Origin of the sequence: Granulicella sp. S156, from assembly GCF_009766105.1 — a bacterium.
In the GTDB taxonomy this organism is placed as follows: domain Bacteria; phylum Acidobacteriota; class Terriglobia; order Terriglobales; family Acidobacteriaceae; genus Granulicella.
Window position 1 is genome coordinate 445329 of the sequence record NZ_LMUH01000005.1, and the last position, 57671, is coordinate 502999.

Annotated in this window: 55 protein-coding genes (2 of these 55 cut by a window edge); 19 read left to right on the forward strand and 36 right to left on the reverse strand. The window is 57.8% G+C overall.

The annotated features are described in order from the left end of the window. Positions 1–7, reverse strand: the beginning of a protein-coding gene (gene bamD, locus GSQ91_RS03990) for an outer membrane protein assembly factor BamD (RefSeq protein ID WP_158819955.1). Its footprint begins 1796 nt before the window's first position; 7 of the gene's 1803 nt are visible here — the first part of the coding sequence; the start codon lies at positions 5–7; its stop codon lies off the left edge, out of view. 161 nt (positions 8–168) lie between these two features. Beyond that, entirely contained in the window at positions 169–897 is a 729-nt protein-coding gene (gene rpe / locus GSQ91_RS03995; protein WP_158819956.1) for a ribulose-phosphate 3-epimerase, read from the reverse strand. Between the two features lie 441 nt (positions 898–1338). Here rpe and GSQ91_RS04000 point away from each other — a divergent pair, with 441 nt between their 5' ends. Both GSQ91_RS04000 and GSQ91_RS04005 read left to right on the forward strand, forming a co-directional pair. Beyond that, positions 1339–2013 (forward strand): DUF305 domain-containing protein, encoded by a 675-nt coding sequence (locus GSQ91_RS04000; protein WP_158819957.1) that lies wholly within the window; start codon positions 1339–1341, stop codon positions 2011–2013. Continuing rightward, the gene (locus GSQ91_RS04005) at positions 2010–4055 is read left to right on the forward strand and encodes an LVIVD repeat-containing protein (protein ID WP_158819958.1); all 2046 of its coding nucleotides are present in this window, start codon (positions 2010–2012) and stop codon (positions 4053–4055) included. Before GSQ91_RS04000 ends, GSQ91_RS04005 begins: the two co-directional genes overlap by 4 nt. 23 nt (positions 4056–4078) lie before the next feature. Here the strand turns inward: GSQ91_RS04005 and GSQ91_RS04010 are convergent, their stop codons facing one another. From GSQ91_RS04010 to GSQ91_RS04035, 6 genes are all read right to left on the reverse strand, one after another. Then, on the reverse strand, positions 4079–5623 hold the full coding sequence (locus GSQ91_RS04010; RefSeq protein WP_158819959.1) for an MFS transporter: 1545 nt from the start codon (positions 5621–5623) through the stop codon (positions 4079–4081). 42 nt (positions 5624–5665) lie between these two features. After that, entirely contained in the window at positions 5666–7120 is a 1455-nt protein-coding gene (locus GSQ91_RS04015; RefSeq protein ID WP_158819960.1) for an excinuclease ABC subunit C, read from the reverse strand. Positions 7121–7212: 92 nt separating this feature from the next. Beyond that, positions 7213–8661 (reverse strand): TldD/PmbA family protein, encoded by a 1449-nt coding sequence (locus tag GSQ91_RS04020; protein ID WP_158819961.1) that lies wholly within the window; start codon positions 8659–8661, stop codon positions 7213–7215. Positions 8662–8681: 20 nt separating this feature from the next. Next, positions 8682–9005 carry a hypothetical protein gene (locus tag GSQ91_RS04025; RefSeq protein WP_158819962.1) on the reverse strand — a complete coding sequence of 108 codons (324 nt, stop codon included), beginning with the start codon at positions 9003–9005 and terminating at the stop codon, positions 8682–8684. A gap of 73 nt (positions 9006–9078) precedes the next feature. Then, positions 9079–10554 (reverse strand): metalloprotease TldD, encoded by a 1476-nt coding sequence (gene tldD / locus GSQ91_RS04030; RefSeq protein WP_158819963.1) that lies wholly within the window; start codon positions 10552–10554, stop codon positions 9079–9081. Between the two features lie 204 nt (positions 10555–10758). Next, positions 10759–11670: a glycoside hydrolase domain-containing protein gene (locus GSQ91_RS04035; protein ID WP_158819964.1), complete on the reverse strand. Its 912-nt coding sequence runs from the start codon at positions 11668–11670 to the stop codon at positions 10759–10761. A 102-nt stretch (positions 11671–11772) separates the two neighbouring features. Between GSQ91_RS04035 and GSQ91_RS04040 the strand changes: the two genes are divergently transcribed. Genes GSQ91_RS04040 through GSQ91_RS25805 form a run of 3 tightly spaced genes read left to right on the forward strand, consistent with a single transcriptional unit; the run spans position 11773 to position 14648 of the window. After that, positions 11773–12303, forward strand: coding sequence for a YfiT family bacillithiol transferase (locus tag GSQ91_RS04040; protein WP_158819965.1), 531 nt, complete (start codon positions 11773–11775; stop codon positions 12301–12303). Positions 12304–12305: 2 nt separating this feature from the next. Then, complete coding sequence (locus GSQ91_RS04045; protein WP_158819966.1) at positions 12306–12734, forward strand: GNAT family N-acetyltransferase; 429 nt, start codon at positions 12306–12308, stop codon at positions 12732–12734. A 27-nt stretch (positions 12735–12761) separates the two neighbouring features. Continuing rightward, positions 12762–14648, forward strand: coding sequence for a hypothetical protein (locus GSQ91_RS25805; RefSeq protein ID WP_254064348.1), 1887 nt, complete (start codon positions 12762–12764; stop codon positions 14646–14648). Positions 14649–14674: 26 nt separating this feature from the next. On the opposite strand, the gene GSQ91_RS04055 is transcribed toward GSQ91_RS25805, so the two are convergent. The 4 genes from GSQ91_RS04055 to GSQ91_RS04070 all read right to left on the reverse strand — a co-directional run bounded on the left by GSQ91_RS04055 (position 14675) and on the right by GSQ91_RS04070 (position 18932). Next, on the reverse strand, positions 14675–15958 hold the full coding sequence (locus GSQ91_RS04055; protein WP_158820094.1) for a tRNA-dihydrouridine synthase: 1284 nt from the start codon (positions 15956–15958) through the stop codon (positions 14675–14677). A gap of 106 nt (positions 15959–16064) precedes the next feature. After that, a complete protein-coding gene (gene rpmE, locus GSQ91_RS04060; protein ID WP_158819967.1) occupies positions 16065–16310 on the reverse strand; it encodes a 50S ribosomal protein L31 in 246 nt (81 codons plus the stop codon). A 460-nt stretch (positions 16311–16770) separates the two neighbouring features. Then, positions 16771–17550, reverse strand: coding sequence for an ethanolamine ammonia-lyase subunit EutC (eutC, locus tag GSQ91_RS04065; protein WP_174240639.1), 780 nt, complete (start codon positions 17548–17550; stop codon positions 16771–16773). After that, on the reverse strand, positions 17547–18932 hold the full coding sequence (locus tag GSQ91_RS04070; RefSeq protein ID WP_158819968.1) for an ethanolamine ammonia-lyase subunit EutB: 1386 nt from the start codon (positions 18930–18932) through the stop codon (positions 17547–17549). The genes eutC and GSQ91_RS04070 overlap by 4 nt, the downstream gene beginning before the upstream one ends. 112 nt (positions 18933–19044) lie before the next feature. Here GSQ91_RS04070 and GSQ91_RS04075 point away from each other — a divergent pair, with 112 nt between their 5' ends. Next, on the forward strand, positions 19045–19806 hold the full coding sequence (locus tag GSQ91_RS04075) for an ATP-binding protein (RefSeq protein ID WP_158819969.1): 762 nt from the start codon (positions 19045–19047) through the stop codon (positions 19804–19806). Positions 19807–19824: 18 nt separating this feature from the next. Then, entirely contained in the window at positions 19825–20376 is a 552-nt protein-coding gene (locus GSQ91_RS04080; protein WP_158819970.1) for a DUF2393 family protein, read from the forward strand. Between the two features lie 91 nt (positions 20377–20467). On the opposite strand, the gene GSQ91_RS04085 is transcribed toward GSQ91_RS04080, so the two are convergent. The 8 genes from GSQ91_RS04085 to GSQ91_RS04120 form a co-directional block, all read right to left on the reverse strand. Further along, positions 20468–20656 carry a hypothetical protein gene (locus GSQ91_RS04085; RefSeq protein WP_158819971.1) on the reverse strand — a complete coding sequence of 63 codons (189 nt, stop codon included), beginning with the start codon at positions 20654–20656 and terminating at the stop codon, positions 20468–20470. 208 nt (positions 20657–20864) lie between these two features. Beyond that, positions 20865–21698, reverse strand: coding sequence for a 3-deoxy-8-phosphooctulonate synthase (gene kdsA / locus GSQ91_RS04090; protein ID WP_158819972.1), 834 nt, complete (start codon positions 21696–21698; stop codon positions 20865–20867). A 36-nt stretch (positions 21699–21734) separates the two neighbouring features. Next, on the reverse strand, positions 21735–22370 hold the full coding sequence (locus GSQ91_RS04095; RefSeq protein ID WP_158819973.1) for a hypothetical protein: 636 nt from the start codon (positions 22368–22370) through the stop codon (positions 21735–21737). A gap of 106 nt (positions 22371–22476) precedes the next feature. Beyond that, a complete protein-coding gene (locus tag GSQ91_RS04100) occupies positions 22477–22719 on the reverse strand; it encodes a GlsB/YeaQ/YmgE family stress response membrane protein (RefSeq protein ID WP_216845052.1) in 243 nt (80 codons plus the stop codon). 167 nt (positions 22720–22886) lie between these two features. Then, positions 22887–24530 carry a VWA domain-containing protein gene (locus tag GSQ91_RS04105; RefSeq protein ID WP_254064349.1) on the reverse strand — a complete coding sequence of 548 codons (1644 nt, stop codon included), beginning with the start codon at positions 24528–24530 and terminating at the stop codon, positions 22887–22889. A gap of 140 nt (positions 24531–24670) precedes the next feature. Then, positions 24671–25909, reverse strand: coding sequence for a glycoside hydrolase family 5 protein (locus GSQ91_RS04110; protein WP_158819975.1), 1239 nt, complete (start codon positions 25907–25909; stop codon positions 24671–24673). A gap of 986 nt (positions 25910–26895) precedes the next feature. Then, positions 26896–27546, reverse strand: coding sequence for a DUF1345 domain-containing protein (locus GSQ91_RS04115; RefSeq protein WP_158819976.1), 651 nt, complete (start codon positions 27544–27546; stop codon positions 26896–26898). 132 nt (positions 27547–27678) lie between these two features. Beyond that, positions 27679–28542, reverse strand: coding sequence for a fatty acid desaturase (locus tag GSQ91_RS04120; protein WP_158819977.1), 864 nt, complete (start codon positions 28540–28542; stop codon positions 27679–27681). Positions 28543–28750: 208 nt separating this feature from the next. Here GSQ91_RS04120 and GSQ91_RS04125 point away from each other — a divergent pair, with 208 nt between their 5' ends. From GSQ91_RS04125 to GSQ91_RS04140, 3 genes are all read left to right on the forward strand, one after another. After that, on the forward strand, positions 28751–29440 hold the full coding sequence (locus GSQ91_RS04125; RefSeq protein WP_158819978.1) for a response regulator: 690 nt from the start codon (positions 28751–28753) through the stop codon (positions 29438–29440). Between the two features lie 155 nt (positions 29441–29595). Then, positions 29596–30201 carry a hypothetical protein gene (locus GSQ91_RS25565; protein ID WP_174240640.1) on the forward strand — a complete coding sequence of 202 codons (606 nt, stop codon included), beginning with the start codon at positions 29596–29598 and terminating at the stop codon, positions 30199–30201. Between the two features lie 163 nt (positions 30202–30364). Beyond that, positions 30365–31120, forward strand: coding sequence for a Crp/Fnr family transcriptional regulator (locus GSQ91_RS04140; RefSeq protein ID WP_158819979.1), 756 nt, complete (start codon positions 30365–30367; stop codon positions 31118–31120). Positions 31121–31163: 43 nt separating this feature from the next. Here the strand turns inward: GSQ91_RS04140 and GSQ91_RS04145 are convergent, their stop codons facing one another. The 3 genes from GSQ91_RS04145 to GSQ91_RS04155 form a co-directional block, all read right to left on the reverse strand. Then, positions 31164–32441: a chloride channel protein gene (locus GSQ91_RS04145; protein WP_158819980.1), complete on the reverse strand. Its 1278-nt coding sequence runs from the start codon at positions 32439–32441 to the stop codon at positions 31164–31166. A gap of 70 nt (positions 32442–32511) precedes the next feature. After that, positions 32512–33291: a 2OG-Fe(II) oxygenase gene (locus tag GSQ91_RS04150; protein ID WP_158819981.1), complete on the reverse strand. Its 780-nt coding sequence runs from the start codon at positions 33289–33291 to the stop codon at positions 32512–32514. Positions 33292–33408: 117 nt separating this feature from the next. Continuing rightward, positions 33409–33978: a very short patch repair endonuclease gene (locus GSQ91_RS04155; RefSeq protein WP_158819982.1), complete on the reverse strand. Its 570-nt coding sequence runs from the start codon at positions 33976–33978 to the stop codon at positions 33409–33411. Between the two features lie 172 nt (positions 33979–34150). On the opposite strand from GSQ91_RS04155, the gene GSQ91_RS04160 reads away from it, so the two are divergent. Then, complete coding sequence (locus GSQ91_RS04160; protein WP_158819983.1) at positions 34151–35110, forward strand: alpha/beta fold hydrolase; 960 nt, start codon at positions 34151–34153, stop codon at positions 35108–35110. A gap of 7 nt (positions 35111–35117) precedes the next feature. Here the strand turns inward: GSQ91_RS04160 and GSQ91_RS04165 are convergent, their stop codons facing one another. After that, positions 35118–36062, reverse strand: coding sequence for a carbohydrate kinase family protein (locus GSQ91_RS04165; protein ID WP_254064350.1), 945 nt, complete (start codon positions 36060–36062; stop codon positions 35118–35120). Between the two features lie 177 nt (positions 36063–36239). Between GSQ91_RS04165 and GSQ91_RS04170 the strand changes: the two genes are divergently transcribed. The 3 genes from GSQ91_RS04170 (at position 36240) to GSQ91_RS04180 (ending at position 39366) form a co-directional block, all read left to right on the forward strand. After that, a complete protein-coding gene (locus tag GSQ91_RS04170) occupies positions 36240–37475 on the forward strand; it encodes an MFS transporter (RefSeq protein ID WP_158819985.1) in 1236 nt (411 codons plus the stop codon). 270 nt (positions 37476–37745) lie between these two features. Continuing rightward, positions 37746–38090 (forward strand): YciI family protein, encoded by a 345-nt coding sequence (locus tag GSQ91_RS04175; RefSeq protein ID WP_158819986.1) that lies wholly within the window; start codon positions 37746–37748, stop codon positions 38088–38090. 10 nt (positions 38091–38100) lie between these two features. After that, positions 38101–39366 (forward strand): RNA polymerase sigma factor, encoded by a 1266-nt coding sequence (locus tag GSQ91_RS04180; protein WP_158819987.1) that lies wholly within the window; start codon positions 38101–38103, stop codon positions 39364–39366. A 128-nt stretch (positions 39367–39494) separates the two neighbouring features. Here GSQ91_RS04180 and GSQ91_RS04185 read toward each other — a convergent pair whose 3' ends face one another. Next, a complete protein-coding gene (locus GSQ91_RS04185) occupies positions 39495–39806 on the reverse strand; it encodes a hypothetical protein (protein WP_158819988.1) in 312 nt (103 codons plus the stop codon). Positions 39807–39872: 66 nt separating this feature from the next. After that, complete coding sequence (locus tag GSQ91_RS04190; protein WP_158819989.1) at positions 39873–40286, reverse strand: GNAT family acetyltransferase; 414 nt, start codon at positions 40284–40286, stop codon at positions 39873–39875. Positions 40287–40598: 312 nt separating this feature from the next. On the opposite strand from GSQ91_RS04190, the gene GSQ91_RS04195 reads away from it, so the two are divergent. After that, positions 40599–41417, forward strand: coding sequence for an AraC family transcriptional regulator (locus GSQ91_RS04195; protein ID WP_158819990.1), 819 nt, complete (start codon positions 40599–40601; stop codon positions 41415–41417). 184 nt (positions 41418–41601) lie between these two features. Beyond that, a complete protein-coding gene (locus GSQ91_RS04200) occupies positions 41602–42789 on the forward strand; it encodes an MFS transporter (protein ID WP_174240641.1) in 1188 nt (395 codons plus the stop codon). Positions 42790–42911: 122 nt separating this feature from the next. Here the strand turns inward: GSQ91_RS04200 and GSQ91_RS04205 are convergent, their stop codons facing one another. Then, a complete protein-coding gene (locus GSQ91_RS04205) occupies positions 42912–43241 on the reverse strand; it encodes a CPBP family intramembrane glutamic endopeptidase (protein ID WP_158819992.1) in 330 nt (109 codons plus the stop codon). A 988-nt stretch (positions 43242–44229) separates the two neighbouring features. Here GSQ91_RS04205 and GSQ91_RS04210 point away from each other — a divergent pair. The 3 genes from GSQ91_RS04210 (at position 44230) to drt3b (ending at position 49216) form a co-directional block, all read left to right on the forward strand. Further along, complete coding sequence (locus tag GSQ91_RS04210; RefSeq protein WP_158819993.1) at positions 44230–45411, forward strand: serine hydrolase; 1182 nt, start codon at positions 44230–44232, stop codon at positions 45409–45411. A 411-nt stretch (positions 45412–45822) separates the two neighbouring features. After that, the gene (gene drt3a, locus GSQ91_RS04215; protein ID WP_174240642.1) at positions 45823–47169 is read left to right on the forward strand and encodes an antiviral reverse transcriptase Drt3a; all 1347 of its coding nucleotides are present in this window, start codon (positions 45823–45825) and stop codon (positions 47167–47169) included. Then, positions 47162–49216, forward strand: a complete 2055-nt coding sequence (gene drt3b, locus GSQ91_RS04220) for an antiviral reverse transcriptase Drt3b (RefSeq protein WP_158819994.1) — start codon at positions 47162–47164, stop codon at positions 49214–49216. The genes drt3a and drt3b overlap by 8 nt, the downstream gene beginning before the upstream one ends. Positions 49217–49539: 323 nt before the next feature. Here drt3b and GSQ91_RS04225 read toward each other — a convergent pair whose 3' ends face one another. From GSQ91_RS04225 to GSQ91_RS04265, 9 genes are all read right to left on the reverse strand, one after another. Then, positions 49540–49716 (reverse strand): hypothetical protein, encoded by a 177-nt coding sequence (locus GSQ91_RS04225; protein WP_216845054.1) that lies wholly within the window; start codon positions 49714–49716, stop codon positions 49540–49542. Between the two features lie 58 nt (positions 49717–49774). Next, complete coding sequence (locus GSQ91_RS04230; protein WP_158819995.1) at positions 49775–50236, reverse strand: hypothetical protein; 462 nt, start codon at positions 50234–50236, stop codon at positions 49775–49777. After that, the gene (locus tag GSQ91_RS04235; protein ID WP_158819996.1) at positions 50229–50471 is read right to left on the reverse strand and encodes a hypothetical protein; all 243 of its coding nucleotides are present in this window, start codon (positions 50469–50471) and stop codon (positions 50229–50231) included. The genes GSQ91_RS04230 and GSQ91_RS04235 overlap by 8 nt, the downstream gene beginning before the upstream one ends. Before the next feature lie 140 nt (positions 50472–50611). Continuing rightward, the gene (locus tag GSQ91_RS04240) at positions 50612–51859 is read right to left on the reverse strand and encodes an RtcB family protein (RefSeq protein WP_254064351.1); all 1248 of its coding nucleotides are present in this window, start codon (positions 51857–51859) and stop codon (positions 50612–50614) included. A gap of 379 nt (positions 51860–52238) precedes the next feature. Continuing rightward, on the reverse strand, positions 52239–52898 hold the full coding sequence (locus GSQ91_RS04245) for a translation elongation factor Ts (protein ID WP_158819997.1): 660 nt from the start codon (positions 52896–52898) through the stop codon (positions 52239–52241). Positions 52899–53041: 143 nt separating this feature from the next. Next, positions 53042–53977: a 30S ribosomal protein S2 gene (gene rpsB, locus GSQ91_RS04250; protein WP_158819998.1), complete on the reverse strand. Its 936-nt coding sequence runs from the start codon at positions 53975–53977 to the stop codon at positions 53042–53044. Between the two features lie 213 nt (positions 53978–54190). Next, positions 54191–54586 (reverse strand): 30S ribosomal protein S9, encoded by a 396-nt coding sequence (gene rpsI, locus GSQ91_RS04255; protein WP_158819999.1) that lies wholly within the window; start codon positions 54584–54586, stop codon positions 54191–54193. Between the two features lie 122 nt (positions 54587–54708). Further along, positions 54709–55173, reverse strand: coding sequence for a 50S ribosomal protein L13 (gene rplM, locus GSQ91_RS04260; RefSeq protein WP_158820000.1), 465 nt, complete (start codon positions 55171–55173; stop codon positions 54709–54711). 470 nt (positions 55174–55643) lie between these two features. After that, positions 55644–57671, reverse strand: the 3' portion of a protein-coding gene (locus GSQ91_RS04265) for a TonB-dependent receptor (RefSeq protein WP_158820001.1). It continues 801 nt past the right edge of the window; only the last 2028 of its 2829 coding nucleotides appear in the window; its start codon lies off the right edge, out of view; it ends in the stop codon at positions 55644–55646.

Consider the following 57671-nt stretch of genomic DNA (forward strand, 5'->3'; position numbering starts at 1 on the left):
TACGCATTCCTACTCCATCCGCCCGCAGCGATACCGCGGGAACTGCCTCTTTATTTTAGAGCAGTTTCACAGTTGCGGTGGCTTTGGGGGCGGGGCATAGGGTAGTTTTCAGGGAGAGAAAACCACGCAAACGTCCTTCACTTAGGCCTGCATCTACTGTGAACTGCTCTATTTGCGGGAGCGGGAACCCGCACGAGGAAGGCTTTTCGCATTCCGTCGGGTGTCTGGCTTGACCCCAGCTGCCGCCCGCGCGACCTTTAGGAACTCGCGAGCGTTCTTTTCCGTCTTGCCTCGTTCAAAGATCGCCGAGCCAGCCACGAGCATGTCCGCTCCTGCTTCGACGACGCTCGCCACCGTATCGTGAGCGACACCGCCATCGACCTCTATGCGGTAGTTCAGGCCCATCTCCTCCCGCAAGCGGCGCAGGTGCGCGATCCGCTCCACCGAGCGCGGCAGGAACTTCTGCCCCCCAAAGCCGGGGTTTACGCTCATTACCAGCACATGATGCACCATCGGCAGTACTTCGACGATCATCTCCACCGGTGTCGCCGGGTTCAGCACGACGCCCGCGCCCATGCCGTGATCGACAATGTGCTGCAAGGTGCGATTGAGGTGGCGGCACACTTCCACATGCACGCTGACCATATTCGCGCCGGCCTCAGCGAATGCCGGGATGAACTCGTCGGGGTCCTCGATCATCAGGTGGCAGTCGAGCGGTAGTTTTGTGACGGGGCGAATCGCCTTGACCACTGGAGGCCCGAAGGTGATATTGGGCACAAAATGGCCGTCCATCACATCCACGTGGACGATTGTGCCGCCACCGCGCTCGGCGCGCGCAATCTCATCTGCAAGATGCGCGAAGTCCGCCGCCAAAATCGAAAATGCTAACTCAATCACAATGCCGCTCCCGTTTGCCGGAATCTTTCAAGTTTAGCAGTGGACGTGGCATCGAGACGGTATTCGATGCCACGTGGCAGTGGGCTCCCTCCGAATAAACCGTCATCCGCCCAGAACGCTAAACAGCGGTATTCTGCAGTTCGTGGCTTGGATTGTTCGATGAGTGAATCTGCGATTTAGCAATAACTGGCCACGCTGAACCGTGTTCACGGTCGTATCTGATTGCGCCGTGATCCCAGAACCGTTTATATTCAGGCAAACATTTCTTTGCCGCGTTCGTAACGAATGTCTTTGCGGCCCTCTCTACAGTTGCACTCAGAATCACTGACAGGCTGAACGCTGGCGGGCCATTCAACCCTCGCAGGAGGAAGTCTTCCTGTTGATACCCAGTTCAGGGTGCCGCTGCAAATAGTCTCTCTCTGCATCAAGGTTGGAGGAGCGTTGTCTTACCCGGTTTTCCTAATACTTCGGTCAGTCGTACTCTGTGCCGCGATTGCCTCGTCGCAGCAGACCACCCCGGCACTTCCGTCTGCACCGGCGATCGTCCAGCCCGGCGCTCCCGGCACCGGCAACAAGACCCTTTCCAAAGCCGACGCAACTGCCAGCGAAGCGCCCAAGGTGCCTTCCAAAGCCGACGTCGATTTCATGCAGGGCATGATCATGCACCACAGTCAGGCCGTCGAAATGACGGAGCTCCTCAAGACCCGCACCAAGGACCCTGCGATTATGGAGCTCGGCAAGAAGATTGACGTCTCCCAAAGCGATGAGATGCGCTGGATGAAGCAGTGGCTCACCGACCGAGGCCTTCCCATCTCCGCCGATCCTATGGCCGGCATGGATATGAAGGGTATGGATATGAGCATGCCCATGATGCCCGGCATGCTGACTCCTGCTCAGATGGACACTCTGCGCAAGGCCACTGGACCCGAGTTCGATCACCTCTTTCTTACCGGAATGATCCAGCACCACACCGGCGCTCTGCAGATGGTCAAAGATCTCTTTGCCAATCCTGGGGCCGGTCAGGACCCACAACTGTTCGACTTCGCCAGCGACGTCGACAACACACAACAGGCTGAAATCGACATCATGCGTCACATGCTGAAGGAGAGACAATGATCCGCAGTATTTCGACCCGCAGTATTTCCTCGCACTTCACCTGTAACACCCTCACGCTGGCCCTTTCCCTGTCAGTGGCAGGCCTCTGCGCTGCCCAGACCACGACCACCGCATCTGCAGTACCCCCCACCGCCAAAACGCCACCGAAGCCACCCAGCGTCTTCGTCAATCCCCGCTCTGGTCCGGACGATCCTCGCGTCGGCCTCAAAGGCGGCCTCTATGACGCCAACACTGCCATCCTCGGCATGAAGCTAGTGATCACCACTCCCAAGCCCGCCGGCTTTGCGCCCGACCTCGACTCCATCAAGGCTGTCGACGCCACGCCTCCGCCGCCGCCTGTTGATCCCGACGCTCCTCGCCAGCCCGGCGGCCCTATGCGGCCCAGCGGCCCTCGCGCCAACTATGGTGGAACGAACTCCGACCTCGCCTTCAACGCGAAGTACCTGTTCAACGGCAACTATAGCGGTGTCAATATCTACGACATCTCCGATCCAACCCACATGACGCTGGTCACATCCATGGTCTGTCCTGGTGGTCAGGGAGATGTCTCGGTCTACAAAAACCTGCTCTTCATGTCGGTCGAAGCCGCCAACGGCCGCATGGATTGCGGCACCCAGGGCTTCCCCACCGCGAGTCCCGAGCCTCAACCACCAGCTCCGACCGGCGACGCAGCAGCCGATGCCGCCGCCATCAGGGCTTTTAGATCGCGCCAGCCGCCTCCCAGTCCGGACCGCGTGAAGGGTGTCCGGATCTTCGACATCTCCGACATCCACAACCCGAAGCAGGTTGCTGACGTTCAAACCTGCCGCGGCTCCCACACCCACACTCTCGTGGTCGACCCCAAAGACAAGGACAACGTCTACATCTATGTCTCCGGCTCTGCGGGCGTCCGTCCCTCTGCCGAACTCGGCGGCTGCTCCGGCGACGATCCCGACAAGGATCCCAATACCGCGCTCTTCACGATCGTCATCATCAAGGTACCCGTCGCACATCCTGAACTTGCCAAAGTCATCGACAGCCCGCGCATCTTCTCCGATCCCGTAACCGGCAATATGGACGGCTTGTGGAAGGGCGGCAACCACGGTGATGGCACGCAGACCACCTCGTCCACCCGGGGCTGCCACGACATCACCGTCTACTCCTGGCTGGGCCTGGCCGGCGGCGCCTGTTCGGGTAACGGTATCTTGCTCGACATTAAAGACCCCGCACATCCCAAGCGCCTCGACGCTGTCACCGATCCCAACTACGCCTTCTGGCACTCGGCCAATTTCTCCAACGACGGCAAGACGGTTCTCTTCACCGATGAGTGGGGCGGCGGCGGCCAACCGCGCTGCCGCGTCTCCGACCCCATGGCCTGGGGTGCGGACGCCATCTTCTCCATCACCCCCGACAAGAAGCTGAAGCTCGACGCCTACTACAAGATGCCCGCGCCCCAGACCGACAAGGAAAACTGCGTCGCGCACAACGGCTCGATGATCCCTGTCCCCGGACGCGACATCGAAGTCCAGTCCTGGTATCAGGGCGGCGTCTCCATCATGGATTACACAGACCCCACGCATCCCTTTGAGATCGGCTATTTCGACCGTGGCCCGGTCGACGATAGCCGTCCTGCGATGGGTGGCCAGTGGTCCACCTACTACTACAACGGCTACATCTACGGCTCAGAGATCGCCCGCGGTACGGACGTCCTCAAGCTCGTTCCCACCAAAGACCTCACCCAAAACGAGATCGATGCGGCAGCCCAGGTCTACCTGCCTGAGTTGAACGTTCAGGATCAGCCGCACATTGACTACCCGCTGACGTTCGTCACGGCGAAGGCTTACCTTGACCAACTTGCCCGCGGAAGCAGCCTGAATGCAGACAAAATCGCGGCGATCGGCGCCGACATCGACGCGAAGAACATCAAGAAACTTCACGCCGATGCCAAGACAGCCGAGAAGGCCGCCGCCACTGCCAAAACACCGGGAGATGCCGACCGCCTCCACGCACTATCGAAGATCCTCGTGAGCGACGGTGCAGGCACCGCCAAGGCCGGCGAATAACAGAGGAGAATCATAGGTCGGGCTCACCTTGACCCAGTCGTCTGCGATTCGAGAGTGCGTTGCCCCGGAGTCTTGCGAACACCGGACGAAATCATTCGCGCACTGAGCGCACTGACTAGGCTTAGGGCAATGGCGATCAGGACGATATCGTGATAACCGGATACGAAGGCTTCGTCGATCGCTTGCCTCAGGCGCGGGTCACTCGTTTCGGCTCCCGCTAGCCTGGGGCGTTCACGATTGATCGTTTGCAGGGCTTCGGACGATAGCGATAGTTGGCTAAGCCTGTGAGTTAGAGACCGATTGAACCCGAAAGACAAAACCAGACCGAAGACCGCAACCGCTAAGAGCCCGGCAATTCGTGAAACGGCATTGTTGACTCCCGAGGCCACACCCGCTTCGCTATCGGGAACGGATTCCATAACGGCTGTAGTGAGTGGAGCTACGCTGATCGCCATCCCAAATCCAAGAGTCAAAATGGCCGGAAAGAGTGTCGACCAATAGGAACGACCGGTGTCACCTCGTAGCATGAGCGCATAGCCGGCGGCTGCTATGAGTGGTCCGATCATTAGGGGTGTTCTTGCTCCATAGCGTGCAATAAGCCCGCCGGACCACCGAGACAGTAGAAAGATCAAAAGAATAAGTGGCAGCAGCGCACCTCCTGCCTGGGTCGCAGAGTAGTGCTGAACCTGGATGAGATTAAGAGGGAGAAAAAAGAGAAGACCGCTCAAAGCTGCATATAGGAAAAAAGTAAGGAGGTTGGCGCCGCTGAAGTCTCTCGAGCGGAATAGCCTCAGAGAAACCATGGGAGCTGGAGAGTGAGATTCAAACCGTAAAAAGGCGGCGAGCGCGCCAACTCCGACAACGCCCATAACCCAGACGATACGGCCACCGTGGGGAGCTTCGATCAGTGCGAAGGTCGTCGCTCCCAGACCAATGGTTGCCAACGATGCGCCTTGCCAATCCAGAACCCGGCTGGCCTGTTCATTGCGGCTTTCTGAGACATAAAGCAACGTCAATGCCACAACGACGATCGCAATTGGAATATTGATAAAGAAGACCCATCGCCAGGAGCCATGCTCGACTAGCCAGCCTCCGAGAACCGGGCCGATCGTTGCTGTAATTGCCGTAAAGCCCGACCACGTGCCGATAGCGCGGCCTCGTTCGCTTGTCGGAAATGACGAACTGATAAGAGCCAGGCTGCCCGGAACCAGTAGCGACGCACCGATTCCCTGGAAGGCTCGTGCAAGGATAAGAAACTCAATCGAAGAAGCGAATCCGCACCACGCAGAACCTATTGCAAAGACCAGCACGCCTATGACAAAGATTCTTCGGCGACCGTACAGGTCGCTGAGCGAGCCTCCTAACAGAAGCAGCGAAGCCAGTAGAAGTGCATAGGATTCCACCACCCATTGAAGATCGCTTGCGGTTGCGTGGAGAGCAACTTGTACTGCTGGAAGGGCAACGTTGACGACCGTCCCATCGATGAAAGCCATGCTCGATCCGAGAATGGTTGCGATCAGGACCCATCGTCCGTCAGAGTCCGATGGTGTTTTCGAGGAAGCGTGCATCGTCGCTCTCCAGAGGGACACGATGATCATCTTACTGATCCGTTACGCGATGTCTCCCGGCGTCACGCTTTTGCGCGAGCGTGAACGTTTTGGCAGCACCGGCACAACGCGTTCCACGCCCTCGCGGCCCGCATGTATCACCTTCGTCTTCAGGTTCTTCGCGGCCTCGCGATCGACGGCCTGCAGCTCGCCCGGAGGTCCGAGCATAATCCGCGCTGCGCCGTTCAGGATGCGACGTATAGGCCATGCGCCATCGGCGTTGGGCAGAAAGACTTCGCCTGCGCGTTGCTTTTCGGGCCGGTAGTACCAGCGGCGAAAGAGCGAGAGCGTATCGCAGCGCTCGTTGATCTCCGCTTCGCCCGCAGAATCTGCTCGCTCCGCAAGCCGCTGCAATACTCCACGGGCACGGTCCTCAGGGGAAAGCGTCGAAGTTTTTGTGGATGCCGTAGTTTCGGATGGGTACGTAGGTTCATCCAGCGGGACTGCGGCAAGCATCAGCGGCTGTGCGAACAGCGAGCTTCCCACGGCCGTCTGCTCGCGGACCGCACGAACCCCCAGCGTCGACAGGGGCTCAAGCCCAACGATCCTCCCACGTTCCAGCAGAAAGACCGCAGCCTCCTCAAGCTTCTCTCCCTCGCGAGGCGCAGCCTCTTGCAGGACAACGGCGCGCAGCTCCGCGACCGGACGGACCAACTCATCGACGAGAAGCGAAGCAGCCTTCACGCGTTCCCATTGCTTGTGCAGGGCGGCGGCCTCCTCGAAGTCCATGGCCTCGCTGGCTTTCTCGCGCTGCTCGGCAATCTCCGCAAGCATCGACTCGCCGCTCGTTGCGAAGAACCGGAAGACCCGCTGAGCCTCAGCGGCATATTCTTCAGAGGAGCACGCCACCTTGCAGGGCTCCATGCACTTCTTCATCTCGCCGTAGACGCATCCTGGATGCTCCGGATAAGGCTGCAGGTCTTCATAGCAGCGTCTCAACTTGAAGAGATCGAGCACGGCATCGCAGTAGCGTTCCGCCGCCGCCCGCGAAGGGAAGGGGCCAAAGGTTTCGGCGAGTGCCCGCTTACTCAGGCGATTGGTGGAGTAGACGCGCGGATGCTCGTGCGTCATGGTCACACGCAAAAAGTATGGCGGATATAGGCGCAATCGCCGCCGTGCTTCTTCGGCGCCATAGGTCGCACGCGCCGCACAATAAAGAACCAGTGCCGATTCAAACTCCGAACCTGTGCGGGTCCACTCGATCCAGCGAACCTTCTCGCGCAGGTTGAGGCGCTTGGAGAGTACCGGCCGGCCCAGCTCATCGACGGCTTCCGGTGGCGCTAGCAATCGCCGTAATCTTCTTCGCAGGTCGGCCGCGCGTGTGAGATAAGGCTCATCGCCTTCGCGCTCGCCCCGCAGAGCAAACACGCCCGCTCCAGCCGGAACGCCGCGCAGAATTTCTTCGGCGTTGGAGGGGAAAAACTCGATGCGATGGTCGAAATTAAAGGCCGTGCTCACAGCGAGAATTGTAGCCGGGGCGAAGCTGTATTTGCTTTTCTGGTTGTCATTCGCTCACTACCCTCGGAAGGACAAACTCGAAAAGCAAAAATTTAACTGCCCGCTACGGTCATGCCTTCAATCCGCATGGTAGGCACAGCCCCACTCCCGCGAAATTCCAGATCATTTCCAATTGCTGTCACATTGCGGAACATATCTTTCAAATTCCCTGCAATCGTGATCTCCTCTACCGGATACGCGAGTTCGCCGTTCTCGATCCACAGGCCACTTACCCCCAGGGAGTAATCGCCCGTGACCAGGTTCACGCCTGTACCCATCGTCTGTAGTACATAGAGTCCCTGCTTCACGTCGCCAATAATCTCTTCCGGGGCCTCAGTTCCAGGCTCAAGAAAGTAGTTGCCGCCGCCGATGCCTGGAGCTCCCGCAAGCCCACGCGATGCTTTGTGGGTCGACTGCATCGTCAGCTTGCGCGCGGTGTAGGTATTCAACATCAGCTCTTTCAACACGCCGCGTTCGATCACTACGGTGCGCCGCGTCGGCAGGCCATCGCCGTCAAAGGGTGAGGTGCCAAAGCCGCCCACGCGCAACGTGCCGCCGGCATTGCTTCCGGTCATCCCGTTTTCTTTCAGGATGTGATCGAAGACCATCGTGCCGTCATCGACCATCGTGATGTTCTCGCCCGCCACCTGCTCGCCGAGCTTGCCGGCAAACATTGATGCGTTGCGATAGATCGAATCGCCATTGGCCGCGCTCAACAGGCTGCCCATCAGCCCGCGTGAGGCCTCTGGAGGAAAGACAACCGGGCACTGCTGTGTGGGCACACGCCGTGCGCCAAGTTTTCGTAGAGCGCGCTGTGCGGCGATGATGCCGATCTCTTCCGGAGTGTCGAGCAGCTTCGTAGTGCGTGCACTGGAGTACCAGTAGCCACCCTGCATCGCTCCACTGGCATCCTGCGCAATAGGAGACGCAGAGAAGCCGCAGTAGCTGCGGCGGTATTCCCCCGCGAAATCACGGGAGTTCACCATCACTCGCCGCGCGTTCGAGGCATCGAAGTCCGCACCCCTGGAGTTCTGAATGCGTACATCAAAGCTCATCGCTGCCGCTTCGCAACGGCGGGCAATTTCGATGCGTTCGGCTGCGGGAACATCGTTCACGTCGTCGAAGTAGAGAGCCAGTTCGCCGACATTCTGCGAACCAAAGGTCTCACGCTCCGGGAGACCTGCAAAAGGGTCGACACCCGTTACTTTGGCGAGTTCGACCGCGCCTGAGACCAGCTGTTCAAGACCTTCGCGCGAAAGATCTGAGGTCGAGGTGCTGGCTGTGCGCTGTCCGCCCTGGGCTGCAAAGAAAACACGCAGCCCAAGAGCTCGCGAGCCCGATTCCGTCAGCTGTTCTACCTGTCCCAGCCGCACGTTGACCGCGAACTCTTCGCTCTCAAAGCCGACCGCTTCAGCGTCGATCGCGCCCGCCTTAAGCGCGCGCGCGACGGCCTCTTCCGCGAGCGCCTTCAACGCTACTTTTGAACCTGTCGCAACAGCCAAGGGTCTCTCCGCGTATCGATTTACTGGACTGGCGAGCTCGAAAGTCGCGCCGCCTGCCCCTCGGCTGCTTCGCGAACCAGCAGTACCCCGGCACAGTGCTCTGCATCGCTCTTCAACTTGTGAGCCGCATGCGAGGCTGGGCCATTGGCAATGTGGCGCTTGTGCACCTTCACGGCGCCATGGCAGTCCTTGCAGCGAAACTCGGTGTCGCCATCGCCCAGCGCCTCTTCCAGGTTCTTCACCTTCCAGAACGGCTCATAGCCGCTTCCGCTCGCGCGAACGCGCCGCCGTTTCACCTCGCACTCGTACAGTTTTTCTGTCTTCGCTTCGACTTTTGTAGCCATGCTAGATCTTCTTTCCTGATGCGGTTGCGGTGCGTGTGCGCTTCTTTTCTGTAGTCTTCAAAATCTGCTGCAGCTAACGGCCTGTACCACCCACCGTCATGCGATCCAGCTTCACGGTCGGCATTCCGACGCCGACCGGCACGCTCTGCCCGGCTTTGCCGCAGGTGCCGACGCCTTCGTCGAGCGCAAGATCGTTGCCCACCATCGACACATACTTCAGCGCCTCGGGGCCATTGCCGATCAGCGTCGCGCCCTTCACCGGCGCTGTCACCTTGCCATCTTCGATCAGGTAGGCTTCGCTGGCGGTGAAGACGAACTTGCCGTTCGTGATGTCGACCGAGCCTCCGCCAAAGTTCACGGCGTAGAGCCCACGTTTTACGCTCTTCAGAATGTCCCCGGGATCGTCCTCCCCGTTGAGCATGTAGGTATTGGTCATGCGCGGCATGGGGATGGACTGATAGCTTTCGCGGCGCCCGCTGCCGGTGTTCGGCATCTTCATCAGCCGCGAACTCAGCTTGTCGCTGAGGTATCCGCGCAGAATGCCGTTTTCGATCAGCACCGTCTCCTGCGTCGGATTGCCCTCGTCGTCCACATTCAACGACCCACGCCGTCCGGGCATCCTTCCATTGTCCACGACCGTGACCTTGCTCGACGCGACTTGTTGCCCGATCAATCCCGCAAAGGCGCTCGTCTTCTTGCGATTGAAGTCGGCTTCCAGTCCATGGCCTACGGCCTCATGCAGCAGCACGCCGGGCCAGCCAGGGCCGAGCACGACCTCCATCTCGCCTGCGGGCGCGGCTACCGCACCCAGTTGCAGAATCGCCGTGCGCGCGGCCTCGCGAGCGAAGTGCTCGGGAGATTTGTCGCCCGTAAAGAAATCCAGCGCCACGCGTCCGCCGCCGCCGCTGGTGCCGCGAGCCATGTTGTTTCCAGATTCGCCATGTTCATCCTTCGCGATGACCATCACGTTCAGCCGCGCCAGCGGCTGCGTATCACTGGCAAAGGTGCCGTCGCTGGCAGCGATCAGGATGCGGCGCAGTTCGTCATTGATACTGGCGTGTACCTGCACAATGCGCGAGTCAAAGTCGCGAGCCGCTTTGTCGGCGCGCTCGATCAGCCGCAGCTTCGCAGCGATCTCGACGTCGGTGCTGGCTCCTGCAACCGGATAAAGCTGCGGTGTACGAGTCTCCGTGAAACCCTGCACGCGCTCGATCTGGGGGCCGCTGGCGATCAGCGCTGCCGTACGCGCTGCCTTCAGCAGGCGGTCCGCACTCAAATCATCGGTGTAGGCAAACCCTGTGCGCTCGCCCGAAAGCACGCGTATGCCGCAGCCTACGCTGATTCCCTGGGCTGCGGTCTTGACGATGCCCTCGTCCATACCCAGCGAGGTCGAGGTAACGGCCTCGAAGTAGAGATCGGCGAACTCGCCACCCGCGCTCAGGGCTTCACCCAGACAGCGTTCCAGCAGACGCTCACTCAGCCCGAGTTTCTCGAAGAAGTATCGTTTGTGGTCGGTAATCTCAGGGAAAAAGGAGGGGGCAGACGCCATCTTTCTATTCTAGTCCGATACTCGACCCTAGCAGTGCCCCGACCCGCTCGAGGCGCAGCATCGCATGCTGTTGGCGTTCCGAATACCTCGCGAAATCCGCACACTGACGCCCCGTACTATCGTGCTCAGGGATCGCCCAACTCCATGAAAAGGCACCCTTCCACCCGAATGGCAGGCCTCGACAAGCCTTCACTGCGGATCAACTTAGCGCCCGTGCGAAGGGTCCGGCGAGTTCGCAACGTTCATATCGAGAAATACCTTCGGAAATCCCGGAGCATAGCAGTTGCCATCCGTCGCATAGGTCTTCGCGCAGCTCTTGGTAATCGAAGGTCTTCTTGGCGACTGCGAGTATTGCCATGCCACCAGATCGGGTTCTCCCGCCTCGGAGAGCGGCTTGGCCTGCAAAGTGCATCCCGGTGCAGGCGAACACTCATCCTGCGCATCGAAGATCGCAACCTCATGCAGGCCGCCCTTCTTGATGCGGTCGCGTATGTCCTGCACGGTGTCGATCCACACGCCGGGATCATCCTGCACACGCTGGCCGCTGGCGTACACACCCGGCCGAAAATCCGAGGTGGCAACCGCCTCCGTCCACGCCAGCAGATAGGCAGCTTGTACGTCGGTCAGCCTGCCGCCTTCTTCCTGGTCGAGAAAGACGATCGTGTGCGCGGGGAACTCCTCGCTCTTCGCAGCGGCAATCGCCCCTGCCGCATCTTTTCGACCAAGGTCAGTCGGGGAGGTGCCTGCCTTCTTCGCCTTCAGTATCTCCGCCTCCAGTTTGCCGTTGGCGAGCACCAGAAAGCCCCAGCCCTGTTGCTTGAGCAACTCGCGCTTGCCTGTCCATGTATTCGTGTCATCGCCAGGAGGAGTGGTGAGCCAATAGCCGGTAAAGGCAAAGTCCTTCCGCATGGCTGCCATGCTGTCATCGCCGGGGTAGTCATTGCGGTCGAAGCCGACGGACTGTCCGGTAGCAGATATCGAACCGCTCGCAGCACTCGGTTGTGTCTGAACGGCAGAGGCTAATGCTGAATCCGTGGCTCGCACTGCATTGCTGCTTCGCGAGCATCCGCACACGGCCACAGCTCCCAATAAAATACCCATCCAGACGGCACGCATTGATTCTTACCTCCTGCTCAGATTACAACTGCGTCTACAATCGCTGTCGGAGAACCACTCCAGGTTGAGTTGTCTCCTAGGCCAGCCTCAAGGAACCGTACTATGTCCGTGTCGCAAGACCCTCGTTATCCTATCGGCGAGTTTGTACCGCCCGAAACCATCACGCCCGAAGACCGCCACAACGCGATCCTCACACTGGCTGAGATGCCTGAGTTGCTGCGCGAGGCGGTACGCAACTTCAACGCCGAGCAGATTGACACACCCTATCGCGACGGCGGATGGACGGTCCGCCAGGTGGTGCATCACGTTGCCGACTCTCACATGACGGCATTTCATCGCCTGCGCAGGGCACTCACGGAAGATTGGCCTGAGGTACCCGGTTACGACGAAAGCGCATTCGCCGAACTGCCGGACCTCGCAGCGCCGCTCGAGTGGTCGCTGGAGCTGATCGAAAGCCTCCATGCGCGCTGGGTGATGGTGCTGCAGGCACTTAGGGAAGATCAATGGCATCGCGGCTTCCGCCACAGCGAGCGCGGCCCCACGGCACTCGACCTGGCCACGTTGAATTATGCATGGCACTCGCGGCATCATGTCGCGCACATCACACGGCTGCGATCCAGGAAGGGCTGGTAGGTATGCCGATTCAACTTGCGACCTCTCCTGCATCTATTGCGCGTTGCTTTGAAGTACTTCGTGAACTGCGTCCTTCACTTGAGAGTGAGGCGGACCTTGTTGCCAAGGTGCAGCAAAAGCAGAGCGAGGGCTTCCAGCTCGCGTTTCTCGAACACGAAGAGGAGGTAGTCACGGTCGCTGGCTTCCGGGTAATGCATATGCTGGTCTCCGGCCTCACGCTTTACGTGGATGACCTCGTTACAGGCGAGCAGTTTCGTTCGCAGGGCCATGGAAAAACTATGCTCGACTGGCTCATCGCGCACGCTCGCGAGCGCGGCTGTCAGCACTTCTCGCTCGACTCCGGAACGCATCGCCAGTCCGCGCACGCGTTCTACTTTCGCGAAGGCATGCGTATCTCCAGCTTCCATTTCGTTCTGCCGTTAAAGCCCTGATGTAAGTCCAATGCTACCCTTCCTCTCATGCCGCCAAAATCCTCCGCGGACAAATCAACCGCGTCACAAACCGCCACACAGATCGCAACCGCCATCGAAAACTTTGTCGCGCAGCATAGCGAAGCCGCTGTGCTCGAAGACGGCAAAGTCCTCTTCGACCTGCGCTCTGCGAAGTACACACTCTCGACGGAGTACGGCCGCTGCACGTTTCATCTGTGGAGCGATGAGCGCAATATGGTGCGACGCGTTCTTTCCGCGATTCCGCGCAGCGGGACGCTGCGTTTGTCAACGCAACGCTTCGGCCAGACTCAGCCCAAGCTGCTGGAGCTTGTAGGCTCACGAATCAGCCGTACCCCGACCACCCGAGACGCCAATCGCACGCACTATCTGCGCACGCTGGAGCGTGTATTGCAACGCCAGTTCCCCGACTGGAAGCCTGATGCCTTTCGCACGGCGATGGACCTCGAGCGCAGCTTCGGGCCAGCCTATGCGCGTGGTTCACTGATTCGCGGCAACCAGGCATGGGCCGTCATCGGCGTGAACGAGAATGAAACCGCGACCATCATCGACGGCATCCTCACGCTCGGCATTCTCTGGCTGCACCACTGTCGTGAGCAGTCGAGCAGACATTTGTACCAGGGGCTCAAGCTCATTCTTCCGCGCGGCACCGCGACACTGACACTCTCACGGCTGGCGTGGCTCAACGACGGCGCGGCACAGTGGCACCTCTATGAACTCGACCAGAACACGGAAGAGTTGGTCCAGCGCGACGCCACCGATCAAGGCAATCTGCGCACACGGTTGGTTCATCATCCTGACGAGGACGCTGCGAGCGAGCGCTTTGCCTCGGCTATCGAGCAGGTCATGCAGCTTGTACCCACCGGGGAAGAACAACGAGTAGAGCAGCGTCTGCGCAGCACGGCTGAGCTGGCCTTTCTGCTGCATGGCATGGAGTTCGCCCGTGCCCGCATCGGGCTCGCACCGAACAGCTTTGCCCGCACGCTTGAAATCACAGCGGGCGCCAATGAGACTCCGCTGACGCCAGCTACTCGCGTCGAGATTGCAGCCAACATCGCCGAACTCTTTCGCCGTCGCCGCGCCTTCGTCTCCGCGACAGACTTCACCCGTCGCGGACAGAGGCCTTCGCGTCGCATCGGCGCTGCCACGGCAACTGCGGCACATTCACGATTACAGTTTCGTGCGAATCAGCCTGCCGGCGAGGTTAATCCTGCACAAGACCCCCTCTACCGCGCCGCTCCCGAGCGCTGGCTGGAGTCGGTGTTGCGCCGCGACCTCGCTCCTCTGACACGCAGTCTGGCACCCCAGCCGCGCGAAGCCTCATTCGCCAGCAACGAAGCCTTCGCGAACGATCCTGATCCCGACACCCGAGGCAACCGCGCGGATCTTCCCTGGAAGAGCGATCCTGATGCGAATCCATCTCTCGCAGAGGTTGGCCTCACCCACAAACCTCGCGTTATCCCCCACCTCGACCCGAAGCACGTCTACGCACAGGTTCCCGCCATTGCGGGTGCGAGCGATCGCGGCCTGCTCGATCTCCTCGGAGTCACCGCCGACGGACGTCTGGCAGTCATTGAACTTAAAGCTGACGACGATCTCCACCTCGCACTGCAGGGGCTCGACTACTGGATCCGCGTGCGCCATCATCACCTGCAAACCGCCGATGCAACGACCGGTCTCGGCGAGTTCCAGCGCCATGGCTACTTTCGTGGCGTCGAACTCTCGCCATTGCCGCCGAGGTTATATCTCGTAGCTCCCGCGCTGCACATTCACCCGGCAACGGAGACGATCCTCCGCTACCTCTCGCCACGCGTCGAATGGAACCTTCTGGCGCTCGATGAGCGCTGGCGCCAGGAGATTCGCGTGGTGTGGCGTAAGCAGGCCGGAAAGAGTTAAAGCGTTATCACTCGTGGCAGTAACTGTCAGCCCCACGCTGCGGGCGCGGCTTCAAGCTCTGCATCGTGTTCGAGCGAAAAGTCCTGCTGTGGCTCGGCGCGTAGCGTAAAGAATGCCTCTACCTTCTCCATCACCTGCGCCCCACGCTTGGCGTCAAAGATTTCTTTGCGTAGCGTCGAACCGCCAGGAACACCATGCGTGAACCAGCTAGCGAACTGCTTCATGCGGCCGATGGCATCGCGCTGAGCGCTCTCGTGATTACGCTTCAGGCGCTTGTCTAAATCGCTCTCGGCGGGGCCGACAATCTCGGGATGTTCGGCGACCTCGTGCATCAGCCGCTCGAAGTAGTCGCGGATCATGCGGTAACGGTCCATATCGGTGGGCTTGTCATACGTGCCCACACCAGTGGCCTGCTTGGAAGCTGTATATTGTGCGATCTGGCGGAAGATCCACGGATTCGCCGGCGCGGCACGACCGATCATTACGGCGTCGCAGTGGGTTGCGTCGACCATCGCGGCCGCATCTTCGGGCGTGCGGACATCTCCGTTGCCGATGACAGGAATTGTGACGGCGTCCTTCACTGCGGCAATCCACTCCCAGCGCGCCTCGCCGGTGTAGCCCTGCTCGCGTGTGCGGGCATGCAGCGCGACGGCGTTCAGGCCGCAGTCTTCGGCCATCTTCGCCAGCTCGACGCAGACGATGTTCGAGTCGTTCCAGCCCATGCGGAACTTGACGGTGAAGGGAATCGTCACTGCCGCGCGCACGCGTTCAAAGATCTTGCGGATTGCGGGCAGATCACGCAGCAGTCCCGAGCCGCCGTTACACGCCACAACACGCTTGGCTGGGCAGCCCAGGTTCAGGTCGACGAGGTCGAAGCCCGCATCCTGGCAGATGATGGCACTCTCGGCCAGCGTCTCCGGGTTCGATCCAAAGAGCTGCGCCGAGATCGGGTGCTCGTCCTCGTAGTAGGTAAGGTAGCGCTTGCGCTTGGTCTCGCGCATCCTTGAAAGCCCATCGGCCGAAGTGAACTCCGTCATGATGAGTCCGCAGCCGGAGACCTCATTCGAGGTCTCTACGTCGACATCAACGCTATCGTCGGTAGCCTGATTAAACGCAGCCTCGGGTTCTGTAAACATCGACGCGTTTTTGATGAAGCGGCGGAAGACCGTGTCCGTCACGCCTGCCATAGGCGCGAGCACCGTGGCGGGCGCAATTCGTACTCCGCCGATGTGCATCTCAGCCGGCACGCGAGCGTGCTGCGGCATCTCGCGTGTGTCCGAGTTCGCTGTTGTCTCCCAACCCTTCTTCATATAGGTATCGCGTTCCACAAAACTTTCTAATTCGACAATTCGCTAATTCAAGAAAAGAGGCCTCCGCTCATCGCGGAGGCCTCCCGGTTTCGCTGGGCTGCGAGAGTTACTTCGCGGCGTTGGCGGCAGCTTCGGCCTTCTTCGCATCGGTTGCCGCGAACTTGCGGCGGAAGCGCTCGATACGGCCGGCGGTGTCGACCAGCTTCTGCTTGCCGGTGAAGAACGGGTGGCAGGCAGAGCAGATTTCGACGACGATGTCGCCCTTGTGCGTGGAGCGCGTCTCAAACGTATTACCGCAGGCGCACTTCACGTTGATGTTTTCGTACGTGGGATGAATTCCAGTCTTTGGCATGGTGATACCTTTCGTAGCTAACCCGCCGCAGAACGGTTCGCTTGCCGAGGCCGCTGTGGACTCAAGGCATCGAAGTTCCAGTCGCGCTGCGAGCTTGGACCCCGACTCCCGGGGTTTCAGGCGCTCCTATTAGTTTAGCACTTGCCGTCAAGAGTGGTAAGTCCTTCATCCTGATTGGCTTACGCAGTCAATACTTTAGGGCTCGACGAGCAACTATTCGGCCCGCTCCTGGTAGGCGACGACATCAACACAAAAATGGAGCGCAGAAACCAGATGGAATACAGAAGCTAAATGGAGCCTAGAGGCTAGTAGAGATTAAATGGAGCGTAGATGCTCAAACGGCCACGGGCCTAAGCCCTGAAAGGGCGAGATATCGCGGTGGCACAATAGACCGCGCTCAATCTCCTTTGCCACTACCCCCGGCGGATGCCTCCACCCTTGACGCAAAGCCACGGCACTCCTACTCAGGAATCGGCGCATGAACCAACGCCGAAGCCTCTTTGAGCGCGATGCCGGTGGTTTCAAGGCGGCGGGCTTCATTCATGTAGAAGGCGATCCGTTGTGCAGCCTCAACATAACTCAGGCCCTCCTGACGGATGTTCGAGATGCAATTACGTTCGGCATCCGTTCGTCCGGGGCGCGGGTTCCAGGTGATATAGACGCCGAGCGAGTCTGGAGAGCTGAGCCCGGGACGTTCGCCGATCATTAGCACGACGAGCTTTGCTCCGAGCAGATGCCCAATCTCATCGCCAATAGCCACGCGGCCCTGAGAGACGATGCAGACAGGAGCGAGGTTCCAGTCCCCAGCGTCCAGAGTCGGAAGCAGGGCATCGAGCAGTGGCAACCCATGGCGCTCGACGGCGAGAGCCGAGAGTCCGTCTGCAAGGATGAAGACGGCATCGGGTTTCCTTTGTAGGCTCTCGGCATAGTCACGCAACGCATGCGCAAAGTCGGGATGCAGGATGCGTCCGAGATCGGGACGGCGCAGGTAGTGATGGCGGCTCTTCTGGCTGGCCTCTCCTTCAACCGCGCTCCGCAGCACGAAGCCTGCAAGATCTCGCTGCTGCAGTCCGTGCAGTAGCGCTGAAATGTCGAGCAGAGTATGAACCGCGTCACGGGCGAGCGCATGATCGAGCTGAAAGCGGAGCTGCTCTCGCGTAGGAATGGCAGCGCCAGTGCGTCCCAGCGAGATGCGTGCGGTGGTAGGGAGCGTTTGCGGCTTGTCGATCTCGTGACTCATCGCACGTCTCCCTGTGGCAACAGCGCTGCAGGCTGGCCGATGCGTTGCAGCTGATGAAAGCCGTCGCTCGACAGCCACGCTTCAAACTCCGGCGCGGGCCGCAGTCCGAGCAGCCGGCGCAAGTAAAGCGCGTCGTGGAACGATGTGCTTTGGTAGTTCAGCATGATGTCGTCAGCTCCGGGCACGCCCATGATGTAGTTGATCCCAGCTGTGCCCAGCATCGTCAGCAGGGAGTCCATGTCGTCCTGGTCGGCTTCGGCGTGATTGGTGTAGCAGATGTCGCAGCCCATTGGCAGGCCCAGCAGCTTGCCGCAGAAATGATCCTCCAGACCCGCACGCAGGATCTGTTTGCCGTCGTAGAGATACTCCGGGCCAATAAAGCCAACCACTGTGTTCACGAGCATCGGTTGGTAGCGTCGTGCAACGGCATAAGCGCGCGCTTCGAGCGTCTGCTGATCGACGCCAAAGTGCGCGTTGGCGGAGAGAGCACTGCCTTGTCCGGTCTCGAAGTAGAAGACATTCTCTCCCCCGGTTTTGCCATCAAGCCCGCCCCGCTTGAGCTCGCGGGTCATCGCATGGGCTTCGTCGAGCAGCTCAAGGCTGATACCGAACGACGCATTCGCCGCCTCAGTTCCGGCAATCGACTGAAACAGCAGATCAAGCGGCGCGCCCTGCTGCATAGACTCCATCTGCGTTGTCACGTGGGCCAGCACGCAACTCTGGGTCGGGATATCGTAGCGCACGCGCACGTGGTCGATCAGCCGCAGCAGCTTGGTCACGCTGTCCACGCTGTCGGATACCGGATTGATGCCGACAACCGCATCGCCGGAGCCCAGCAGCAGGCCGTCCAGAATGCTGGCGGCGATGCCCAGCGGATCGTCTGTAGGATGGTTCGGTTGCAGACGGGTGGAGAGTCTTCCGGGCAGGCCGACCGTCGTACGAAAGCGGGATACCACGGAGATTTTGCGTGCCACGTAGATCAAATCCTGCACGCGCATCAGTTTGGACACAGCAGCGGCCATCTCTGGCATCAAACCGCCCGCCAGCGCGGAGAGCCGCTCGCCCGTGGCCTCGTCCGAGAGCAGCCAGTCGCGGAACTCGCCCACGGTAAGACCGGCGATCGGCGCGAAGGCTTGTTGGTCATGGCTATCCACAATCAGGCGCGTGACAGCATCCGTCTCATAGGGAACGACGACCTCGTTCGTGAAGACACTCAATGGCAGCTCGGCAAGGGCCATCTGCGCGATAGCCCGGCCCTCCGCTCCGGAGGCGGCGATGCCTGCAAGCTGGTCGCCCGACCGCAGCGGCGAGGCCTTCGCCAGCAGCGTACGCAGGTCGGCGAAGGTGTGTTTAACTCCGCGGACTGTATGGCTATAGAGCATTCGTGTTGCCCAAATTGTAGCCGCTTGCTGTTAGATACTGATGCTCCGCGCCAGCTTTCCTCGTTTGCGGGACGATTCGCACAGGCACGTAAGGCTGCGATACTGGATATCGATGCTTGAACCCTGCCCCATCTGTGACGGCTCCGGCCTGCGCCTCGTGGAACGCCCCGACGGCAACCGTGTCGCCCAGGAGTGCGTCTGCCGATCCGCGCGCCGCACGGAACGAGCGACGGAGCAGGCGCGCATTCCACAGCGCTACGCTCACTGCTCTCTCGAGGAGTACGTCACCAACTTCGCCGGCGCGAACCGCTCGCTCGGTTCCGCGCACATGATGGCGCGCAAGTTTGTGCAGGGCTATCCGCTCGATACCAACGGCAATGGCTTGCTGCTCACGGGTTCCATCGGTGTCGGCAAAACCCACCTTGCGGTAGGAATGCTGCAGGCGCTCATTACCGAACGTGGTGCCAGGGGTCTGTTCTACGACTATCGCGAACTGCTCAAGCAGGTCCAGAACAGCTACAACCGCAACGTCCATGCGACGGAACTCGAAGTGCTCGCTCCGGTGTTTGAAGCTGAGGTCCTGGTGCTTGACGAATTAGGAGCATCGAAGCCGACAGACTGGGTGTGGGACACCGTCGCGCACATCCTGAACACTCGCTACAACGACCGCCGCACAACCATCATCACGACCAACTATGCGAACCTTCCGCCGCTCGGAGGCGAGCTTACAGGTCCGCGCGCCGCCATGCGTGAGGAGACTCTTGGAGACCGTATCGGCGAACGCATGCGCTCACGCCTGCAGGAGATGTGCGTCGTCGTCGAGATGACCGGCGAAGACTTCCGTCAGAAGGTCAAGCGCGCCAGCTTCGCCTGAGGTATAAAATTGGCAATCATGCAGGCGCCTGATCAGGAATCGAAGCCCACGACACAGCCCTCTGGAATGTTTAGCGAGCCGCCACGCGAGCGCAGCTTTCCAACAACAGCTGTTGCCATTGCCACAGTCGCTGTGGTGATCCTGGTGCTCGTCCTGGTGATGCTGGATCATCGCCACGGCGCCGCTCCAGCACCGAAGACGGTGCAGCCGCTCGCGGCCTATGCTTCCAGTCTTGTGGTCAGCAACATCCAGATGAGCGAGTCGACCAGCATCTCAGGCGGCAAGTCCACCTATATCGATGGACACATCGCCAACCACGGCTCGTCGACAGTCACCGGGATCACGGTTCAGGTGTTGTTTGCCAACGATACAGGGATGCCGCCGCAGATCGAAACTGTTCCCCTGTTGCTCATTCGCACCCGGGAACCCTACGTGGATACCGAACCCGTCAGCACGGCTCCGATCGCCCCGGGCGCAGAAGCTGATTTCCGGTTGATCTTCGAAGGTATCAACGAAAACTGGAACCAGCAGACGCCGGAGATTCACGTAACGCAAACCATCACGCGGTAGTTTTCGAAGTCGCAGCCGCCCAAAGGCGATTGCTCATCCAAAAACTACCGCGCGAAGATTCTTGATTTGCTCTAGAGGAACGGCTCTGGCTTCAGCCAGGCTGATTCGTATCTTCGCCGTCTTTCTTTTCGAAATGGTCGGCGATCGCTCCCGCTCCCTCGAAACCGGCGACTGCCGCCGCGCCTTTGGTGAGGATTGAGGCATTGGGGTCCAACTTTTCGGTGCCTTCAACCGCAACTACAGCTCCAGCTATTTTTTCCGCTTCTTCCAAGAAACCCATGACATTCTCCTTTTACAGCTGCCGAATCGGTCGTGCCGAATCAGTCTACTCCTGGGCATACCTGTGCGTACACGAGATACTGCTCGAAATTTTCGACTAGAGCAGTTCACAGTAGGTGTCGAGCAGAGCGAAAGGCTTTTGCGTGGTTTTCTCCCAAGAAAACCACACTGCACTCCCTTTCCGAGGCCATAGCAACTGTGAAACTGCTCTATTCGCGCACGGCTGCATGGACGGCCAGCAACGTCTCCAGCACGCCTTTTAGTTTGTTCAGATGCAGTGCATTCGCGCCGTCGCTCTTGGCTTCGGCGGGGTTGTCATGGACTTCGAGGAATATCCCGTCGATCCCCGCCGCAACCGCCGCACGCGCGAGCACGGGGATAAACTCCGGCTGGCCGCCCGAGACGCCCTTGCCGCCGCTCGGCGTTTGTACCGAGTGCGTTCCGTCGAAGACCACCGGCGCAAACTCGCGCATGACCGGCAGTCCCCGCATGTCGACGACGAGGTTGTTATAGCCGAAGCTCGCGCCGCGTTCCGTCAGCGAGACGCGCTGGTTGCCACTCTCGCGAATCTTCTCGACCGCGTGGCGCATGTCCCACGGTGCGACGAACTGGCCCTTCTTCACGTTGATCGCGCGCCCAGTGTTCGCGGCGGCCACTAGCAGATCGGTCTGGCGGCAGAGGAACGCCGGAATCTGCAGCATGGCCTCTACTGGTCCGAGGGCATCGCCCGCTGCTACGCATTGCTCAGGTGTATGAATGTCCGTCAGGACCGGCAACCCATTGGCCTCACTGATAGCCCGCAGGATGCGACAGCCCTCTGCCAGCCCTGGCCCGCGAAAGCTATGGATCGAAGTACGGTTGGCCTTGTCGTAGCTGGCCTTGAAGATGTACGGCACGCCGAGATCGGAGGTGATGCGTTGGATAGCGTCTGCCAGACCGCGTGCGTGGGCTTCGGACTCGATGACACACGGCCCGGCGATAAGAAACAGCTCGCCGCTGCCTGCGGTTACGCTGCCGATATTGAATTTTGCTGGATGGCTCACGACATCTATTGGAGCATACCGGCACTGTTTTGCAAGTTATCGTGAGGCTGCATCCAGCGCTTTTTTGTAATCGTCTTGCGCCTGTGGCGCGACATTCGCAAGCAATAGTTCGTCTCGGGCGAAGAGAAGAATGCGCTCCTCGCCTTCCGTGGTCTGGTCTGGTGTGGGGTGCGGATGCGCGCGCCAGAAGGCAATAGCGCGGGTCTGTGCATCCATGGTTTGTGCCTGAAGGTCGACGTACACGCGCGTTCCTTCAGCCGCCGAGGCGTAGGCCAATACCTCATCGGTCCCCATGTGCGCCAGTGCTCCCGTGGAGAGTGCGGACTGCCAGGTATTGGCAGAGAAGAAATAGTAAGGGTTATCGATAGCTTCAAGTCGCGCGACGATCTGCTCCGGGTGCTGCTGCGCGAGGGCAGGAGCATCGTTGGCCAGTGCTTTTAGTTTTTCGCGTCCAGCGGTTACGCGTGCGAGCTCATCGAGCATATAGGTATGGCTAGGCTGCAGCTCTTTGCGGAAGTTTTCGCGCGTCTCACGTACGAGACGATGCTCGCGAAGCGTCTCGCGCAGTCCATCGAGGCTGAGCGCGATGATAATGCCGATCGTCACGATGGCGATATGGATGGCGAAGCCCTTGAAGGTGTGGACGGGTTCGTGGGGAGCATGGATGTCCATAAAGGTGAGTGTAACTGCAATTTAACTGCGGTCTAGGTATATGCATCCCATAAAAGAAAAGCGGAACCTCAATCATCGGGTTCCGCTTTTCTTATTTTGAAAACCTTTAAGCTCGTTTTATCAATCGTGTGATAAATACCAGAACGACGGCGCCGATAAAGGCTGTGATCAGAGCGCCGAACGTCCCCGCGAACGCGATGTGGAAGATGCCCAGGAGCCAGCCACCAAGCCATCCGCCGAGAATGCCGAGGATAATATCCACGATAATGCCATAGCCGCCGCCCTTCATGACAAGGCCTGCGAGCCAGCCTGCAATACCACCGACGATCAGCCACAAAATGAAACCCATAGTAATACCCTCCGTAAAATCCATTACGAGATTTGAATTTTTTAGCGCTGTTTTCGATCTGCAAGCCGGGCCTGTTGCATTCGACCCGCGGCTAAGTATACGACCGGCTTCCCAATAGATGTCCACTCATTCCGCTAAAATCTTGGCGCACATGCAGTCGATGACGGCTACTTCGTTGGTGCCGGATCTTTGTCCGCCGCAGGCTGCGCAGGAGTCGGCTCCTGCGCACTGGAGGAACTCGCTGTCGCTCCCGGGCCGAACGTCAGATCGGCTGTACCCATGCGGCCTGAGGCCTCTACACGAACGACCAGGCGGGTCCGCACAGCCTTAGGAACGGGATCGAATTTAATCTCGAAACCGAGAGGGATATTGAGGCGCCCGGTAGCTGGAGCGGATGCCGGAGCCTGGAACTGCAATATCTTGGCGTCATGCTTCAACTCCTTACCCTTACGATCGAAGGTGGTCGACATAACGATGAGGCGGGTCAGGCGCGGCTTGTCGTCCTTCGGGGAGTACCACGAGATTCCACGGGGTTCGACACGGAACTTGAGCGTATTGATATCCGTGGGAGAGGTCTCCACCGTGAAGGCTACGGCGTCATAGGCCATGTTGCTTGACCCGGCATTGATGAGTTCCGAGGCCAGGCGGCGACCCACCTGCCCATCAGCGTTAGGACGCGCCGCGTGACGGTCGGGATAGTAACCCTGACGCGTGATAAAGGTGAGGCCGGGGCGGTCGAGGGTGACTTTGATGCGGCGGAACTTGTCCGGGTCCCAGGTCTTGTTGGTGGGAATATAGGTGAGGGTATAGAAGCTGGATCCGTCGCGGATGGAGGTGCCGATCTCGGCGTCGACGTCGTTACGGCCATAGAGATTGCGGCCGCCGGTGGCGCGGGCGAGCGACTGGAAGTCGGGGTCACCGCCAAAGGGTGCGAAGAGCCGCGCACCGTTGCCGTATTCGCCGGGGTTGACCATAACGCCGGCGGGGTCGATGGTGTAGAGCGTTATGCGCGCGTCGCGAAGTTCGTTGACCGTCTGCTGGACCGCGGAGTGGACGTGACTCTGGTCGTCGACGGAGATGCGAGTGAAGTCGAGTGTGGGAAAGCCCCGGCCGAGCCAGATCATGTTCTTGTGGCCGAGGTGCCCGATACTTGCTTCGGCTACACGCCGCAGAGAGTAAAACGCCGTTGTATAGCGTTCCGCGACCCAAGCAAACTGATGCGCTTGCCAGGGGTAGGCGGCGAAGTGGTGATCGAGCGCGTTGAGAATCTCATCTTTGTTCTGGGTATAGTCCCGCAGCACGGTGAAGTGTTGCAGGTCCACGGCGATCAGCATGGTCGGCGTGTCGAGCTTGTCCGGCTGCTTTTCGAGCCACTTCTTAAGGGAGTAGCGTGCGAAGGCCATGTCTTCGAAGCGAGTGTTGAACTCGTCGAGCAAAACAATGTTGACCGGAGCGCGGGGGGCCAGGTGATCGAGATCTGCAGTTGAGTTGATAGTGATGTCGGGCGATGGAGTGAACCGGCCGGGAACCTCGAAGTTGCGAATCTCTTGTGGCGCATCGTCTTCGGTGACGTGAAACTCTTCACGCTTAAGATCGGTGACCGGGTTGCCCTTCTGATCGATGACAACCCCGTCAAGGACCGTAAGGCTGACATTACGCGTGATGGTGTTCGCTGCAGTAGGCGCGGACTGTTGGGGCGTTTGAGGCGGTTGTCCGGAAGGCGCGGCTGGGTCGGTTGCAGCAGGCTGCTGTGCACCTGCAGTCAGGCCAAGGCCAAGAACAAGAGAAAAGCAGGAAAGGACAACGCGCATAGAGGGAAGCTCCAGGGGACGCATAACAAAGATACACAATATCCTGAGTTAGTTAATATCCGACGAAGCAGCGGCTACGTTTTGATTGTTGATGAGACAGGCCCAGGCTTTAGCCTGGGCCTGTCTCATCAACGGGGCAACTAGTTGAAGCCCAGTGAGCTATTGAAGGCAAAGCTGTTGGCAGTAGTCCACTGCGCCCAGTCGGAGATAATGTCAGACTCCGAACTAGTGGAAACATTCGGTGTAGTAGCCCAGTAGCTGGGATTGTAAAGGCCCCAGCCATTCGGGTTGAGTCCGCTGGTGGCTTTATAGGCCCAGAACGTCCAGCTCTCTCCGCCGTTGTTATAGGTGTTCACTGAATATTGCCAGGTGGACGAGTCATATTGGAAGTCGTTCCATTCGCCAATATAGCCCGGCACGTTATAGCTGGAGTGGTTATTGAAGTCGTTGACCTGATTAACCGATCCCTGTTCGACGACAGACTGGGAAGCATTCCACTGATACTCATGCATCTCGTACACAACGTTGGTCCATCCCTCTGAAGAGGGGTTAGGCAGCATGCTCCAGTCCCAGCTGCCCCAGGTTCCTTCGATGATGATGATGTGCGAAGGATCAGCGGAGCGGACGGAGTTGTACAAGGAGGCGTCGGCGCTGATCACAGCGCTGTTGCTGGGCGCTCCCGTAGGTTCATTGATCAGATCGTAGCCCGCGACGGTTGGGTTTCCGTTGTAGTGATTAGCAATCTGCCACCACATATAGGCGGTATTGCCCTGGTCGTTATCGTTGGTCCAGTACTGATTTTGATTTTGTTGGCCGGTATCGTCCGAAGTGCTCTGTCCGCCCACCACGCCATGCATGTCGATGATCACATAGATTCCCTGCGCAGCGGCAGCGTTAACTATCCAATCAAGCTCGGTGAATGCATCCGATCTCCAACCGGAGTTGGAGACGTTATTGATGGGATAGAAATTCCCCCACCAGACCGGAACGCGCACGGCGTTGAACCCCGCCGCCTTGATGTTGGCAAAGTCGGCGGTCGTGATCCAGTCCTGCTGGTAGTCCCGGATGAGAGCCTGCTCTTCGGCCACGCCAAAGCGACTATCGAGTTCCGAAATGATGCTATAGGTGTCGGGAAGTCCGCCACTGTCGCACGGGCACATCCAGGGTTCCATGACCATGAACCCGCCCAGGTTCACACCCCGCAGTTGAACGACGTTGCCGTTGGAGTCGACAATCGAGCGGCCGCTGGTCTGCAACATACTGAGTTGCGCCAGTGCCGAGTGAGAACAGGCAAGGATGATGAGAAAACAGGCCGCTAAGCGAAGGGCTATGCGGACGTGTAGGCGAGATGTAAGGTGTCCTGCTGCAATTTTGTTCATCTGAACAACCTCTTCTGCACAGAAGGATCACCGCACACAACTCTGTCTCGTGCTGTACGGGCTGGACGATCCGGTTGTGCCGTTATGTGCGGCTGAAGAGGGGGAGTCTTCAGCCGCCCGGTTGGTTTTGCATTGTCCCTGGGGGGAGAGAACAACGCGCCGACAATGCTGGGAGCCAGTGGATTATTCCGTCAGAACTGCTCGAAGATATTCGAGAACTGATGTGGTGGCCAGGGAAGAGAGCGGTTTTCGAGCGCACAACTCCCTGCAGCCGGAATCAGGGAGAATTCAGGACCTGGTATTTGTTCGGACCGAACTTAAACGGAGATCATTCTCTCGATGGTTCGAGAGAACGCATCAACTGACAGCACTTCGGCTGTTTCTGGCGGGGACAAGCGAGATCTGCATCTTTGCTGCTCCTTCAAGTGAATCAGGATCGCTAAACGAATATGCGGAACATTCAGCGCGCAGATATCTTGAAGAGCAGACTTGTTTCAGGTCTTTAGCTGCAAGATCCCGCGCACGCTGTCTGATTAGCGGGAACACTAACAGGCAAAAAAACTAATGTCAATACACTTTCCCTAAGACTAACGTTTGTCTGACAGGTAGAGTAGCCGCGTGTTTCATGGGGGCCTGCCAGCCCTGCCGGATACGGTGGCCGGCACCAGACGTCAATATTCGTACGGCAAAAAGGGGCCAGTCGATGAGGGTTGGAGGATAGGGCGCGGCTGGCAAATCTTTTGAATGCTTCATTATTAAGTCATTTCTAAAAAAATTGGCCCTGTTGGCGAGTTCTAGAAACGGACACCGCAGGATGACCCTCTTTCGCCCTCTCCAGGGCATGATGGAGGGATGCCGGACACTCGAAAATGTTCTTTCTGAATGATCGCTAATATCCTCTTACGAAGTGCCTGTAAGACTGGATTTTGAGGGGTGAAAATCCTGGTATCGTCAACATCTTCTTTTTACGAACAACACCCATCACACTAGAGAATGTTCACGGCCCTCGCCGCCAGCAGGGCCACCGTCGTAAAGGAGATGAGCGACTGCACCATCATCAGGAGCTTGGCCCATCGAGACAGAACGGGAGAGTCCGTCGGCGAAAAGGCCGTGCTGGTATTGAACGCGAGGAACAGGTAGTCCACGAAATTCGGACTCCAGCACTCTTCCCCCATCTCCTGTTTGGTTTGCCGATTGAGCGTCATCTGCGGAAATAGGAAGGCGCCGTCAGTGTGGACGCCCCGCAGTTCACGGGCACGAGGCCCTCCTGCATCCAGCCGCCAATACCAGGAGGCGAAGACGAGGACGTTCGTGATCCACAAGGCAGCGGCGGAGAACAGCATGCTTTGGGGCGTTTGTTTATGCGAAGGCAACGCCGTCACGAGCAGGCCAAGAGACCAGATCATGTCGAGTGTCACGATGGAGGTCACCACGTATCCTAGAATCCTGTTGAGATCGTCCAACCCACTTCGCCGCGCCCAGATAATGGGAACCAACAGGACTCCAACAAGGACGAGGAGCAGCCATCCAGGACCTATCGTCAGGGACTCAGGAAGGGCTAGACGCAATCCGCCCACACCTAGTAGTGCGATGAGAGCGGGCCAGCGTGGCTCCAGATGCTTGGTGGCGTTCGTCATGCTGTCTCCATCATGCAATGCCGACTCGCTGGAGGCAATGTCCCCTGCAGTCAAAAAGGGAATTAAGTCACGCGGGCAAACGTAAAGAGATGAAGATCAAACCACTCCTTATGGCCTTCACTTGGAAATCCGTTATGGGACTACTGCGACCACATCCCCACCACCGCCGAGCTTCCACGCCTTCACATCCCATGCAAGCCCGAACATTCGCAGCGCGGAGATCCCATACCAGTTGAGATCGAACTCATACCACGCCAAACCATGACGCGCTGACTGCGGATGGGCATGATGATTATTGTGCCAGCCCTCGCCAAAAGTTAATAGAGCCACCCAGAAGCTGTTCCTGGAGCTATCGCTGGTAAAGAATCGCCGCTTCCCCCACATGTGGGTAGCAGAGTTCACCAGCCAGGTAGAGTGCAGGCCAATCACCGTGCGGAAGAAGATGCCCCACAACAGACAGGACCATCCCCCGGCAAGAAGGATGGCGCCCAAGACGGTGATGGGCACCCAATGCCAGCGGCTGATCCATACGTGGAACTTGTCCTTGCGCAGGTCGGAAACATAAGGCATCAGCTCCACGGCATCGTTGTGCATGGTCTGGCCCGTCAGGAGCCATCCAATGTGGGACCACAGACCACCGTCGCGCGGTGAATGAGGATCGCCCTCTTTATCGGTGTTCTGGTGATGCATGCGATGGGTCGCGACCCAGAAGATTGGTCCGCCTTCCAGCGTCAGCGTACCGCACACCGTCAGAACATACTCCATCCACTTGGGAGTCTTATAGCCGCGATGCGTAAGCAGCCGATGGTATCCCATGCCTATGCCAACGCCACCGGCGATCCACCACAGGACCATGGCGATCAGGAATGCCTTCCACGTGAACACAAACAAGGCTGCGATAGCGCCAAGGTGAAACGCAACCATAACGAGGGTAGTCACCCAAACAATAGGCTGCTTAAATGTTCTGTCGTTCCCGAAGATCTTCGGCACTTTCATATTTGATTGGATGATGTGAGTGTGAGAGGAACCTCAGTCGGGGGGGTAATACTTTTGTAACCATCGTCTGCTTTGTAGGTTGTGATCTGGGTTTGAACGGTCCGGCCAAAAACATCAAGAGTGAGCAATTGTGAACAGCGGACAGTTGTGCGGAGTGCCATTCTGTCATGACGGTGCTTTCATGCAGAAGCTCATATGGAGGTGCAACTTGTCCGCTCCGAAGCAAAATATTCTGATTGTCGAGGATGATATTCAGCTTCGACTCTTGTTGTCCGTCATCCTTACGCAATCGGGCTATAGAGTTCGAACTGCGGAAGACGGCTTCTCTGCGCTGGCAGAGATGAGGGCCGAAGTTCCAGACATTCTGCTGTCCGATCTCTTCATGTCCGGCATGTCTGGTTTTGAATTACTCTCGGTAGTCCGCCGCCGATTTCCATCGATCCGGGTGATTGCCATGAGCAGCTCGTTTTCGGGTAGCGCAGTACCCACAGCCATTGCTGCTGATGCCTTCTATGAAAAGGCAACGAAGGTTACTGCGTTGCTGCAGCTTGTTGCAGCAACGCCTCAGTTTGATGGTTTGTACTCCATCTATCGAGCTGGTTTGCCGGCACCCGTCTGGATCGATGTTCCTTCAGGAGAATCACACGTCGTAATGACCTGCTCGGAGTGCTTGAGGACATTCACCCATGTTGAAGGTGAAACTGGCAGCCTCATCCATGAGGCCGACTGTGCGTATTGCAACAGCTCGATTCAGTATGTGATTGTTCAGCCGGCCAGCCCGGCACCTTCACACCGGAACTTCAGTAAACCCAACTTAGGAGTTTCACCGCAGCTTAGCGCGCCCTGCCCCAATGATGGAGCTACTGGCGACAATAAATGCGGAAGCAACTCAAACTGACTCACTATTCTTAGCTGGGCACCCTTCCACCTGCAATCCTCATCTATAGTAGAGAGCGCTATTTTCAGCCGAAAATCTGGGATGAGCGAAAACGGGACACCGCCGTATCCCAGGAAAATCTAGGAGCCGCAGCCACCGTCGGAGGGAGACTCCAAATGAGTGGACTGAAGGTTCTACTTCGTACAGCAATATTGATCGCACCTATGGTCTTGATGTCGTCAGCCAAGGCGCAAGTCGTTATCGGCATAGGGGAGCAACCCGTCTGTTCCTATGGCTACTACGACTATGCGCCCTATGCCTGCGCGCCCGATGGGTTTTATGGATCGGGTTATTTCTATAACGGCATCTTCCTGGGCATGGGCCCGTGGTCTGGCTGGGGCTATAGCCACGGCTGGGGCAGCCATCGCTTCAGCAATGGCGGAGGCGGAAGGTATAACGGCGGAGGCGGTCTTGCAGCCAATCGCGGATACGGCGGCGGTGGTAATCGTGGATACGCAGGTGGCGGATCTCGTGGTTACGCAGGCGGTGGATCGGCAGTACGCAATGGCGGTGGTGGAGCTAGAACTTCCGCTGGTTACTCCCAGGGTGGAGCATCTCGTGGTGGTGCATCCCACGCCGTAGCGGCTCGCGGTGGCGGAGCATCCCACGCTGCAGTAGCTCATGGTGGCGGTGGTGCAGCTCGTGGCGGCGGAGGCAGTGGCGCTCATGGTGGAGGCGGCGGTTCCCACGGTGGTGGGGGCGGTGGTGGTGGACATCGCTAACCAGCAGCCTTTGCAGTAGAGGTCGCATGCAATTGTAGCGGCAGAGCATCGATAGCTCTGCCGCTTTGCTTTTCAAGGCGGTGTCGCACTTGAACTAACGCCTGCTTACCCGCAAACCAACTCACACTCGCGATTCATTTGCACTTAGGAAGAGGCCATCCATATGGATGGATCGAACAAGAAGCCCAACGTGAGACCCTTTGATACCATCGTTTTTCTCGCGACTGCAGGATCAGAACGCCGCATCGTCGCTCGCAAGGCGAGAGAGACCTTCTATGCTCAAGGGGAAGCATCGGAGGCAGTGTTCTATCTCCAGAGTGGCCGGGCAAAGCTCACCGTCGTCTCTAAGCGCGGTAAGGAGGCCACGATTACATTGCTTGTCGCTGGAGATTTCTTCGGCGAAGAGGCTATGGCTGGAGCAGATGAGCGTCGACCAGCTACGGCCACAGCCATTACCGTTTGCAAGGTGCTTCAGATTACGAAGAAGGAGATGATCCGCGTCTTACACGAGGAACATAAGTTCTCCGACTTTTTCTTGAAGTTCATCCTGATACGAAGTCTGAAAACCCAGGCGGACCTCATCGATCAACTGTTCAACTCCAGCGAAAGGCGTTTGGCCCGGACACTCTTGTTGATGGCGGAGTTTGGTAAGCCGGGTGAGCCAGAGACACTGCTTCCCGCGGTAACCCAGGAGACTCTTGCGGAGATGATCGGGACAACTCGATCACGCGTCAGCTTCTTCATGAATCGCTTCAGGAAGTTGGGCTACATCGATTACAACGGCCGCATCCGCGTTCACAAATCGCTGCTCAACGTAGTCCTGCACGATCAGCTACCCGAACAGAACGCATCCAGGCCCACACTCCTCGATCCTCCACTTACTCGAGCGCGAATCGCCAAACGTGCCAAGCTGGTGTGACCTCAAGCTCCTAAGGCATTCGTCTTTTAAAATCGCGCTGATATTACTCAATGGAATAGATGGAATGCACCGTGTAACGCCGAGCCGTAACGGTAGCTCCAGCAGTAGCGATCAGCAGTGGCACCATCAACGGGTCTGCGTGCCGCGTCAGTTCGAGGAGAAAGACGGCAGAAGAGAGTGGCCCCAGAGTGGCTGCGGCTAGAAACGCAGCAGAACCAATCAAGGCATAGCTCGCAACTTCATTTCCTGCTGCAACGTGATTCCAGAGGCGTCCCATACCGTCTCCCACCATCGCGCCAAGAGTCATGGTCGGCGTGAACAAGCCGCCGGGAGCTCCACTTCTAAGACAGAGCAGCGTAGCAAGCGGCCGTAGAACGATGAGCCAGCAAAGCAATCCAACGCCAATCTGGTTGAAGAAGGTCAACTGTACGATGTTCTTTCCGTTGCCAAGAAGTTGAGGGAATTTGATAGCTGCCAAACCCAGCGCTGTAAAGATCACCAGCGGCAGCACGATCACCTGCCATCCCTTCGGTTTGTGTGTCTGCGCCCAGCCAATCCCGCGCACATAGCCAATCGATAGGAATCCGATGAGTGGGCCTGCGAGGACGGACCAAAGAATCAGCGAGTGGGAGACCTGCAGGACTGGTACGACGTAGGCAGGCTTGTTGGGCAGCAGGAGCCACGACACGGCTACGCCCGTGAACGAAGCCACAAAGGCTGGAAGCACGGTAGCAAGAGAGAGCGAGCCCAGCAGGACTTCTGCGGCGAAGAGCGCGCCACCCAGGGGTACGTTGTAAGCCGCTGCCATACCGGCGCCTGCCCCGCACGCAACCAGCAACCGTCGTTGTGCCGGAGTCATCCCGAACCAGTCGGAAAGCTTATTCGCTACAACCCCTCCCGTATCTTTTAGCGCTCCTTCGCGACCCAGCGCGACTCCCATTCCGACGGTGATGATGGAAAGAAAGGAGCGGATCAGCGTTGCTGCCGTCGGCATCTTCCCCGATCTCTTCCAGACTGCGTCCGGCAGGCTGCCGCCCGATTCAATGCCAAAGCGTTTCATGGCATAGAGCACGCTCGCCGCAACAAGACCCGCAAGCACCATCACAATAACGCGATGTTGGCCGGAGACCCGTTCAACCCCGTGCAGGAAGTCCCCACTCGGATAGGAGTAGCTGAGATGCTGCACCACCCGCAACAGCCTCATTAGGAGACCACCGGCCAACCCCGCGCCCGCCCCTGTCAACACGATGACGGCCCAGAAGCCGAAAGAGATCTCTAACTCCGTCACGTTCGGTTGCGGTGTTATTGGGGTGCTGGACACACTCGCATCTTATCGAAACGCGATCACTCTTTCTTCAATTGTGCAGAATATTTGAGCGGATGAGGCGGTCCTAGTTGGCATCGTGAAAGATAATGCCAACCGTATGTCGTTGCCCAGATCGCAGACGGCTCACCCCGTGGCGAAGGCTAACCCGATAGGTGCCCCGCGTTCCCTGAACTGGCCGATGATGCACGGCGAAGGCCACCGCATCGCCTTGGCGAAGCGGAACAACCTCCGGCCGCGATTGCATACGAGGCCGTTGCTCGGTAAGTACGAACTCACCGCCCGTAAAATCCCTCTGCGGTTCAGACAGCAGGATCGCCACCTGTATCGGAAAGACGTGTTCGCCGTACAGGTCCTGATGCAGGCAGTTGAAGTCCCCTTCGCCGTACTGAAGCAGCAGAGGCGTCGGCCGTTTCTGTCCTGCGTCGTGACACCGTCGGACGAAAGCATCGTGGCTCTCCGGATAGCGAACCTCGATCCCCATGGCGGTGTTCCAGCGATTCGCGACGGGCGCAAGGCGAGGGTACAGGGCTGTGCGCAGACCCTGAATAAGTTCAGGCAGCGGGTAGCTGAAGTACTTATACTCACCGCGTCCGAAGCCATGCCGCCCCATGACGACGCGGCTGCGGAAGAGCGACTCTTCCGGATACAGCGCTGCGAGAGCTCGGCATTCCTCAGGTGAGAGAACGCCTTGCAGCAACGCGCTCCCTTGTTCATCCAGATGCCTGCCGATCTGCTTCCAGTCGAACGCATCCACCCGCGCCACTGCGTTTTCTGCGGGCAGGGCACCGATGGTCCCAAGGCTGTCTCCCACTACTTCTTCTACTTCTGCGAAAAGGCTTTTCATGTCCTGTATCTCTCTATCTAGGGTGTGTCGTCAAACTGTGCTTCAAACTTCAGTCAAGCTTTGTTTTGCAGGGGCGGGGCTTTAGCCCCGCCGTCAAATATCCCAAATAAAACGGCTTCAGCCGCTGAGGGAACGATGCCTGCTCGGTTGGTCAATCTTTCCAATGAAATACTTTCGGCCGATAGATCGACAACAAAGCGCGTTCCTGCGTCGAATCACGTCCACAATCCTGCCAGCCACCCAGAGCGGATCCTCATGCGACCAGAACCGCAGCACGGTCCATCCTGCGGCTTTGAGCAAAGCTGTAGTGTGCCGGTCGCGAACTCTGTTGCCGTCGATCTTCGAAGCCCAATAACCCGCGTTCGTCTTCGGCGGTGCATGATGCTTTGGGCATCCATGCCAAAAGCAGCCATCTATAAAGACCGCGACCTTCGCGCGGCGGAAGACCAGGTCAGCAGTCCGTCGAACTCCTGGAAGAGGCCGTGCCGACACGCGATAGCGCATCCCCATCCCATGCACCGCGCATCGCACAGCGATCTCCGGTTTGGTATCTCGCGATCGATTGCCCTGCATCACACGCCGAACCGCTGGTGAGGAGGCCCATGATTTAAGGGATGTTGCCCTAAGAGATCTCGCGGGGCCTGCGGCAACCTCTGTCTTCGCCTGTTGTATTGTGGGATCACTCATCGCCTTCGCCTCTCTGCCAAACTGCGGCGTTATCTGAGGCTAGCGATGTTGAGGTGTAACCTCACTCCGCTTATTGCGGTCAAACTCCAGAAGCCGATTCAAGGCTGCCGTTGAACTGAATATCTTCTGCCGAGGAGTGCATCTATCCTTGTGTGAGAAAAGAGAACCCGAAATGAACATCAAAGCCAACATCGTAGGCTTGGTCATAGCGCTCACCTCTTTCGCCGTGACGCCACACAGCGCCTACAGTCAACGAAAGGAAGTTGCCATGGGAAAGCAGGTACTGTATCGCACCGTAAAGGTTGATGGGCTCTCCATCTTCTACCGGGAAGCAGGACCGAAGGACGCGCCGACGATTCTCCTGCTCCACGGCCTTCCTTCGTCCTCGCGGATGTTCCAACCGCTGCTGACTCAGCTCTCCGACCACTACCATCTGGTCGCGCCCGACTATCCAGGCTTCGGGCACAGCGACTGGCCGGATCCCAAACAGTTCGACTACACCTTTGACCACATCGCCTCGGTCATGAACGACTTCACGCAGGCGCTCGGTCTGTCCGCGTACACACTCTACATGCAGGACTACGGCGGGCCGGTAGGCTTCCGCATGGCTCTAACCCATCCCGAACGGGTACAGGCTCTCATCGTTCAGGACGCGGTCTCTCACAACGAAGGTCTGGGCGCGAACTGGGCAACGCGGCGAGCCTTCTGGACCGACCGTCCTGCATACGAAGAAGCACTCCGCAAAAATCTGCTGTCGCTCGCAACCACGAAGACTCGCCACGTCGGAGACGATCCCAACACAGAACTCTACGACCCGGATCTCTGGACAGACGAGTACGCGTTCCTCAACTCTCCAGGGCAGGCGCAGATCCAGAGCGATCTCTTCTACGACTACCGCACCAACGTCGAAGACTACCCCAAGTGGCAGGCGTGGCTTCAGAAAAACCAACCCCGGCTTTTAGTCCTCTGGGGCAAGCACGATCTATCCTTCGACCTCGGTGAGCCCGAACGCTATCGCAAGGACGTACCCAACGCAGAGGTCCACGTCCTCGACGCCGGACACTTCGCCCTCGATACCAAAGCCGACGAGATAGCCGCCTTTATCCGTCAGTTCATGAAGGCAAATAAATAAACGGTCCTTACCGCGCCTCAGTAAAGTCGTACCGTTTGTCACCCGCCATGAGATGCGAGATCTCATCGACAGTCCCAATGCGTCCACGAGCACCGGAACGAGTGCAGTTAAGCGCGGCGGCGGCGCAGGCATAATCAAGCTGGCGTTCGATCGGCCACCCCTGCAGATGTGCATAGACAAAGCCGGCATGGAAGATATCGCCAGCCCCTGTGCTATCGACGGTCGAAACCCTATAGGCAGGCCGCTGAATCGACTGCTTGCCATCCCAGGTCAGTATGCCGTCCAGCCCCAGGGTCACCCCAGCCAGGCGGCAATGAAACTGATCATGGAGGCTCGCCAGCGCCTTCTTCAGATCCGGTTCTCCCGTCAGCGCTGTCGGAAAGTCACGGCTGGCAAAGGCGTAGTCCACCAGCGGCAGCAGGTCGTTGATGCCGGGACGTATGACATCCAGGTCGGCAATGACGGGGATGCCAGCCTCGCGCGCCCAGGTCGCCGCGGTGATGGCTGCAGTGGTGTGATAGCCATCCACGAGCAACGCCCGCGCCGAAGTAATCCACTCGCGCTCCATGTCCTCCGGCTGCAGGGTCAGCCGCGGATCGCGATGGCACAGCACGGTGCGCTCGCCCGCGCCGTCGACAAGAATCAGCGACTGCGGGCTCGGCGCATCTTCCACGGTGAGGATGTGGGTCTCGACGCCGACGTCGTCAAAGGCCGCGCGATGCAGACGTGCCGCATAGTCGTCGCCAAGACGTCCGATGTACCGGGTACGCAGCCCCCAGCGGCGGCAGGCGATTACCGCGGTAGAGATCTCGCCGCCGAGCAGAACACTGCGCTCGCTGTACTCGGTCTTGGACCCGAGAGCAGGGAAGGTTGCCAGTGGGATGACGGTATCCGTTGCGTTGAGCCCGACGCCCACCAGATCGACTTTAGTTACAGGAAGCTTCTTATGCACCACCCCTTATGCTAACTGTTAAGGGGCTTTGACGTCAGCCAGTTAGGGGTTCGGTCATGAAGCCACCCCCTTGTAGGTTTATCAAGACGACATAGTGCGCCATCTCTCAACCTTGTTTTCGGTTAGGCTTGGATCAACGAAGGTCGGGTCACAACATTGAACGGAGCCTGATCTTTCGTGGTCGAATCCTTGCCTTTCCTCCATCGCATCTTCCGCGCGTTTCGATACCGTGACTTCCGCATCATGTGGTTGGGCGCGTGTGTCTCCACCATTGGGACCTTTGTGCAGCAGTTCGCGCAGGGCTGGCTCGTCTACGACCTCACCAAGGATCCCTTTTACCTGGGTCTCGATCTCTTCCTGGGGCAACTGCCGATCATCCTCTTTTCTCTCGTCGGCGGTGTCTTCGCCGACCGCCTGGATCGGAAAAAGATGCTGCTCGCCTCGCAGTACATCCAGATGATCTGCGCCTTCGTATTGACAGCATTATTCGCCACCCATGCAGTCCATGTCTGGCACATCCTTACCTTGTCTTTCTTTGTTGGGATTGGGCAATCCTTTGGCGGACCTGCCTATTCCGCGCTGCTGCCAACGCTGGTGGATCCTGAAGACCTCGCCAATGCCATCTCGATGAACTCGATTCAGTTCAACCTCGCCCGAATCATCGGCCCCACGCTCGGTGGCCTGGCGTATACCGTCTTCGGCCCTACGTGGTGTTTCGCGCTCAACGGTTTCTCCTACGTCGCGGTCATCATCTCTCTCTTCGTGATCAAGGTTCAATTCGTGGCACCCAAGACACAAACGTCGGTCCTTAAAAGCATGAAAGAGGGCATCAGCTTTATTCGAGATCGCGAAGGCCTGAAGCCTCTCGTTGTGCTCGCGTTCTGTACTACGCTATTCGGCTTTTCCCTGACTGGATTTCTTCCTGTCATCGTGCGGACGATCTTTCACGGAGGCCCAGGCACCTACGAACTTCTGCTGGTCTTCTCAGGCGCCGGCTCCATCTGTGGCGCCCTCCTGGTCGCAGCGATGGAGAAACTCAAAGGACAGGGACGTCTTGCGGTGCTCGCTTTGTTTGCCCTCGGCCTTGCAACGGCTGGCTTCGCCTTTTCGAAGTGGCTCCCGGTCTCCTGCATTCTGATCTTCCTCGCCGGCACAGCCGTAATGGCATCGGCGTCTCTCATGCTGTCCCTCGTTCAACTCATCGTTGTTGACTCCATGCGAGGCAGGGTAATGAGCGTCTACAATCTCGCCTTCCGCGCCGGAATACCCCTGGGAGCCTTGATCCTCGGAAAGCTGATCCCCATCCTCGGCCTCTCGATCGCTGTCGCCGGATTCGGATTGTCCCTGGTGGCTGTGGCCGTCTACTTTCTAATCGTCATGACGAAGGTGCCAACCTTTCAACGAAGCGTCTAGACTGCTTTTTGTTTCAGTTACCCGCCCAGCCATCAGTTTTTGTGGCATTTTGTGGCGGAAGTGGTGTTCCTGGTTCAGCGATTCCTGCCATTGTGGTACCAAGGTACATTGGTATATCGGAAGCCCGATGCTTCAATGCTCCTTAATGTCCGAGCCTCCACCTACTCATCGTTTTTTTCTGCAATCACCCAAAAAATCTGTCGATTTCTTCCAGCCTCATTCGTTATTGGTGCAGATGTACGCTTTACCAAGCGGGAAGAGGAGAATCTGATGCCACAATATGTGATTTTGCTACGCGATGACGGTGAATCCTGGAAGAAGTTGAGCCCGGAGGAGATGCAGAAGAAGGTTGAGAAATATCTGGCCTGGCGGAACAAACCCTTTGTCGTAGGCGGCGCGGGGTTGGTCCGGGATACAGGACGGATCATCCGGGCGAAGGGTGGTGATGGCGTGAGTGTGACCGAAGGTCCCTTTAGCGAGTCGGCTGAAGTGATGGCCGGCCTTTACACCATCGAAGCCGCCGACTATGACGAGGCCGTCGCGCTCACTCGCGACATCCCTCATATCGGCATTGGCACGATTGAGATTCGCCAGGTCATCGTCTACAACACGTAGGAGTCTCTCGATGCAAGAGTCAGGCAGTCCCGTATTGCTGGAGCATCTATTCCGCCGAGAGGCCGGACGGATGATTGCCTGGCTCGCGGGACTGCTTGGCTCCACCAATCTTCAACTGGCAGAAGATGCTGCCCAGGAGGCCATGCTCCGTGCCGCGCAGACCTGGCCGTTTCAGGGCATTCCACCCAATCCCGAGGCCTGGCTCTTTCGCACCGCGCATAACTATGCGATCTCGTTTGTTCGACGCAGCGCTGTCTTCCAGGGCAAGGCCGATGCGGTGGTCGCTGTGCTTGAAACCAGAGCTCAGCCCACATTGGATCTCGATGCCGAACAAAGCCTGCGCGACGATGAGTTGCGCATGGTCTTCATGTGCTGTCATCCAAAACTTGCCCCGGATGCACAGGTAGCTCTAAGCCTCAAGCTCGTAGGCGGATTCAACACCGAAGAGATCGCCCGCATCTTCTTCTCCGAGCAAACTACGATTGCGCAACGTATAGCGAGAGCGAAGCGGCTGATCCGCGAACAGAATCTGAAGTTGGCCATGCCTTCCAGTACTCAGTTGCAGCTGAGACTCAACTCGGTGCTCAAGGTCATCTACCTGATGTTCAGCGGAGGGTACGCGGCACACTCTGGAGAAGAACTGATCCGCAGCGATGTCTGCCTGGAAGCTCTGCGGCTGGGGCGGCTGGTTGCCTCTTCTTCGATGGGCGCTCCCCGTGTGGACGCGCTCGTGGCCTTGATGGCGTTGCAGGCAGCACGCCTGCCCGCCCGGATGGACGCCTCCGGCGATCTCGTTGTCCTGGAGGAGCAGGACCGCAAGCTATGGGACGACGATCTCATCGCCCTCGGCTTCTCCTACTTCGACCGATCCATCGCAGGAGACGACATCTCCGAATGGCATATCCAGGCCGCCATTGCAGCCACCTACGCCAGCGCCACGTCTTCAGCGGAGATCGATTGGGCTGGAATCCTCGCGCACTATGACCAACTTATGGAGCTGACAAACTCGCCGGTAGTGGCGCTGAATCGCGCGGTGGTCGTGATGAAGGTACACGGCGCTGAAGCGGCCCTGGCTGCATTGATACCTCTCGATGGGAACAATGCTTTGCAGAAGTATCATCTGCTTCCCGCCATGCAGGGCCATGTGCTGGCAGCGCTTGGCCGGTTCGATGAAGCAGCGGCTGCATTTTCCGCGGCACTGCAGTGCGACTGCACCCTGCCGGAGAAGCGCTTTTTACAGCGTCAGTTGGAGATGGTGTCGACGCAACGGCTGTAGTGCTTAGAGCAGGCATCTTCCCAAACACAAATGCCGTTGCGTTCCTTTGCGAACCGTTGCGCCCGTTGCGTCAAGGCTTTTACCCCGGGCCTCTTGCTCGTATCGGCAAACTGCCCGGGAGATAGAAACTACATCGCGACGGAGTCGACTCGGATGGTGTCGCCAGTGATGACGCCCGTGATCTGGACCTTGTGGCCGATGTGCTCTTTGACCGACTCCTGATTGGCAATCTTGTAGACCTTATCGCCGATGACAAAGACGGCAGGTGAGCCACCCTTGACGCACTTCTGAGCGCATGCGATGTCCTTATCGGTAGCGCCTACGTGCTTGGCTGCGCACATGGAATCGGAGATGGTGCCCTTGTAGGAGCTGTCACCTTGTTGCGCGATGGCGGCAAACGACAGAAACAGGCCCGCAGCTGCAAGAACTCTCTTGGTCATGGTATTTCCTCCTGCTCAAGAGGCTAACAGAGGGGTAGAATCGTGCGCTCGAGCAGACAGGCGTTTTCACTTTAACCACTTGCCCATAACAACTCGGGGAGTAATCTCGAAGCCCAGGTGCTCGTAGAACGCGACCACTTTGGTATTCATTTCCCGGACGAGAAGCTGGGCTTTCACCACGCCTCGCTGCTGCAGCCATTGCTCCGCTGCTTGCACTAGCGTTCTGCCGAGCCCAGCTCCCCGTGCTTGAGGAGCGGTAGCGACATAGTAAAGCCAGCCCCTATGACCGTCGTGACCGACCATAACGGTACCGTCGATTTGGCCGGTCTCGTCTTCGTTGACCAGCACATCCGAGCAGACGCCGCAAACAGCGAAACGGAAGTCATCGGAAGGATCGTTATAGTGCGTGACCAGTTCGCACGCGAGCCACAATGCGATGACCGCCGATTCGTCAGCCTGCGAGGCTCTTCTGATGCTCATTCAAGGTTCCTCTGTGGAAGTCTGACTAGATAAAGTGCTCTGCTACACCACAATACAGAAAGAGCATTGGCGTCGCTCAAGCCTTGATAAACGCTTTTTTGTTTACCGATCTAACGACGCTTCCGTCAATGAGCGCTAAGGTCTGTGGGCGTGTGGCCCAGGTCTGAGCAGGAAAAAAATGGGTGCATCCACTTCCATGCGACATGGGGAGGTCTGGGCCATCCGCCCAAAACAGAGAGAAGCCGCATCGAACCCAGCCCCAAAGCGGCACCATAGACCCGTAAAATGAAGGTCATTGGGAGTCATCGTGGAATGGCTGAGCTGCCGTCAGTGCGTAAACCGTTGAGGCTTTCCTGGAGTGAAGCAATCTCTGGAGCTGAACTCTACGACGGCGAGGATGTCGAGACGTTCGCCACAGATTGGCATTTTCACGAAGGTTGGCAACTGGTCGCTGTCACTAAGGGCGAGCGTCATTATGAGTTCAAATCAAGCTCTATCGTTGCGGAGCCGGGACGATTGGTCCTCGTGCCTCCCCGATTTGTACATAGAGCCCATTGTCTCGATCAAGGGAACACCAGCTTCAAGATTGCAACGCTTCCGGCTGTTCGTTTGAATGTGGAGGCTCCTGCAGCACCGATATCCTGGCTCACTCCGAAGTTCTTCGATGTCTTCATTTCTGTCTTTGAGTCGCTAAAGGTTGAGGTGAAGCACGAGCCAAAGGCAGCGGTCCTCTCTCGCCTGCAAACGATCCTCAGCGAGAGTAGCGCTACAAGCACTTTGGGGTTTTCTGCCCCTCCGGCCTTCGTTATCCAGATGGAGTCGTATCTCCTGAAGTCTCTGGAGAAAGTCCCGTCGCTTGACTCTCTTTCCTCTTTGGCAGGCGTTAGTCGATACCACTTCGCCCACGCGTTCACGAAGCACGTTGGTCTATCGCCTCTGGCATTTCATGCCAGGGCGCGTCTCATGCGGTCAAGAAAGCTGATTTCGGAAGGATGGTCCCTTGCCGACACGTCACTCTCTTTGAGATTTTCCGACCAAAGCCATTTTGGAAGGCAGTTCAAAAGGGTCTACGGAATGACTCCGGGAGAGTATCAGCAAAGTGTCGCACCTGGAGTCGATCAAGTCGCTTGAGCGTCAGGGCTTTCACACGCGCACTCCCGAACAAGCCAGAAGCGCAACACGGATAAGCCATCTGGCCCGGACCGCAAGATCGTTCTAGATCGCGTCTGCGGAATCATCCGACAATTGTTCTGGCCGAGAGGCGAGGACGAGGTGGGTACTGATGATTTCGCAGAGGCGGTCAGAAGGACGCGGCATGGTTTCTGACGTCACAGAGGCACTTGGCGCGCGGCGCACACTCGCGCTCGCCAGTCTTGCCCACGCATTACACGACGGTTTCACTGACATGATCTACGTCCTCCTACCGGTTTGGCAGGCGGAGTTCTCACTTGACTATGTCGCGCTTGCGGTCCTGCGCGCACTGTATGTGGGCATCCTGGCAGCGCTCCAAGTTCCGTCCGCTCATCTTGCGAAGCGTCTGAATGCGCGGACCCTCTTAGCCCTCGGGACGTTGCTTAGTGCAACTGGCTATGCTCTGGCTGGTTTCTCGGGTGGTCTCGTGGGATTGTGCGCCTCTCTCGCGTTGGCTGGTGCTGGCGGTAGCACGCAGCATCCGCTTGCTTCCGCCGCAGTGTCGCGTGCTTATGGCGCCAGGGCGCGAGGTCCGCTCGGCACTTACAATTTCGCGGGCGATCTAGGCAAAGCGACGCTTCCGCCGCTCATCTCTCTGTTGCTGACCATGATGCATTGGCGCTCGACACTATGGGTGGCTGCCGGCTTGGGCTTGCTCGTTGCCATATTGATCCGTTGGCTGATGCCACCAGTTTCAGCCCCTCCAACCGAACTGGAGACCATCGCGGCACCTTACCCGGAGACTCCGGGTAAGGGCGGCTTCGTACTGCTTTTTGTCATCGGCGTTTTGGATACTGCTGCCCGCATGGGTTTTCTGTTGTTCCTGCCTTTTCTTCTAAAGACGAAAGGCGCAGCGCTGACAACCGTCGGGCTTGCACTGTCGTTAGTTTTCATCGGCGGGGCTTTCGGCAAAGCTGTCTGCGGCTGGCTCGGCGCACGTCTGGGGCTGCTGGCAACTGTACTGACCACTGAGGTCGGCACGGCTGCGGCTATCCTGGCGGTGCTGCTCTTGCCTCTCGGACCGAGCCTGATCCTTCTGCCGCTACTCGGGGTGATGCTCAATGGCACGTCTTCCGTACTTTACGGCACGGTCCCGGAACTCGTGGCAGCGAATCGGATCGAGCGAGCTTTCGCCCTTTTTTACACTGGTATTCTCGGATCGAGTGCGCTCGCACCAGTGCTTTACGGGCGTCTTGGCGATGCTGCTGGCCTGGTCTGGGCAACCGTTGCGGCTGCCGTCACGGCATTAGCAGTCGTTCCGCTTATGCTTATTCTTTCGCCGCGACTCACACGACCATTGGAGGTTCGCTAAATGAATACCGTTCCCAGGCGCGATTAATTTAATAACGGGTAGAGGTCGTGGCATAGGCGCGGCGACTGCTCGGCTTGCTGCCGCACAAGGTTACGATGTAGCGATAAGCTTCGTCTCCATCTTCATGAGAAGAATGCAACTACGCCGCCGATGGAATCCTGCAGCCCGTGGGCCAGCATTCCGGGACGCAGGCTCTTGCGCCAGTAGGCAAGCAATCCCAGGAGGCAGCCCTCGACCATGACGACAACCATCGCCTTACCGTAGTACCCGTGGGCGAGGCCAAAAATCACCCCTTGAAGGATGAGAGCGAATATACGATTGCCAGTCCACGCGCTGAATTGTTCCGTAAGGTATCCACGGAAGATGAACTCTTCACAAAAGCCGCCACCCGTCGTTGCGAGGATCAGGAATACAACAAGCTCGGATACGGTCTTGGGCGTGAAATTGGACATGTTGCGATCGGCGTTGCCCCTGACAAAATGCAGTAGAAGCCCTGCCAGCGGAACTGCGACCACAAGGAATCCGATGGAAATTCCTAAATCTCTGAAGAAACTGCCGAGTGTCTGCCAGCGGCCTGAAACTAAACTGCCTATCGAGAGCCTGCGGTGTCTAAGTGCGAGCCAGATTAAAAGCACCTGAAACCACTCTGTCGCGATGACTGTGAAATAGCCCGAGAGCCGGGAACTCATGCCTGGCAGATGCGCGTTTGGCAATCCGTGCTGGTACCAGCTCGCAACTGACATTGCAGCCAGAGGCACCAGCACCAGGAGGGTATGCCACCAGGGCGCGAGGGGCTTTCTCCTAGTATCGGCGGACGTTATTCCAGTGCTCGATGACATCGTGTCTTTGTCTCCCTAAACCTTTCATCAGGCATGTACGGGGCTACGTGACCCGGATGTCACCAGCAAATCTATTCTCAGTCGGCAGTCTCAAATGTAGACAGGAACTACAGTTGCGTCCAGTTCGTAATCTTCAAATTCAACTTGCTAAATAGGCAACCTCGTCATCCTTTGGCACGACGCTTTTGCCGTCGCTCCTGAGAGCCTTTGCCGTTGCCTCTGAGAGAGGTCCGGGCCAGCCCAATGCTTTAGCGTTGGGTTTCAAGGACACAAAGGCCCAACCCCAACACACGTCTTTACCAGAGAAGGGAACGCCCAGTGCTCACCCAAACAGATAGAAGCCGCACCGCACCCAGCCCCAAAGGGGCGGCTTCATCACAGCCCAGGGCATCGCCCTGGGTTAGAGACTCCCTTGAATTCAGAGCGCTGAAAGTGCGACCCATCGGTGACAACCTCGTCATCCTTTGGCCACACCCTCGCCGTAGCTCCTGAGACTTTTGCAGTTGTCTCTGAGATAGGTCCGGACTTTAGTCTGGACACAAAGGCCCAACCCCAGAACGGACTTCATCCCTCGGGGCAAGCCTTCTTCTTCGGAACTTTGATGTCAGAGCTCGCGTACCTTACGTCAGCTTCCAGCACCACCTCTTCTTTTGAAAGGCACACCTTGCAAACGCTGCGCAGGCTTTCTCTTGTCATCCTCGGCTTCGCCGCAGGCGTCACGCACTGCACTCCGCTCCTGGCCCAGCACCCCCAGCCGACACCTGCTGTCCTCCGGACGAAAGTCGTCGAAAACCTTCCCAAATGGCTCAAGCAATACAACGTACCCAGTGTCTCCGTCGCCTATATCGCGAACGGCAAACTGGTGTGGACGGCGGTAGCCGGCGAACAGAGCCCTGGCGTTCCGGCGAACGATAAGACGCTCTACAACATCGCCTCGCTCACCAAGCCCATCGTCGCAGAGACGATCCTGCGCATGGCTTCGCAAGGGAAACTCCAGCTCGACGAGCCGATCTATCCCTACTGGGTTGATCCAGACGTCAAGGACAATCCCTGGAACAAGCTTCTTACGCCACGCCTGTGCCTCTCCCACCAGACGGGGTTTGCCAACTGGCGTCGCATGACCAACAACGTTCTCACCTTCAACTTCCAGCCCGGCACCCAGAGCCACTACTCCGGAGAGGGATATTTCTACGCCGCCCGTTTTGCGCAAAACAAGATGCAAGAGCCCTTCGATCAACTGGTGCAGCAATACGTCCTTGGTCCTCTTGGCATGAAAGACACGTCGTTCACAACGCAGGACTGGTTCAGCGGACGGCTCGCCAAGCCATACGGCAAGAACGGCTTCATGGAGCCGCAGCTCACCTCCACCTGGAACGCCGCCGACCTCGTCCACACCACCGTCACGGACTACGCTCGCTTCGTCATCAGCGTGATGAACAAGGAAGCTCTCAGCCCGGACATCGCCGCGCAACGGCTGGCGATAACCCGCGACTGGGTCCCTGATGACGGGCGCAAGCAAGTCTGCGCTCATGAGCCACCCGGTACTGCCTGCCATCTCTCAGCAGGCATGGGACTCGGCTGGCAGATCATCGTCCACAACGGGGTCATGATCGTCGACCACTCCGGGTCTGACGATGGAGCACACACCTACGCCTTCTTTGTTCCCGCCAAGCACCTCGGCGCGGTTATCTTCACCAATGGTGAAAATGGTCCAAAGGTTATTGGAGAGATCGTCCGCATACTCTATCCGGACCCAGTCTATGGGGAGACAGTCTCTCACTAATCTTCGCTAATCTAGGGCTACTCCCGGGAGCCTTTGCCGTTGCCTCTGAGATAGGTCCGGAACTTTTAGTCCAGACACAAGAGACCAACCTCAGAACGGGCTTCAGCCCCTGGGACCTTGCCGTTGCTTGTTTTTCGTCGTCATCCTGAGCCAAAGGCGAAGGACCCCCGCATTGGAGTCACCACAGATGCAAAACGAGACAAAAACAAAACTGGTGGTGCGCTTTGCGTCCGTGCCCCCACCAATGCGGGGGTCCTTCAGCTACGCTTCAGGATGACGGCGAAAAACAAGCAACGGCAAAGCATTAAAGTGCACGTGACAAAAAGCTGCAACGTAGTATCATTTTGCCAGTCATAATCAAGGGCCCGAATGCAAGCGACACATCCCTTCATGTGTTAAGTAGGAGCATCCTTGTTAGATCAGATGTTCACGGAAGAAAACTTCCGCCGTATTTTTGACAGCGAGAACCGGAAGGGAGTCAATCTTGCCGGTCGATTCTTTCCGAATTTAGATTCACACACACAAGCCATTCGAAAAAAAGTTGCGGAGATTCGGACACTTCGATCCGAAAAAGAGCTGCATACTCCCGACGAAGTCTTATCCAAGGTCGCGTCCCTGAAAGAAGAGTTGGCGCTCCTCAAAGCGAGCAAATCTAGGGCGATTAACAAGGAATTGGAATCGGTCAGTCTGAGAGCTAGAAAGCCAAGCTTCAAGCTCGCTCTTACGCAGAAGCAAGGTCCGAAAGGCAAGCTGGTCTTCTGCATCAACGAATCACCTGAAGCGTTCTTTGTGAACAAACAACTTCAAAGCAATATTTGTAAGATCTACGATGTAAAGCAAGCCAATAGGCATCAGTTGGCGGCTCAACTGCGCGACACCATTACGTCCTCATTCCCATTCGAAGTCGTCAGGACGGACGTGTCGTCTTTCTATGAGACGATAGATCGCGAAAAGCTGTTGAAGAGGCTGGATCAGGACCAACTCTTAAGCTCATCGTCCAAAAAATACATTCGGCAGGTCCTAGAAGCCTACCGCACCATTACCCGGCAAGCTGTGGGCATACCCCGCGGTGTCGGAATAAGCGCATATTTGGCAGAGTTCTATATGCGGCGAATTGATCGAGAGATAAAAGCAATCCCAGGTCTCATCCTATATTGCAGGTTTGTGGATGACATCGTGGCAGTTTTCGCCCGGCCACATGAGGGTGAGGCTTTAGGTCCCTATGAATCCGCTGTCATCAAGGTGCTAGCTGGGCACGGGCTAACCCAGAACGTTCAGAAGACGAAAGAACTCGCGCTTGGTGGAAAGAAAACGCAAGAGTTTGAATATCTTGGGTATCGTTTTATCCTCGGGCAAGGAATGTGCGCCGTGCGGCCAAGTGAAGCAAAGCTTCAAAAGTACGAGACGAGGATGAACGCCGCATTTTTCGAATATGAATCGCAGTCTTCGGTGAATCCGCGACGAGCATACCGAGAACTTGTCTCGCGAATAAAATTCCTAACCGGCAACACCAGACTGGTGAACAGTAAATCGAGTGCAGTCACTGGCATCTACTACAACAACCCAATGGTCACAGAGCCGACGAGTTTCGAGCATCTAGACAAACTGCTGAAAGCGAAAGTGAAGGGCATCAAGCGTCCCATGCTCCGAAAGCGGCTGAAGGATTACAAATTCACGCAAGGCTTCGTCGAGCGACGCTTCCATAAATTCAGCGCCCAAGAGTTGCAACGCATTGTGGAGGCTTGGAAACATGCCTAAGCGTAGGATCCCCTTAACTCACCCCAAGGTACGTTCGATCCTGACAGACATGCTCCCGTTCGAGGTCCCCCCGACTTTTTCGAACCGAGGCTTCTACAGTTTTCTACTCAAGAACGGCGTTGAGATTGAGGGCCAAGATCTACGATGGATTTCGGATACAAACGCGCTGGACTCGACGATCACTCTGCTGTTCGGTGTGAAGGCTGGCACTACCGTGAACGTCGAAAATGTGACGGAATGGGGTAAGAAAAAAACGCGTAGGTCAGTTCGAATGGGAAGGTGTGAAATGTCCACTATCCCGTTCAACTTCCGGGTTGCGCACGGAATCGACGGACGAGTTCTGACCGTCGTGCACCCTCGTAATCAAGTAAGCGTTGCAGAATTTTATGCCCGGTACAGCTCTCTCATCATCTACTACTCATCTCTGAGCGAATTTTCGATCCGACGGCCAGTCTCGGTCTCGCGCTTCGTCTTCTTCAACGACCATCTTCATAAGCAGAAAGTTGATCATTCCGCGTCTGGCATCGAAATGGTCGACCGTGAGTATGAACAACTTGGTTCATATTTTGTTTATAGAAAATACAGGAATATCCATCGATTTTTCGAATCTTATAAATATCATCGTTGCGAGAAGAAATACACCGCAATGGTGCAGGTAGATGTCAATAAATGCTTTGACAGCATTTATACCCACTCTATTTCTTGGTCGACAATCGGGAAGTCACAGGCCAAGTTCGATATAAAAAAGTCGAATACTACATTTGCCGGTCAGTTCGACAATTTGATGCAAAAGCTCAATCAGAGAGAAACGAATGGCATTGTGATCGGTCCGGAGTTTTCGCGAATCTTTGCGGAAACGATTCTTCAGTCCATAGACGTTGAAGTGGTCAAACTCCTTACGAAGGAGGGATTAATCCACAAAAGAGATTATGAGATTTTCAGATACGTCGACGATTATTTCATTTTTTACAACAAAGAATCCGAACAAACCACGATCATTCAAGTGTTACAGGAGACACTCAAGGCTAAGAAGCTCAGCATAAACGCGGCGAAGGTAAAGCCCTATCAAAAGCCGATCATTACAGAGATTACTGTAGCGAAAGATCGTATCTCATCTCTTCTGAACTCACAAATTGACCCTAAAGTTGAAACAACGGAAATAGAAGAAGAAACTAAACTCTCCTGTAAGATTGATTCGAATCAGCTGATTATCAAGTACAAGACGATTATCAAGGAGTCCAATGTTAAATATGACGACCTCCTTAATTACACGTTTGCGATTACCGAGAACAAGATAGAGAAGTTGCTTAAGGCTTATAAAGAGTGCCGCAAGACGCCTCGTGATCAAAGACACTTGCTGAACGCGCTTCTAGCCATTATCGAGTTCTCATTCTTCGTCTACTCGGCGAGCCCAAAAGTTAACCACACGGTTCGCATTTGCAGAATGATCCAAACATCGACAGACTTCCTCCATTTGAACGCGATCCTGTATGAGTTGAAGCACCTGCTATTCAAGTATGTCCATGACAACATCGTGCAACTACTCGAAAAGAATACGATGAGCGCCTTCCATGAGGTCGAGAGCCTCTACCTTATAACGGCGCTCTCTCAGACTGGTAAGGAATATTGGTTGCCAGAGTCGACCTTGGCGAAGTATTTTCTGATCAACATCGATCAGCAATCAGGGGACTATTCGCGGCCTGCATTCCTAAACTATTTTTCTATCACTGTCTTGCTCTCATATATCCGGAACAAAGTTAGATACCAGAAGCTACGCGCGTTCATCGAGCGTCATGCCCGTTTGAAGCTAGAGAACGTTACGAAACATTGCCCGCGAGACGCAGAGGCCCTGATGCTGATGTTGGATCTGATTGTTTGCCCGGATGTGAGCGTTCAAACGAAGCAAGCGTTGGGCAATACCTTTGGTCTCGACGCAGCGGAGCTTGCGGAAGTCCAGGCGGCAAACAATCATTGGTTCACTGCATGGGGTCCCAAGTTCAATCTCGGAATGGAGCTAGACGCCAAGCGTAGCCGCGAAGTATATTGAGCATGGCGCCCCGCTCTACCCTTAATGGCTGTTGGCAGCCCACACACAAGCGCCTCCCAGTCCCTTTATCAATTTGGGGTTGGGTAAACGGACGGCAGGAGCGGGCCGTCTTTTTCCCCATAACGAGACCTTTTGAGCTAGCACCTTGGCTGTGTGCCTAGTTCTGTTGCCACTCGAAAGCGCAATTCTACTTCTGCCTAATGCCCGGGTGAATCTTCATCAATCTCGAAAACCCGCTTAGGGTCACTTACCCGCGGGTGGTAGAAAGCAAGAGCCCGGGCTGTCGCCCGGGCTCTTGCTCGTTTCGGTTTAGTCGACAAAGCTCAATCCTTATAAGGATCAAACTCATTCGCCCCCGCCATCGCCACGCCAACCGGCGTAAGCGTATGCAGAACACGAATCGTCGAGCCATGCGCTGCAAGCACCTCCGGCAGGCGCTTGTAGCAGTGCGGCGACTCATCCAGCCCGCCGCCCCGGAGCACGACATTGGACTGTTGCATCCAGTCGTTCCTCATCTCCGGCTTCACCAGGCCCTCACGCTTGCAGACCCAGAGACACCTAATCGGAGATCGTTACGGTGCCGCTCGGGCCGTCGTAGACCATGCGATAGTGTCGCAAGAAGGTTCGGCCCATGAGTGCGTTGTGGGGTTGTCCGCCTGCCCGAAGATTGACGCCGGCGAAGGTCCCATAAAGGGTACGATTCAACGCCGGAACGTGAATCTGTGCGAGATACATATTGGCAAGGTGCTGGCCGCCTACGCCCGCAATGGGGACGCGATCGACGATGGGCAATCCCAATTGCTCCCCGGGAAGGCTGTCGATGCAACTGGTGGTTGCCCCTGTGTCGACCAGGGCTTCAACGGATTTGAGGCCTGCAATCGGAGCCGGGCCCCTGTCCGATGGGAGATAGGCAGGATCGAAGCCGATATCGACGAGCAGCGTAGGGCCAAGGCTGATGAGCAGGTCTGAACCTTGGACGTCGCTGCCTGCATCTTCGAAACCGCAGTGCGCCTCAGCCATGGATTGGATAGTACATAACCGATGCCGGGAGGACGACGGGCGGCGCTCCGACCTGACGGATAAGGTAGGGGCCTCGGCCGAAGCTGGCCACGGCTTGCTGAGCGGCCTGATCGAAGGTTGCGAAAGTCGCGATCAGGTCGTGATCGTGGATGAGCACCCACTCTCCCATGTGCCCGGCTTCGAGCTCAGGGCGCATGGCGTCGAAGGCTTCGATTTCGGTGTCGAGAATCGCCATTGCATCTCTCCAATGGCCTCTATTCTACCGGCAATATCGAGGCATTGGTGCTTGTTTCCTCAGGTTGTGAGAAGCGGAGGCCCATCGGAGGCCTGGATTTGCGCCCAGGCCTCCGATGGAGCGTATTGCTGGTTGAAAGCTCAATCCTTATAAGGATCAAACTCATTCGCTCCCGCCATCGCCACACCAACCGGCGTAAGCGTGTGCAGCACGCGAATCGTCGAGCCATGCGCTGCAAGCACCTCCGGCAGGCGCTTGTAGCAGTGCGGTGACTCGTCCAGACCGCCGCCCCGGAGCACAACATTGGACTGTCGCATCCAGTCGTTCATCATCTCCGGCTTCACCAGGCCCTCGCGCTTGCAGACTCCCGTTCTGCGGTCGAAGACCCCGGCAGCCTGCTTCCTTCCCATCACACGGCCTGCGCCGTGGACCGTCGAGCACAGCGAAGCAGCCTGTGCCGCTGCGGCCTCCTGGCCCTCGGCCGTGCTGAGGTCAGGCGAGACGCCTTCGAGAATCACCGACTGCTCGCCCATCGTTCCGCCGACGAAGCCGCGCTGGCCGGGAAACGCCGGTGTCGCGCCCTTGCGGCAGACCCAGAGCTGCCTGCCGCCGTGCTCCTCCAGCCACGCGAAGTTGTGGTGGTTGTGCACCTCTTCCGCAATGCTCGCGCCCAGCAGCTTCGCCACACGCGAGCACACCCAGTCACGCCCGGCATACGCGTACGCGCCGCCCAGCTGCATCGCGGCGATGTACTGCGCGCCGAGATCGCTGGCCGCATCGAAGAAGACCGGCTCGACGATCATGCCGTCCTTCGCTCCCGCCGCCTTGAGGAACCACGTCGCAATGCCGTGGCCCAGGCCACGCGAGCCGAAGTGTACGCCCACCCAGACGCGGTCCTGCTCGTCGACGAAGAGATCGACGTAGTGGTTGCCGCTGCCGATGGTGCCGAGCTGCGCCTCCGCCTTGCGCTTAATCGGCGCGGCGGCTTCGGTGGCCCAGCCTTCGTGCGCATCGCGCTCGAAGAGCGGGTGCTCGACGCGCTCGGCGTTCTTCCGTCCGACGCCGAAGCTCAGCGTGCTCCAGATGTCATCCATGATGCGGTGGATGTTCGCGCGCAGCTCGGAGCCAGGGATGTCGAGCCGCACAGCCTTGTTGCCGCAGGCGATATCGAAGCCGACGGCCGTAGGCGAGATGCGGGACTCCGAGGCGATGACGCCGCCGATCGGCACGCCGTAGCCGAGATGGCCATCGGCCATCAGGGCGAAGTGGTCGGCAGTACGAGCGCAGAGCCGCGCCTGTTCGAGCGTGTTGGCTTCGTGTTCTCCGAAGACGGGGATGTTGTCGATGATCTGCATTGCTGTTGTTCCTTTCTGGCGGGGTCCTTTCACTGATAGAGCGGGTTCATAGGCGGTGTGCGCTGCGAGTCTTTTTCAAGAACTCCCCCAACTCTGTCATCTCGACCGAAGCATGACGCTTTGTGTCATGCGGAGTGGAGAGATCTCAGCATTTTTCCCATGCTGGCGATGGTGCCAGCTTGAGCATCGCAAAATGCTGAGGTCTCTCCACTCCGGCCGCAAAAGCGCGGCCTTCGGTCGAGATGACAGCGTTGGGGGGTGGTGATAAATATTGGGCACACCCCACCCTGAAATCGCTCTAAACAAAAAACCTGCCGAGGTTATGTCGCCCCCGCGGCGCTCATCGCGTTGGGAGAAAAAGAAAGAGCCCGGGCTGTCGCCCGGGCTCGGTAGTACGCAATGAAGTAGAGGCTTATGCCGCTGCTTCCTCCTGCGTGGAAACCTTAGCCGAGGCAACTGTGTAGTTTGGCTCGCCGATCTTGAAGCGCGCAAAACGGCGCACGCTGATGTTCTCGCCGAGTTTGGCGATCTTCTGTGCAATGAGCTGTCCGATCGTCAAGGACGCTTCCTTGATGAACGGTTGCTCCAGCAGGCAGACCTCTTCGTAGAACTTCGATATCTTGCCTTCGACGATCTTCTCGACCACCGGCGCTGGCTTGCCCGTAGCCGCAGCCTGCGAACGGAAGATGTCCTTCTCGCGAGCCAGGTCGGCCTCGGTCACTTCATCCTTACCCACATAGCGCGGATCGACAGCGGCGATATGCATCGCGATGTCCTTCAGCAGCTCCTGGAAGTCGTCGGTGCGCGCGACGAAGTCGCTCTCGCAGTTCAGCTCGATCAGCACGCCGATCTTGCCGCCGGCATGGATGTACGTTCCGACCGCGCCTTCGTTCGTGGAGCGCGCGGCCTTTTTCGCAGCCGACGCCATGCCACGCTTGCGCAGCACGACGTGTGCCTCGTCCATGTCACCCTTGGCTTCCTGCAGGGCCTTCAAACAGTCGCCCATGGGGGCGCCGGACTTTTCGCGGAGTTCTTTGACCAGCTTGGCGTCGATCTTCGGTGTTTCAGACATTACAGTAATTTCCTTCTCGCCCTTACAACGAGGGCGCGTGAAAAAGGGGGTGCAGGCTAGAAGCCCACACCCCCGATAGTAGGAGGCTTTGATTACGGATGAGCTAAAAATCCATCTGTAATCAAAGCCGAGCCTTTGAGGTGTTAGGCGGTTGCTTCAGCGGCGACTGGTTCGGGCTCGGTCTCAGCGGCTGGAGCCTTGCGGATGCCACCACCAAGAACGGCGTTAAGGTCAATGGTCTCCGAGTCGTCCTCAACATCCTCAACGGATGCCTCAGCGGCGCCGGCGGACTCCTGGATATCGCCAAAGCTCTCTTCGCCGTCCTCACCGAGGAAGTGCGACTCGGTCGCGATCGGCGTGATCTCGGCGTACTCCTGCGAGAAGGCCTTGTCGGAGATCATCTGCGTGCCCTCGTAAGCCGAGTCCGCAATCTTCGTGGTGAAGAGGCGGATGGCGCGGAGAGCGTCATCGTTGCCCGGGATCACGTAGTCGACCACGGTCGGATCGCAGTTGGTGTCGACGACGGCGACGACCGGGATGCCGAGCTTGCGGGCCTCTGCAACGGCGATAGCTTCGTTGTTCGAATCGATGACGAAGATCGCGTCCGGCAGGCGCTTCATGCTCTTGATACCGGAGAGGTTGGTCGACAGGCTCTTGCGCTCGCGCTCCAGCTTGATGACTTCCTTCTTCGTGAGCAGCTCATAACGGCCGTCCGTGGACATGTCGTCGAGCTCCTGCAGGCGCTTCACCGACTTCTGCACGGTGACCCAGTTGGTCAGAAGACCACCGAGCCAGCGGCTGTTGATGTAGGGCATGCCGGCGCGAGTGGCTTCTTCGGCCACAGCGTCCTGTGCCTGGCGCTTGGTGCCGACGAACAGGACCAGCTTGCCGGTCGAGGTCAGGTCGGTAACAAACTTCGAAGCGTCCTTGAACATCTTCAAGGTCTTCTGCAGGTCGATGATGTAGATACCGTTGCGCTCGCCGAAGATATATTCCTTCATCTTCGGGTTCCAGCGCTTGGTCTGGTGGCCGAAGTGGACTCCGGCTTCGAGCAATTCCTTCATAGTAATGCTGGCCATAATGGCTCCTTATGCATGCATCGCGTCAATGTTTCCAAAGACGATTTTCGCGGTCTTTTTAGCCGACGCGATTGAGATCCCCGAAGGGAGATTTGATTCCTGCCACCAGCGCATTGCCGGTAGGTGTTGCTGGTTCTCCGTTGCCAGTTCTCCGTTGTCAGTAACAGCAAACCAAAGCTGAGAACTGACAACGGAGAACTGACAACCCAAGCACTAGCGCTTGGAGAACTGGAAGCGAGCGCGAGCGCCCTTCTGCCCGTACTTCTTACGTTCCTTGCCGCGAGCGTCACGGGTAACCATGCCGCCGGCCTTCAGGGTCTTGCGCAATTCGATGTTGAACTCCATCAGCGCGCGGGCGATGCCGAGCTTGACTGCATCGGCCTGGCCGTTGACGCCGCCGCCCTTGACCGTGGTCAGGACATCGAAGGTCTCGTTGATGTCGGCGATGCCGAGGGGAAGCTTCGCGGCGACGCGCTGCGCCGGGGTCACGAAGTACTCCTCAAACTGCTTGCCGTTGACGGTGAACTTGCCCGAACCGGGGCGCAGGAAGACGCGCGCGATTGCGCTCTTGCGTCGGCCGGTTCCGTAGTACTGAATCAGGTCTGCCATGATTGGTGTCCTTGAAATCCTTTAGAAGTGCCTGGGGCCAGGGCCCCTCAAAATTGGTTCCGGTATAAGGTTCGGGCTAAAACCCGAAGCGAATCCGGTAAAGCTGCATTAGAAGGGCGGTTTTACCGCTTCTCCGAGTTCGAACCGACGAGCTCCAGCGCGACCGGCTGCTGAGCGTAGTGCGGATGGTCGGCGCCCTTGTAAACCTTGAGCTTGGTGGCCATCTGGCGGCCCAGCTTGCTCTTCGGCAGCATGCCCTTGATCGCCTCTTCCAGGATCTTCTCGGGACGGCGGGCGAGCAGCTTCACAAAGCTCTCTTCGCGCAGGCCACCGGGAAAGCCCGTGTAACGGCGGTACAGCTTCTGACCGGCCTTCATGCCCGTCAGATGAATCTTTTCGGCATTGATCACGATGACGTGATCGCCCATGTCGATGTAGGGCGTATAGAGAGGATTGCGCTTGCCGGCCAGAACAGAGGCGGCTTCGGAAGCGAGACGGCCCAGGGTCTTGTTGGTGGCGTCGAGGACGAACCACTTGCGGACGATGTCCTTGCCGCTGGGGATCGTGGTGGTGTTATTCAGATTCACTGGTTTACTCCTTGGTTCTGCCGTCTTCGTCCTGCGTTGGTCCGGCTTGTAGCTCGAAGACTTTGTGGACACATACTGCGTTAGGCGGCAAAACGAGCGCAGGCACGATACCCGCGCGCGAGAAAGCCGGCGTTGCGATGGAGCGCACAGAGCCTTGGCTGCTGAATCTAGCCATGCAAGGGCTGGGGAGTGGGTGCTTTGTAGGCCGGCGCGCTTCTAATAATGTATAAAAGCTTGCCTTGCCTCGCGGTGGACTCACCTCGGTGTCTCGCTCTGCGTTCCTCGTTGCCGCCCAAACCACGGGCACACGGAGGTACAGGCGCGAAACTGCGCGAGACTCCAGCCTAGCCAAATGGCCAGTTAATGTCAATGTTTTTAATGCTAGTAGAGGCAAGCACTCACCCCGCGCGGGCGATTATCGCCCGCGCGGGGTGGCACATTTTTCACTGTTTACGTCATTCTCCAACACCCTAGAAGCTGAACGAACTCCGCAGGGTAACCGTCCGGTTGGCGGAGGAGCTTCCACTGAAAAACGGGGTATTGAGCGAGATCGACTGCCCAAAAAGCGGCGAACTAAGCACCCCCACCGGAGGTCCAGGGTTCACATGGTTCAGGATATTGTTCGCCTCGACCGAAAAGCTGAGACTGTAGGGCCGATCGGGCTTCGGCGCCGGGCCTTTCGGAGCAGGAGTGCCGGGTGGCGGCGGTGTAGGCGCTGGCCGAGGGCCAAACTTGAACTCCTTTTGAACGTGCGCCGAAAGGAAGATAAAACCGGGACCCCTACCGTGATTGACGGGGATGATGGTCTCCCCTGGCTGCGGGGTAGTGTCGAAGGTGCCGTAACGGGTATGCATGACCGACGCCGCAGGACTCAGAGGGCCGGCAAAGGAGGGGCGATCGTTATATTGGGTGTCGCCATTGAGGTCGGTACCGGTAGTGATATTGAAGGGCGCTCCCGGCTGCATAACCAGGAACGGGCCGCCACTGACCCCGAAGGGCAACTGGAGTTGGCCACCTGTGAAGAACCCGGCATTCGAGTAGGGAACCCGGCCGAAGTCGACGGAGGGATTGTACGAATTGGAGGGAAAGGTGGTGGCGCCAAGCGCGTCTGTCCTGTTGGAAGGCATGAAAAAAGAAAACGCAAACAAGTTGACTCGCTTGGTGGGCTGCAGCTGAGCGTTGGCGAAGAGAATGTTGTTTTTCTCAATACCAACAGAAGAGAACTGGTAGATATTTTGGGTTCCACCCAGGGGACGGACGCCACTGGACGGGTCGCTGGGGTTGTAGGTGCCGGGCAGTGGCGCATTGATATTGCGCGAGAGATATTGGTGATCTCCGCGGAAGTACAGGTAGTTCACACTGACGCTGCCGATCTTACCCAGGCCGCGCTCCACCGTAAGGCCGCTAATGATCTCGTACGACGTGCGCATATGCGGATCGATGTTGTAGAGCGTGGGCGGAACCGACCCCAGATCCGTCACGGGCGGCGGACTATTAAGGTAAGCGAGATAGAAGTTGGGGTTGTCGACATAGTACGAAGGCTGCGTCGTGCCGCTCTGCTGCCGGATCGCAGTCAGAATATTGGTAGACACGAAGCGGCTGTAAAAGATGCCGCTACCGCCGCGCAGCGTGACCACAGGAGGCTTCTTATCCTTCTGCCCGACGGCCCAGGCAAACCCAGCACGTGGCGCTGGATCGACATGATCGGGCACGGCGGATTGGCTCTCAAAGCGGAAGCCATAGTTGAGTGTGAGGTTCTTGCGCGCCTTCCACTCGTCCTCGGCAAAGATACCGAGGTCGCCGGTGAGCACGGTGGCGCTGGCATCTCCGGTGGTGAGGTTGTACTGGGTGGTGCCGCCGCCGCTGGCGAAGATCTCCGCCGGAGTCTCACCGTTCAAGGCGCGCTGGTAGGTAGCGAGGTCGGGAAAGATGAACTGGCCGTTGTAGTTGGCTGTGGAGGCGTTGGCGTCACGTAGCAGGCGGTAGCGTCCGCCCAGGCGCAGGAAGTGCGATCCGTGCTCGATCGAGACGAACTCCTGGAACTCATAGCGATCCTGAGTGTCATTCAGGCTCTGCGCGGAACTCCCACCGCCGTTGAAGACGCCTTCTACGACGACCGTCGCCGAGGTGCTGGCAGGGCTTTGCTGCTGGCTCGTGCGCGAGTATTGAAAGTGCGCCTCAGAGACGATCTTCGAACCAAAGAGCTGAGTGTCGGTAAGTTGCAGGGTCTGTGTGGTCGTAGTGCTGTTGAGACCCTCGGAGGGCAGGACCAGCAGGCCGACGCCACTGTTGTTCAGGCTGGCCTGGTTGTACTCATAGCGACCGGTCAGGGTGTTATTGGTCGTCACCTGCCGGTCGAGACGCCCGCTATAGGTCTGGGTGCGCTGCGGAGCGGGAACGGCCTCGGAAAGTGGTGTCAGCAGAGTGGGATCAATAGCGTCGACGATGGCATTGTTCTGTAGATCGTTATAGGTTCCGCTGACAAAGAAAGATGTCTT

Coding starts and splice junctions, on each gene's coding strand:
- GSQ91_RS04115 (WP_158819976.1), bottom strand. CDS start 27,546: ATGACGAACGCCACCAAGCATCTGGAGCCACGCTGGCCCGCTCTCATC.
- GSQ91_RS04180 (WP_158819987.1), top strand. CDS start 38,101: ATGCAAGAGTCAGGCAGTCCCGTATTGCTGGAGCATCTATTCCGCCGA.
- GSQ91_RS04205 (WP_158819992.1), bottom strand. CDS start 43,241: ATGTCCAATTTCACGCCCAAGACCGTATCCGAGCTTGTTGTATTCCTG.
- tldD (WP_158819963.1), bottom strand. CDS start 10,554: ATGGCGTCTGCCCCCTCCTTTTTCCCTGAGATTACCGACCACAAACGA.
- GSQ91_RS04035 (WP_158819964.1), bottom strand. CDS start 11,670: ATGCGTGCCGTCTGGATGGGTATTTTATTGGGAGCTGTGGCCGTGTGC.
- GSQ91_RS04120 (WP_158819977.1), bottom strand. CDS start 28,542: ATGAAAGTGCCGAAGATCTTCGGGAACGACAGAACATTTAAGCAGCCT.
- rpmE (WP_158819967.1), bottom strand. CDS start 16,310: ATGCCAAAGACTGGAATTCATCCCACGTACGAAAACATCAACGTGAAG.
- GSQ91_RS04105 (WP_254064349.1), bottom strand. CDS start 24,530: ATGCGCGTTGTCCTTTCCTGCTTTTCTCTTGTTCTTGGCCTTGGCCTG.
- GSQ91_RS04140 (WP_158819979.1), top strand. CDS start 30,365: ATGGATGGATCGAACAAGAAGCCCAACGTGAGACCCTTTGATACCATC.
- GSQ91_RS04210 (WP_158819993.1), top strand. CDS start 44,230: ATGTCAGAGCTCGCGTACCTTACGTCAGCTTCCAGCACCACCTCTTCT.
- GSQ91_RS04195 (WP_158819990.1), top strand. CDS start 40,599: ATGGCTGAGCTGCCGTCAGTGCGTAAACCGTTGAGGCTTTCCTGGAGT.
- GSQ91_RS25565 (WP_174240640.1), top strand. CDS start 29,596: ATGAGTGGACTGAAGGTTCTACTTCGTACAGCAATATTGATCGCACCT.
- GSQ91_RS04160 (WP_158819983.1), top strand. CDS start 34,151: ATGAACATCAAAGCCAACATCGTAGGCTTGGTCATAGCGCTCACCTCT.
- GSQ91_RS04155 (WP_158819982.1), bottom strand. CDS start 33,978: ATGAGTGATCCCACAATACAACAGGCGAAGACAGAGGTTGCCGCAGGC.
- GSQ91_RS04025 (WP_158819962.1), bottom strand. CDS start 9,005: ATGGCTACAAAAGTCGAAGCGAAGACAGAAAAACTGTACGAGTGCGAG.
- rpsI (WP_158819999.1), bottom strand. CDS start 54,586: ATGGCAGACCTGATTCAGTACTACGGAACCGGCCGACGCAAGAGCGCA.
- GSQ91_RS04110 (WP_158819975.1), bottom strand. CDS start 25,909: ATGAACAAAATTGCAGCAGGACACCTTACATCTCGCCTACACGTCCGC.
- GSQ91_RS04075 (WP_158819969.1), top strand. CDS start 19,045: ATGCTTGAACCCTGCCCCATCTGTGACGGCTCCGGCCTGCGCCTCGTG.
- GSQ91_RS04175 (WP_158819986.1), top strand. CDS start 37,746: ATGCCACAATATGTGATTTTGCTACGCGATGACGGTGAATCCTGGAAG.
- rpsB (WP_158819998.1), bottom strand. CDS start 53,977: ATGGCCAGCATTACTATGAAGGAATTGCTCGAAGCCGGAGTCCACTTC.
- GSQ91_RS04200 (WP_174240641.1), top strand. CDS start 41,602: ATGGTTTCTGACGTCACAGAGGCACTTGGCGCGCGGCGCACACTCGCG.
- GSQ91_RS04070 (WP_158819968.1), bottom strand. CDS start 18,932: ATGCTCTATAGCCATACAGTCCGCGGAGTTAAACACACCTTCGCCGAC.
- GSQ91_RS04150 (WP_158819981.1), bottom strand. CDS start 33,291: ATGAAAAGCCTTTTCGCAGAAGTAGAAGAAGTAGTGGGAGACAGCCTT.
- GSQ91_RS04005 (WP_158819958.1), top strand. CDS start 2,010: ATGATCCGCAGTATTTCGACCCGCAGTATTTCCTCGCACTTCACCTGT.
- GSQ91_RS04095 (WP_158819973.1), bottom strand. CDS start 22,370: ATGGACATCCATGCTCCCCACGAACCCGTCCACACCTTCAAGGGCTTC.
- GSQ91_RS04080 (WP_158819970.1), top strand. CDS start 19,825: ATGCAGGCGCCTGATCAGGAATCGAAGCCCACGACACAGCCCTCTGGA.
- GSQ91_RS04235 (WP_158819996.1), bottom strand. CDS start 50,471: ATGGCGATTCTCGACACCGAAATCGAAGCCTTCGACGCCATGCGCCCT.
- GSQ91_RS04045 (WP_158819966.1), top strand. CDS start 12,306: ATGCCGATTCAACTTGCGACCTCTCCTGCATCTATTGCGCGTTGCTTT.
- GSQ91_RS25805 (WP_254064348.1), top strand. CDS start 12,762: ATGCCGCCAAAATCCTCCGCGGACAAATCAACCGCGTCACAAACCGCC.
- GSQ91_RS04185 (WP_158819988.1), bottom strand. CDS start 39,806: ATGACCAAGAGAGTTCTTGCAGCTGCGGGCCTGTTTCTGTCGTTTGCC.
- drt3b (WP_158819994.1), top strand. CDS start 47,162: ATGCCTAAGCGTAGGATCCCCTTAACTCACCCCAAGGTACGTTCGATC.
- GSQ91_RS04100 (WP_216845052.1), bottom strand. CDS start 22,719: ATGGGTTTCATTTTGTGGCTGATCGTCGGTGGTATTGCAGGCTGGCTC.
- GSQ91_RS04085 (WP_158819971.1), bottom strand. CDS start 20,656: ATGGGTTTCTTGGAAGAAGCGGAAAAAATAGCTGGAGCTGTAGTTGCG.
- eutC (WP_174240639.1), bottom strand. CDS start 17,550: ATGAGTCACGAGATCGACAAGCCGCAAACGCTCCCTACCACCGCACGC.
- GSQ91_RS04055 (WP_158820094.1), bottom strand. CDS start 15,958: ATGAAGAAGGGTTGGGAGACAACAGCGAACTCGGACACACGCGAGATG.
- GSQ91_RS04190 (WP_158819989.1), bottom strand. CDS start 40,286: ATGAGCATCAGAAGAGCCTCGCAGGCTGACGAATCGGCGGTCATCGCA.
- GSQ91_RS04040 (WP_158819965.1), top strand. CDS start 11,773: ATGTCCGTGTCGCAAGACCCTCGTTATCCTATCGGCGAGTTTGTACCG.
- GSQ91_RS04225 (WP_216845054.1), bottom strand. CDS start 49,716: ATGCAACAGTCCAATGTCGTGCTCCGGGGCGGCGGGCTGGATGAGTCG.
- GSQ91_RS04230 (WP_158819995.1), bottom strand. CDS start 50,236: ATGGCTGAGGCGCACTGCGGTTTCGAAGATGCAGGCAGCGACGTCCAA.
- GSQ91_RS04010 (WP_158819959.1), bottom strand. CDS start 5,623: ATGCACGCTTCCTCGAAAACACCATCGGACTCTGACGGACGATGGGTC.
- GSQ91_RS04245 (WP_158819997.1), bottom strand. CDS start 52,898: ATGTCTGAAACACCGAAGATCGACGCCAAGCTGGTCAAAGAACTCCGC.